Here is a 55,000-nt window from a genome sequence, read left to right as displayed (position 1 = left end):
GATGTGGCCGGGGCTCTCGATCACGTCCTTGATCTCGAACGCCCCTGAGGCCAGCACGGCCGGGATGGCCAGCAGGAAGGAGTAGCGGGCCGCCGCCTCGCGCGTGAAGCCCAGCAGCAGACCGCCGGAGATCGTCGCACCCGAGCGCGAGACGCCCGGGATCAGCGCCATCGCCTGGCACACGCCGAAGATCAGACCGTCTTTGACACCCAGCTCCTTGAGCGTCTTGCGCTGCTTCACCACCCGGTGCCGGCCGCCCTCCTCGTCGCGCGAGGCCAGCCAGTCGGCGAAGCCGAGGATCAGGCCCATCACGATCAGGGTGGTGGCGGTCAGCCGCAGGTCACGGGCGGGGCCGGTGATCTGGTCCTTGAAGGCGACGCCCAGGACCCCGATCGGGATGGAACCGACGATGACGAGCCAGCCCATCCGCGCGTCCTGCTCCGAGCGCAGCGACTTGGTGTACAGGGAGCGGAACCAGGTCGAGATGATCCGCGCGATGTCCTTGCGGAAGTAGATGAGCACGGCGGCCTCGGTGCCGATCTGGGTGATGGCGGTGAAGGCCGAACCCGGGTCGTGCCAGCCGGCGAAGGCCGCGGTCAGCCGCAGGTGCGCGCTGGAGGAGATCGGCAGGAACTCCGTGAGGCCTTGGACGAGACCGAGGATTAGGGATTCGAACCAGCTCATGTCGGGGTGCGCTCGTCCTTGTGATCGTCGGACAGTTCGGGTCCGATGCTAGGGCCCGTGCGAAGCGGCTCCGACCACAGGGGGGTGCACGCCCGACGGCTCGCTCACGGCCGGTGCCGAGAGCCGGTGGCGCTTGCGCCAGGCGACCGCGGCGGCGACCGCTCCCGAGACGGTGACGAACCCGGACGAGACGAGGAACGCGGGGGATCCCGGGGAGGAGGCGCTGGCCCCGGCGATCACGTAGGCGGCCGTGTTGGGCACCGTACCGAGGGCCGTGGCCAGCAGGAACGGGACCCAACCGCAGCGGGAGACCGCAGCCAGGTAGTTGGCTGCCGCGAACGGCACCCCGGGGAAGATCCGGACCGCCAGCACGGAGCGGAAGCCGTGCCGGGTCAGCTGGGCGTCGGCCGTCTTCAGCCAGCGCCCGCGCAGGAAGGGGCGGAGCGCCTCCTGGCCCATGGCCCGGCCCAGGCCGAAGGAGATCCCGGCGCCGAGCACCGTGCCGCCGACGGCCGCCACCAGCCCGAACCGGGCCCCGAAGACCGCCCCCGCGGCGAGGTTCAGCAGCGGCCGCGGCACGAACGCCGCCGTGCACAGTCCGTACGCGCCCGCGAACAGCAGCACCGCCGCGCCGACGGGGAGCCCCGGGGGCCGGCCCTCGGTGAGCAGCCGCTGGGGCTGGTAGACCAGCACGCAGACCCCGGCCGCCGCGAGCAGTACGACGAGCAGCGACAGCCGCGTCCACGGCGCGAGGAGGAGGGACATCCGAGGAGGTTATCCGACCGGTGCGGCGGCCCGCCGTAATCCACACCTCATCCGGACGGACGGAGACGGACGGACTCAGGGCCGGGAAGGGCCTGCGGCGGACGGCCCGTGGCGCACCGACAATTCATTCGACGTTAATTCGATGGACGCCGCCCGCCCCCTCCGGCAGGATCGGCGGCATGTCCCGGTACGCCTTCCCCGCAGCGCCGTCCGCAGTCGCGGACGCGCCGAAGGCTGCCCTCTCCGCCTCCTCGGCCGTCGCCCTGGCAGAGGCCCTCGCCGCAGCGGCACACGCCGCCTTCGACGGCGCACGAAGCTGACCCTTCCCGGATCGTCCGGCGGACCCCGCAGGGGGAGGGTCGGTTCGCTCCAGGGGTCCCGTTCCAGCTTCGAGACACGGGAAAGAGACCATGGCCAAGACGGCCTTCACCCGCACCAAGCCGCACCTCAACATCGGCACCATGGGCCACGTCGACCACGGCAAGACCACCCTCACCGCGGCCATCACCAAGGTGCTCGCCGTGCGCGGCGGCGCCTCCTTCGTGCCGTTCGACCGGATCGACCGCGCCCCCGAGGAGGCCCGGCGCGGCATCACCATCAACCTCACGCACGTCGAGTACGAGACCGACACCCGCCACTACGCCCATGTCGACATGCCCGGCCACGCCGACTACATCAAGAACATGGTCACCGGCGCCGCCCAGCTCGACGGGGCCATCCTCGTAGTCTCCGCCCTCGACGGCGTCATGCCGCAGACCGCCGAGCACGTGCTCCTCGCCCGGCAGGTCGGGGTGGACCACATCGTGGTGGCCCTCAACAAGGCCGACGCCGGGGACCCGGAGCTGACCGACCTGGTCGAGCTGGAGGTCCGCGAGCTGCTCAGCGCCCACGGCTACGGGGGCGAGGAGGCGCCGGTCGTCCGGGTCTCCGGGCTCGGGGCGCTGGAGGGCGAACCGCGCTGGACCGGGGCGATCGAGGCGCTGCTCGACGCGGTCGACACCTACGTCCCGATGCCCGTGCGGTACACGGACGCGCCGTTCCTGCTGCCGGTCGAGAACGTCCTGACCATCACCGGCCGCGGCACCGTCGTGACCGGAGCCGTCGAGCGCGGCACCGTCCGGCTCGGCGACCGGGTGGCGCTGCTCGGCGGCGAGGGCGAGCCCGTGGAGACCGTCGTGACGGGGCTGGAGACCTTCGGCAAGCCGATGGAGTCCGCCGAGGCGGGGGACAACGTCGCACTGCTGCTGCGCGGGGTGCACCGCGACGGGGTGCGCCGCGGGCACGTGGTCGCCGCACCCGGCAGCGTGGCGCCGCGCCGGCGCTTCACCGCGCGGGTGTACGTGCTCTCCGGGCGCGAGGGCGGCCGGACGACCGCCCTGTCCTCCGGCTACCGGCCGCAGTTCTACATCCGCACCGCCGACGTGGTCGGCGACGTGGACCTGGGCGGGGCCGGGGTGGCCCGCCCCGGGGAGACGGTGACCATGACCGTCGAGCTGGGCCGGGACGTGCCCCTGGAGGCGGGGCTCGGCTTCGCGATCCGCGAGGGCGGGCGCACCGTCGGCGCGGGGACGGTGACCGAGGTCCTCGGGTAGCCCCGGCCGTGGTGGCGGCGGTCCGGCTTTGCCAGACTGCCGTCACCACACGGGTGCCTGCGGGCGGAGCGAGGGGCGGGCGGCGATGAGCGGCGACACGGCGGGCCGGACGGCAGGCGACACGGCACTGGTGCTCGGCGGGGGCGGGCTCACCGGCGTGGGCTGGGAGTCAGGGATCCTCTACGGGCTCGCCTGTGCCGGAGTGGACCTCGCCGGCGCCGACCTCGTCGTCGGCACCTCGGCCGGCTCGGTGGTCGGCGCCCAGCTGGCCTCCGGGCTGCTCACCCCGCGGGAGCTGTACGAGCGCCAGCTCGCCGATCCCGCCGGAGAGATCGCGGCGAAGCTGGGCGCGGGGCTCCTCGCCCGGTACGCCGTCGCCATGATCCGCTCGCACGACGCCGCAGAGTACCGCCGACGGGTCGGGGCCATGGCCCTGGCCGCCGACACCCCCGCCGAGGAGGAGCGGCGCGAGGTCCTGGCGGCCCGGCTCGTCTCGCACGAGTGGCCCGAGCGGCGCCTGGTCGTCACCGCCGTCGACGCGCTGACCGGCGAGAGCGTCCCCTTCGACCGGGAGCGCGGGGCCGGGCTGGTGGACGCCGTCGCGGCGAGCTGCGCGGTGCCCGGGGTGTGGCCGCCCGTCACCATCGACGGCCGCCGGTACGTGGACGGCGGCGTCCGCTCCGCCGCCAACGCCGACCTGGCGGCCGGCTACCGGCGCGTGGTGATCCTCGCGCCGATGGCCGTCGGCGCGGGGAAGCTCCCCTCGCCGGCGCAGGAGGCCGCGCGGCTGCGGGCCGAGGGGGCCCGGGTGCTGCTGATCACCCCGTCCCTGGAGGCCCGCAAGGCCTTCGGCCGCAACGTCCTCGACCCGGCCCGGCGGGCCCCCGCGGCGCGGGCGGGGCTGGCCCAGGCCGCCGCGCACGCGGCCGAGGCGGCCGCCGTCTGGTCGGCCGCGTGAGCGGGCCGGGACCGCGGGCGGCGGGCCCGACAATGGTGGGGTGAGCGACGAACAGATCCCGGTGATCCGGGAAGTGGGCCAGGGCACCGCCAAGCTGATGCCGGACGTGGACCGGGAGCGGGCCTGGCTGCTCACCGTGGACGGGGCGCCCCAGTCCTACGTGGACCTCGACGAGCCCGAGCACCTGGAGTTCGAGTACGTACGCCGCCTCGCACACGTACTGGACTGCGCGGCCGAGGCGGGGGCGGCCCTGGACCTGCTGCACCTGGGCGGCGGCGCGCTGACCCTGCCCCGCTACGCCGCGGAGGTCCGCCCGGGCTCCCGTCAGACCGTGGTCGAGTTCGACGCGGGGCTGGTGGAGCTGGTGGCGGAGCACCTGCCGCTGGCCGCCGGGGCGCGGGTGGAGGTGCACGCCGCCGACGCCCGGGCCTGGCTGGAGCGGGCACCGGCGGCGAGCGCCGACGTCCTGGTCGCCGACGTGTTCGGCGGCTCGCGGGTGCCGGCCCAGCTGACCTCGGTGGAGTACGCGCGCGAGGCGGCCCGGGTGCTGCGGCCCGGCGGGCTCTACGCGGCGAACCTGGCCGACGGGGCGCCGTTCGGCTTCCTCAAGGCCCAGCTGGCCAACTTCGCCGCGGTGTTCGGGGAGCTCGCGCTGATCGCCGAGCCGGGGGTGCTGCGCGGGCGGCGCTTCGGCAACGCGGTGCTGCTGGCCTCCGACGCGCCGCTGCCGGTGGCCGCGCTGGCCCGGCGGTGCGCCGCCGACGCGTTTCCCGCGCGGGTGGAGTCGGGGGAGGGCCTCGTCCGGTTCATGCGCGGGGCGCGGGTGGTGGCGGACGCCGACGCCGTGGCCTCGCCGGAGCCGCCGGAGGGGGCGTTCAGCCTGGGGTGACGCTCGGGGCGGCGGGTGCGGGTGCGGGCGCACCGCCTGCCGCCGGGGACTTCGCGGGGACGGGTCTGCGGCTGATGCGGCGGACCTCCGGCACCAGGAGGACCAGGGCGGTGGGGACGACCACCAGGGCCGCGCAGCCCCACAGCGCCGGGGTCCGGCCGAGGACGGTCTCGGCCGGCCCGGCCAGGGCGGTGGCCAGCGGGAGCATGGAGACCGAGCCGAACCAGTCGTAGGCGGAGACCCGGGAGAACTTCTCCTCGGGGATCTCCTGGTGCATCGTCGTCATCCAGTTCACGCCGAACACCTCGACGGCCACACCGCTGACGAACATCACCGCGCACAGCCCCCATACGGGCAGCGGCACCGCCAGCCCGGCCGCGGGCAGGGCCAGCGGGAAGATGCACAGGGTGCCGACCAGCAGCAGGCGGCGCGGTTTCCACACCATCATCAGGACGGCGCCGGCGATGGTGCCCACGCCGAAGAAGGCCAGGGCCACGCCCCAGGGGGCCGGCCCGCCCAGCCGGTCGCGGGCGACGAGGGGCCCGTACACCGACTCGGCGGCTCCGACGACGGCGACGACGACGGAGAACTGGAGCACGATGGTCCACAGCCAGGTCCGGCTGCGGAACTCCACCCAGCCCTCGCGGAGGTCGGCCAGCAGGCCCCCGCCGGGCGCCCGTTCGGCCACGCGGCCGACGTCGAGGAAGGCGCGCAGGGCGCCGGCGACCGCGAAGGCGGCCGCGTCCACGGCCAGGACCCAGCCGGGGCCGATCGCGGCGATCAGGGCTCCGCCGAGGGCCGCCCCGCCGATGCCCGCGCCGTTCATGGCCATCCGGAAGAGCGCGAAGGCCCGGTTGGAGTGCTCGCCGGAGACGCTGGAGAGCAGCATGCCCTCGGCGGCCGGGTTGAAGAAGGCGGTGCCGGTGCCGCAGAGCGCGGTGAGCAGCATCATCTGCCACAGCTGCGGTTCGCCGGTGAGGACCAGCACCGCGAAGGCCGCCTGCGACACGCAGTTGAGGGCGTTGGCCGCGACCATCACGTGGTGGCGCGGGAGCCGGTCGGCGAGGGCGCCGCCCACGAGCAGGAAGAGGACGAGGGGCAGCGTACGGGCGGCCGCGACGAGGCCGACGTCGCCGCCGGAGCCGCCCGCGTCCATGACGGCGAAGGCGGAGGCGATGAGAGCTCCGTGGCTGCCGAGGTTCGTCACGACCGCGGCACCGGTCAGCAGGCTGTAGTTGCGGCCGGCCCAGGACGGCAGGCGGCGCGGGGCAGCGGGGGAGTCGGTGGAGGGAGGGCTCACCCGGGGACTATCCCTGCCCCGGGCCGAGAATCCAAACGAATAAGCGGAAAACGGATAATCGGCCCGGGGAGGGCGGGGGGGGGTGAGGTCAGTTGCCGACGAGGCGGACCGAGCTCATGATCTTCTCTTCGGTGGCCTGGTCCACCTCGCCGGGGACCCCGGCGGCGGCCCACATGACCCAGCTGGCGAAGTCACCCTTGGCGTTGCGGAAGCTGAAGGCGATGCTCTTGCCGTCCGAGGAGCACTTGTTCTCCTTGGGGACGTCGCTCACGGTCGCCGTCGCGTAGTGCCCCTTGAGGCCGGAGAGGGTGGTGTACTCCTTGGACTCGGAGATCTTGACCCGGTCCTCGGGCAGCTTCTGCGAGTAGGCCGCGAACACCCAGGTGCCCGCCTCGCTGTGCGCGGCCCCGGCGGTGTCCTTGGCGCCCTGGCCGCCCTTGGTGCCGGTCCCGGCCAGCCCGGTGCTCTCCTCCTTGCCGTCCTTGTTGGAGTCCACCTTGCACCAGTCCTCCTTGAGGAAGGCGGGTGCCGAGAAGGTGACGAGGGGGGAGCCGTCCTTCTTCTTCTCGTCCTCGAAGCCGGAGATCACCCCGGAGCCCGCCACGTTCCACTCCGGCGGGACGTCGAAGGCGGTGCCGTGCTTCGGGTTGAGGACCACCTTCCATCCCGGGATGACGGGCTTCATGTCGCCGCCGCCGCGCGGGTTGCCGCTCGGGGCGGGCGGCGCCGCCGGGCTGACGGGGGCGGAGGAGGCGGCGGCGGGCGGCTTGTCGTTGGCCTGGTTGCTGCCCTTGTCGTCCCGGGTGAGGACGAAGGCGGCGGTCGCGGCCGCCGTCACCACCACCGCCGAGGCCGCCACGATGGCCACGGTCTTCGTCGAGAACGGGCTCCCGCCGGAGGGCTGCCCGGCGGGCTGGGGAGTGGGCTGCCCCCACGGCTGGACCGGCGGCGGGGTCTGGTAGCCGCCCGCCTGCGGGTAGCCGTAGCCGGGCTGCTGCTGACCGAATCCCGGCTGGGGCTGCTGCTGGTACGGGTTCGGCTGTCCCGGCTGCTGCTGGTACGGGTTCTGTTGCGCGTCCTGGGGGCCCTGCTGTCCCCCGGGCGGCTGCTGCTGTCCTGGCCACATGGCCGGTAACCATAGTGGGAGAGCCCTGCGGGGGCCACGTCCGCCCCCTCTCCGACTCTGGCCAACTTCATCTACTCGTGGGTAACATCGCGTGCCATGAGCGCAGAACAGATGAACGTGGGCGAGCTGCTCGCCCAGACCGTGCCGATGGCCCGCACCCTCAACCTCGAGTTCCTGGAGACCACTCCGGAGCGCGCCGTCGTCCGCCTCCCGGACCAGCCGGACTTCCACAACCACGTCGGCGGCCCGCACGCCGGCGCGATGTTCACTCTGGCCGAGTCCGCCAGCGGCGCGATCGTCCTGGCCGCCTTCGGCGACCAGCTCTCGCGCGCGGTGCCGCTGGCCGTCAAGGCCGAGATCGGCTACAAGAAGCTCGCCAAGGGCGTCGTGACGGCCACCGCCACCCTCGGCCGCCCGGCCTCCGAGGTCGTCGCCGAGCTCGACGCGGGCGGCCGCCCCGAGTTCCCCGTCACCATCGCCATCCAGCGCGAGGACGAGGCCGTCACGGGCGAGATGAGCGTCGTCTGGACGCTGCGTCCCCACGCGACCGCCTGACCACCGCGTGACCTCCGCCTGATCATCGCCTGATCACCCTGACCACCACCCGCCGCCCGGCGGCCGCCGCGCGGTCCGGACCGGCGGGAGGTGTTCGCCGGTCGTTCGCCCCGCGAACCCGCACTGGGGGCGAAGCCCGTGACGGGGAGCGGATAGGCTGCTCGTTCGGCGTGTCCCCCGGGCGCGCCGGTCACGACGAGGGAGGGCGAACCGGTGCACGTCCAGGAATGGCTGGAGACGATTCCGGCGATCAGTGTCTATCTCCTGGTGGGTCTGGTCATCGGACTGGAGAGCCTCGGCATCCCGCTGCCTGGGGAGATCATCCTCGTGAGCGCGGCCCTGCTGGCCTCGCAGCACGGGCACATCGACCCCGTGGTCCTGGGCCTCTGCGCGATCGCGGGCGCGATCGTCGGCGACTCCATCGGGTACGCGATCGGGCGCCGCGGCGGCAAGCCGCTGCTGGAGAAGCTGGGCCGGCGCTTCCCGAAGCACTTCGGGCCCGACCAGGTGGCCGTGGCGGAGCGCTCCTTCGACCGCTGGGGCATGTGGGCCGTCTTCTTCGGCCGGTTCGTCGCCCTGCTGCGGATCTTCGCCGGGCCGCTGGCGGGCGTGCTGCGCATGCCGTACTGGCACTTCCTGATCGCCAACGTCCTCGGCGGCATCCTCTGGGCCGGCGGCACCACCGCGGTCATCTACACGGTCGGGATCGTCGCCGAGCCCTGGCTGAAGCGGTTCTCCTGGCTGGCCCTCCTGGCGGCCCTGCTGATCGGGCTCGTCGTCACGCTGGTGGTGCGCGGCCGGATGAAGAAGGCGGCGGCCGAGGCCCGCGAGCAGGCGGCCGCGCGGGTGTCCGCCCCGGCGGGCGCCGCGGACTGAGTTCCCGGCCCCCGGGGCGGCCGCCCCGGAGGCTCCGGGGCTCAGGACTCCGGGGTGACCGAGGCGCGGTGCTGCTGCGCCAGCTCCGTGTACATCGCGGCGTTCACCTTGATGTGCTCGCGCTCCTCCACGGTGAGCTCCCGCCGCACCTTGGCGGGCACGCCCGCGACCAGGGAGCCGGGCGGGACCACCATCCCCTGCGGGACCAGGGCCTGGGCGGCCACCAGCGAACCGGCGCCGATCACGGCCCCGTTCAGCACGGTCGCGCCCATCCCGATCAGGCAGTCGTCCTCCACGGTGCAGCCGTGCACGACGGCGTTGTGGCCGATCGACACCCGTTCGCCGACCGACACCGGGAAGCCGGGGTCCACGTGCAGCGTGCAGTTGTCCTGGACGTTGCTGTCGGCCCCGAGCGTGATCGGGCCGCAGTCGCCGCGCAGCACCGCCGAGTACCAGACGCTGGCGCCCGCGCCCAGGGTGACGTCGCCGACCACGACCGAGGTCGGGGCGGTGAAGGCCGTCGGGTCCACGGACGGCCGCCGGTCGCCCACGGCCGCGATGAGAGCACCCTGGCCGGCCTGGCCCGGTCGGCCCGTGTCGTTCGTCATGATCGTTTCCCTCTGTCTCCGGATGCCGCGCTACGGGCACCGTAGGGCACGCGCCACGCCGGACCCGCGATGGGGTGAAGATCACAGGAACGCGGTCCCGACGTCCGGCGCGGGGCCCACTACCGTGGCCGGGTGCCGAAGAACCAGAACACGTTCTCATCCCTGGCGGCCCTGCGCCGCCGCGTCGCCAGTCGCGCGGTCCACGCGGGCTGGCGCTGGATGCAGCGGGCCGGCGCGGTCACCGCGCAGAACCCGGGCCGGCTGCGCTTCGGCGCCATCGGGGACGGCACCCGGCTGGCCTTCCCCCAGGGCACCGTCTTCGGCGAGCCCTGGATCCGCATGGGCGGGCACTGCATCATCGCCGAGCAGGTCACCCTGACCGCCGGGATGATGCCCGACCTCGACCTCGGCCCCGACCCGGTGCTGGTCCTGGGCAACGGCGTGGTCCTCGGCCGCGGCAGCCACGTGATCGCCGACGCCCGCATCAGCATCGGCGACGACACCTTCTGCGGCCCCGGCGTCTACATCACCTCCACCAACCACAGCTACGACGACCCGCACCAGCCCGTCGGCAGGCAGTGGCCCCGCAGCGCCCCGGTGGAGATCGGGCCGGGCTGCTGGCTGGGCACCGGGGCGGTCATCCTCCCCGGGGCGAAGCTGGGCCGCAACGTCGTGGTGGCCGCGGGGGCCGTCGTCCGGGGCGAGGTGCCGGACCACGCCGTGGTGGCGGGCGCCCCGGCCAAGGTCGTGCGCCGCTGGGAGCCGGAGACGGGCTGGCAGCCGCCGCTGCGGACCCCGGCGCCGGTGCCGATCCCCGACGGGGTGACCTCCGAGCAACTGCGCGGGCTGGCCCGCCTGGCGGAGGCCGAACAGTAGTCCCCGCGGCCGTCGCTCAGCCGGCCGCGAGCAGCACCGTGCCCGCCAGGGCCAGCCCGGCGCCCGCCGCCTGCACGCTGCGCAGCCGCTCCTTGAGCACGGCGAGGGCGGCCAGGGCGGTGATCACGGGGTAGAGCGAGGAGAGTACGGCGGCGACCGTCACCGGGCCGTTCTGGGCGGCGATCGAGTAGGTGCCGTTGGCCGCGACGTCCGCGAGGCCGACGAAGGCCAGCGCGGGCAGCAGGCTCCGCAGGACGCGCGGGCCGGTGCCCTGCGGCAGCGCGGGGGCGCCGCGCCGTGTCTGCGCCCACAGGGCGGCTCCGCCGACGGCGACGTTGGTGACCCGCTGGACGAGGAGGGCGAGGAACAGGCCGGTGACCGTGGTCGAGGCCTGCGAGATCAGGGCCATCACCGCGCCGAAGCCGAAGGCCGCGGCCAGGGTCAGGAGTACCGCCTGTCGCTGCACGGGCGCCCCGCGCAGCTCGGGGCCGCCCGCGAGGACGATGCCGACGACGGCCACCGCGATGCCCGCGAACTGGCCGGGCCCGGGCCGCTCGCCCAGCGCCAGCCCGATGCCGACCGGCACGACCACCCCGACCGAGCCCAGCGGGGAGACCACGCCCATCGGGCCCAGGGCCAGCGCCTTGTAGAAGCTGAGCATCGCCGCCGGTCCCACCAGGCCCGCCGCCACCGCGAACCACAGCTGCGGTCCGGCCTCGTGCCAGGCGCCCGTGGCGAGGACGACGGACCCCAGGACGAGCACGGCCGCGATCTGCGAGACCACGACCACCGTGAGCGCCGGCAGGCGGCGCGTCAGCAGCCCGCCGCCGAAGTCGGCGAGGCCCCACAACAGGGCTGTGGCCAGGGCGAAGAGGGCGGTCATGACGGGACCTCGCAGTACAGTGCGGTGAACGGTGGAGTGCAGCATCGAACACGCCGCAGGTTAGTTCAGTCTGTTGAACTGTGTCATCCAAAATATTGGACGGAATGGTGTCGGATCTCGAACAGCTCACCCAGGCGCTCGCCCGGAACCTCAAGCGGTGGCGCGGGGAGCGCGGGTTCACCCTGGACGCGCTGGCGGCCCGCGCGGGGGTCAGCCGCGGCATGATCATCCAGATCGAGCAGGCCCGTACGAACCCGAGCGTGGGCACCACGGTCAAACTGGCCGACGCACTCGGGGTCAGCATCACCACGCTCCTCGACCACGAGCGCGGCCCGCAGGTGCACGTGGTGCCCCCGGGGCAGGGGGTGCGGATGTGGTCCAGCGGCATGGGCAGCGAGGCGCGCATGCTGCTTGGGGACGACCGGCGCGGCCCGGTGGAGATGTGGATTTACCGGCTGGAGGCCGGCGACGGGACGGCCTCCGACCCGCACCCGGCCGGGACCTTCGAGATGCTGCACGTCACGGCCGGGGAGCTGACCCTGGAGATCGCCGACGACCGGCACGTGGTGCCGGCGGGAGGGGCCGTCTCCTTCGAGGCGAACGTCCCGCACGCCTACCGCAACGAGGGGGCGGTGCCGATGGAGATGACCATGGCCGTGTCGATCCCGCCCGTGCAGGGGGCCGAGGGCCACCGCTGACGCCTGCCGGGAGGGGCGTGCGGGCCGGGGCGGACTGACAGGGCCGGGATCCCGATGGCGGGCTACAGGGCCGGGATCTCGATGGCGGGGCACCGGTCCATGACCATCTCCAGCCCTGCCCCGCGGGTCCGGGCGAAGGCGGCCTCGTCGATCACGCCCAGCTGGAACCAGACGGCCTTGGCGCCGACGGCGACCGCCTCGTCCGCGACCCGGCCGACCAGCGAGCTGTTCACGAAGACGTCCACCACGTCCACCTCGAACGGGATCGCCTCCAGCGAGGCGTAGCCCTGCTCGCCGTGCACGGTCTCCGCCTTCGGGTGGACGGGCACCACGCGCTTGCCGAACCGCTGGAGCACCCGGGCCACCCCGTAGGCCGCCCGGTCCTCGTTGTTCGACAGCCCGACCACGGCCCAGGTGTCGCCGAGTTCGGTGAGGATCCTGCGGATGGTCTCCTGGTCGCCGTACACGTGCGCCGCCTCCTGCTGCCTGCCGTGGTGAGTGGTTCCGCCGGAACAACGGAAAGGACACCTGTCCGATTCCCCGTAGGGTGGAGCGGTGAAGGCAGACCAGTACGTGACGGTGGCCCGCGAGGGATCGCACGAGTCCGAGATCAACCGCTCGCGCTTCCTGTGCTCGCTCGCGCCCGCCGCGACCGAGCAGGAGGCGCAGGACTTCATCGCGCGGATCCGCCGGGAGCACCCCACCGCCACGCACAACTGCTTCGCCTACGTGATCGGCGCCGATGCCTCCGTCCAGAAGGCCAGTGACGACGGCGAGCCCGGCGGCACCGCCGGCGTGCCCATGCTCCAGATGCTGACCAGGCGCGACATCCGCTACGCGGTCGCCGTCGTCACCCGCTACTACGGCGGCGTGAAGCTCGGCGCGGGCGGACTGATCCGCGCCTACGGAGGAGTCGTCGGCGAGGCCCTCGACGCGCTCGGCACCGTCACCCGCCACCGCTACCGGCTGGCCACCGTCACCGTCGACCACCAGCGGGCCGGCAAGACGCAGAACGACCTGCGCTCCACCGGCCGCGCGGTACTGGACGTGCGCTACGGGGAGGCCGTCTCGATCGAGATCGGCCTTCCCGAGGCCGACGTCGACTCCTTCCGGGCCTGGCTCGCCGACGCCACCGCCGGGACCGCGGGCTTCGAGCTCGGCGGCGAGGCCTACGGCGACGGGTAGCGCCGCCCGCGCCGCCGGTAAAGGACCGGGCCCGGCGGGCAGGGCCGGACCGGGGCTGGGGGACCGCCCCGGCAGCCGGGGCGGTCCCCCAGCCGGTGTCCGGGACGGGGCCCGGGCCGGGCGGTGGACCGGTTAGCCTGGACGGCCGGAGCGGGTCACGGAGGAGAGCAAGCGTGCGGGTCGGAGCGGTCGAGTGAAGTTCCTGCACACCTCCGACTGGCACCTGGGCCGGTCCTTCCACCGCGTGAACATGCTCGGAGCCCAGGCCGCCTTCGTCGACCACCTCGTCGAGGCCGTGCGCGAGCACGGGGTCGACGCCGTCCTCGTCGCCGGCGACGTCTACGACCGGGCCGTGCCCCCGCTGCCCGCCGTCGAGCTCTACGACCGGGCGCTGCACCGGCTCGCCGACCTCGGCGTGCCCACCGTGATGATCTCCGGAAACCACGACTCCGCCCGCCGGCTCGGCGTCGGCGCCGGGCTGATCGGCCGGGCCGGGATCCACCTCAGGACCGACCCGGCCGGCTGCGCCGACCCCGTGGTGCTGGCCGACGCGCACGGCGACGTGGCCCTGTACGGGCTGCCCTACCTGGAACCGGCCCTGGTCAAGGACGAGTTCGCGACGGAGAGGGTCAGCCACGAGGCCGTCCTCGGTGCGGCCATGGACCGCGTCCGCGCCGACCTGGCCGGCCGGCCCCGGGGCACCCGCTCGGTCGTGCTCGCGCACGCCTTCGTCACCGGCGGGCAGGCCAGCGACAGCGAACGCGACATCGCCGTCGGCGGGGTCGAGGCCGTCCCCGCCTCGGTCTTCGAGGGCGTGGACTACGCGGCCCTCGGCCACCTCCACGGCTGCCAGACGATCAACGAACGGGTCCGCTACTCCGGTTCCCCGCTCGCCTACTCCTTCTCCGAGGCCGACCACCGCAAGAGCATGTGGCTCGTCGAGCTCGGCCCGGCCGGGGAGGTCGCCGCCGAGCGGCTCGACACCCCCGTCCCGCGGCCCCTCGCCCGGCTGCGCGGCCGCCTGGAGGACCTCCTGGGCGACCCCGCGCTCACCGGCCGCGAGGACAGCTGGGTCGAGGCCGTCCTCACCGACCCCGTCCGCCCCCAGGACCCGATGGCCCGGCTCACCGCCCGCTTCCCGCACGCCCTCAGCCTGGCCTTCGAGCCCGAGGGCCGCGAGGACGACGGAGCGGCCTCCTACGCCCAGCGCCTGCGCGGCCGCAGCGACCAGGAGATCGCCGAGGACTTCGTCGCCCACGTACGCGGCGGCGGCTGCGCCGACGAGGCGGAACGGGCCGTGCTGCGCGGCGCGTTCGACGAGGTGCGCGCCCAGGCCGCGGCGTCCGAGGACGACCGCCGGGAGGCCGCGCGATGAGGCTGCACCGGCTCCAGGTCACCGCCTTCGGACCCTTCGCCGAACCCCAGACGATCGACTTCGACGCCCTGTCCGGCGCCGGGATCTTCCTGCTGCACGGCCCCACCGGCGCCGGCAAGACCTCCGTCCTCGACGCGGTCTGCTACGCCCTCTACGGCTCCGTGCCCGGCTCGCGCCAGGCCCCTGGCACCACCCTGCGCAGCGACCACGCCGCCCCCGGAACCCCCACCGAGGTCACCCTCGAACTCACCGTCGGCGGCCGCCGCCTGGAGATCACCCGGCGCCCCGAACAGGACCGGCCCAAGAAGCGCGGCACCGGCACCACCAAGGACAAGGCCCAGTCCTGGCTCCGCGAGCACACGCCCGACGGCTGGACCGCGCTCAGCCGCTCCCACCAGGAGATCGGCGAAGAGGTCGAACAGCTCCTCGGCATGAGCCGCGAGCAGTTCTGCCAGGTGGTCCTCCTCCCGCAGGGCGAGTTCGCCCAGTTCCTGCGGGCCGGCGCCGAAGCCCGCGGCCGGCTCCTCGGCCGGCTCTTCGACACCCGCCGCTTCGCCGCCGTCGAGACGCTGCTCGCCGAACGCCGCCGGGCCGCCGAGGCCAGGGTGCGCGCCGGCGACGAGAAGGTGCTCGCCGCCGCCCAGCGCCTCGCCCAGGCCGCCGGCGACAGCGCCGACCTGCGGGCCTGGCCGCTCCCCGCCCACCAGCCCGGCGACCCCGGCCTCGCCGGCGCCGTCCGGTCCTGGGCGGCCGTGGCCCGCTGCTCCGCCCGCGAGCGGCTCACCGTCGCCGAGTACGCCCTGGCCGCCGCCGAAGGACGGCACGCCGCGGCCCGGCGCGCCGCCGAGGAGGCCCGGGAACTCGACCGGCTCCAGCGTCGCCACGCCGAGACAGCCCGCCGGGCCGACCTGCTGGCGCAGGCCGCGCCGGAGCGCGAGCGCGTGCGGGAGCTGCTGGACCGGGCCCGCCGGGGCGCCCTCGTGGCCCCCGCCCTGGAACTGCGCGGGGCCGCGGCCGCCGCCCACCTCACCGCCGCGCACGCGGAGACCCTCGCCCGCGCGGAGCTGCCCCCGGCCCTCGCCGAAGCGGGCACCGAGCAGCTCGGCGCCGTGGAGCAGCGCCTGCGCGAGGACCTCGGCGCGGCCGGCGCCGCCCAGCGGGCCGAACAGCGCAGCGCCGAGATCGGCCGCGAGCGCGCCACGCTGGAGCGGGAGTCCCGGGACGCCGACGAGCAGCACCAGGAGTCCGCCGAGTGGCTGGCCCGCTGGGAGGTCACCCGCGCCGCCCTCCAGGAGCGGGTCGACGCCGCCCAGCAGGCCCTGACCCTGGCCGAGCAGCTCGCCGGCCGGCTGGAGCCCGCCCGGATGCAGCTCACCGCCGCCCGGCGCCGTGACACCCTCGCCGCCGACGCGGACACCGTCGCCGGCGAGCTGGACTCCGTGCGCGAGGAGTCGTACGCCGCCAAGGAGCGCTGGCTGGAGCTGAAGGAGGCCCGGCTGCGCGGTATCGCCGCCGAGCTGGCCTCCGCCCTGGTTCCGGGCGAGCCCTGCACGGTGTGCGGATCGGCGGAGCACCCCGCCCCGGCCCGTCCAGCCCCCGGCCACGTGGACCGGGCCGCCGAGGACGCCGCCCACGCCCGCTTCGAGCGCGCCGAGGAGCGCCGGGCCGCCGTCGAACGCCGGCTCGCCGCCGTCCGGGAGGCCGAGGCCGAGGCGGCGGCCGCCGCCGGCGACTCCACCACGGCGGAACTCCTGGCCCTCACCGGTGACCTGAGTGCCCGTCACGCCGCCGCCCAGGCCGAGGCCGCCGGGCTCCACACCGCCCGCGAACGCCTCGCCCGCGCCGAGCGGGAGCACCAGGCGCGCAGCTCCGACCGGCTCGAAGCCGAGCGCCGGGCCGCCGCCCGCGCCTCCCGGCGCGAGGCCCTCGACCGGGAGCAGGCCGCCCTCGAGGCCGAACTGGTCCTGGTCCGGGGCGACTCGCCCAGCGTCGCGGCCCGCGCCCGGATCCTGGAGGACCGCATCCGGATGGTCACCACGGCCGCCGCCGCGCTGCGCCGCGCCGAGACCACCGCCGCACGGCTGAAGGAGGCCGACGGCCAGCTCGCCGACGCCGCCTTCAAGGCCGGGTTCGACACCACCGCCGAGGCCGCCGGCGCCGTGCTCCCCGAGTACGAGCGCACCGCCCTCCAGCACCGCCTGGACGCCTGGCAGGCCGAGGAGGCGATGCTCTCCGACCGCCGCGCCGAGGCCGACACCGCCGCGGCCGCCGCCCTGCCCCCGGCCGACCCCTCGGCCGCCGAGGCCGCCGCAGAGCGGGCCGCCGCCCGGCTGCGCACCGCCGGGTCGGCCGTGGACGCCGCCCGGGTCCGCTGCGCCGAGCTGGACCGGCTCTCCCGGCAGGCGGAGCAGGAACTGCGCGCCCTGGGACCGCTGCGCGAGGCCTACGAGCGCGTGGCCCGCCTCGCCGGGCTCACCGCGGGGACCTCCGCCGACAACGAGCGCAGGATGCGGCTGGAGTCGTACGTCCTGGCGGCCCGCCTGGAGCAGGTGGCCGCCGCCGCGACCGTACGCCTGCTGCGCATGTCCGGAGGCCGCTACACCCTCGTCCACTCGGACGCCCGGGCGGGCGGACGCGGACGCTCCGGCCTGGGGCTGCACGTGGTGGACGCCTGGACCGGCAGTGAGCGGGACACCGCCACCCTCTCGGGCGGCGAGACCTTCTTCGCCTCCCTCGCCCTGGCCCTGGGGCTGGCCGACGTGGTCACCGACGAGGCGGGCGGCATGCGGCTGGACACCCTTTTCATCGACGAGGGCTTCGGCAGCCTCGACGACCAGGCCCTGGACGAGGTGCTCGACGTACTGGACTCGCTGCGCGAACGCGACCGCAGCGTCGGCATCGTCAGCCACGTCGGCGACCTGCGCACCCGGGTCCAGGCCCAGCTGGAGATCGTCAAACAGCGCGGCGGCTCGGTGGTGCGCCACCGCACGGCGGGGGTCACGGACTGAGCGGCCGCCGCGACAGCGGGGACGAGTACACGACGCTGGTGGTCACCGGGCCGAGGCCGGCGATCCGGCCGGTGACCTCCTCCAGGTGCGCCATCGAGCGGGCGGCGACCTTGAGGACGAAGCAGTCGTCGCCCGTCACGTGGTGGGCCTCCAGGATCTCCGGGGTGGCGTCCAGGAAGTCGTGGAACGGCTTGTAGTTGCCGTGCGGATAGCGCAGCCGCACCAGCGCCAGGATGGCCTTGCCGAGCTTCTCGTGGTCCACGACGGCCGTGTAGCCGGTGATGATCCCGGCCTCCTCCATCCTGCGGACCCGCTCCGTGACGGCGCTCGCGGACATGGAGACGGCGCGCGCGAGTTCGGTGAAGCTGGCCCGGCCGTCCTGCTGGAGGGCCGCCAGGATGCGCCAGTCGGTGGCATCGGGGGAATAGCCGGTCATGGCGCAGGTCTAGCAGGGGAATCCCCGGCCGAACAAGCCGAAGGCCGGGGAATCCCACTTCCCGGAATGATCAACGGTTCATAGATTCTGAGCCATGACGACGACGAACCACCCGACCGCACCCGCCCCCGCCAACCCCGTGCTGCGGGTCCCCCCGGCCAGCCCGGCCGCGGCCGCCGCCTACTTCTCGGCCGGCCTCGCCTTCCACGCGGACGTGTCCGACGTCGCCGCCGCCTTCACGGCGCACCGCGAGCAGGGAGCCGAACTCGGTTTCCAGCTGGTCGACTCCCGCTCCACCCCGGGCTGGGACCAGGCCCACGTGCCCGGCGCGGTCCACCTGCCCACCGCGCTGATCCCCGAACAGGCCGAGAAGCTCCTCGACAAGAACCTCCCCGTGGTCACCTACTGCTGGGGCCCGGGCTGCAACGGGGGCGCCCGCTCCGCCCTCGCCCTGGCCGAACTGGGCTTCCAGGTCAAGGAGATGCTCGGCGGCATCGAGTACTGGATCCGCGAGGGCTTCGAGGTCGAGACCTGGGAGGGCCCGCAGCGGCGTGCCGGGGCCGACCCGCTGACCGCCCCCACCGACTCGGACGACTGCGGCTGCTGAGCCGCCCGTACGCACGGCGGCCGCCCGCCCCCTCGGCGGGGAGCGGGCGGCCGGCGGCGTGTTCCGGGAGGGTCAGAGCCGCGAGAGCTCGTCCACCAGGTCGTCCAGGCCCAGCGAGCCCTGCGAGAGCGCCGCCATGTGCCAGGCCTTCAGGTCGAAGGACTCCCCGCGCGCGGCCCGGGCGTTGTCCCGGCCCAGCAGCCAGGCGCGCTCGCCCAGCTTGTAGCCGATCGCCTGCCCCGGCATCGACAGGTAGCGGGTCACCTCGCTCTCGATGAAGTCCGCCGGACGGCCGCTGTGCCGCCCGAAGAACTCCTGCGCCAGCTCCACCGTCCAGCGCTCGCCCGGGTGGAACGGTGAGTCCTGCGGGATCTCCAGCCCCAGGTGCATGCCGATGTCCACGATGACCCGCGCGGCGCGCATCATCTGGCAGTCCAGGTAGCCCAGGCGCTGCTCGGCGTCCTTGAGGTAGCCCAGCTCGTCCATCAGGCGCTCCGCGTACAGGGCCCAGCCCTCGGCGTTCGCGCTGACGAGGCCGACGCTCGCCTGGTAGCGCGACAGCTGGTCGGCGACGTGCGTCCACTGCGCCAGCTGGAGGTGGTGGCCCGGAACGCCCTCGTGGTACCAGGTGGAGACCAGGTCGTACACCGGGAAGCGGGTCTGGCCCATGGTGGGCAGCCAGGTGCGGCCCGGGCGGGAGAAGTCCTCCGAGGGATTGGTGTAGTACGGGGCCGCCGCGCCGCCCGGGGGGGCGATCTTGGACTCGACCCGCTTGACCCGCTCGGCCAGGTCGAAGTGGGTGCCGTCGAGGTTCTCGATCGCCTCGTCCATCAGGCCCTGCAGCCAGGCCTGGACCTCGTCCACGCCCTCGATGTGGGTGCCGTGCTCGTCCAGGTGGCGCAGCACGTTCCACGGATTGGCCTCGTCCGGAAGGATCTTGGCCGACTCGGCCTTCATCTCGCCGAGCAGGCGGTGGTACTCGGACCAGCCGTAGGCGTAGGCCTCGTCCAGGTCCAGGTCCGTCCCGTTGAAGTAGCGCGACCAGCGGGCGTAGCGCTCGCGGCCCACCGGGTCCGGGGCGTCCGCGACGGCCGGGGCGTACACGTCCCGCATCCAGTCCCGCAGTTCGACCACGGCCGCGGTCGCGGCGGCGGCCGCCGCGTCCAGCTCGGCGCGCAGGGAGTCGGGTCCGGCGGAGGCGAACTCCCCGAAGAAGTCCCGTTCGCCGTCGCCGTCCTGGCCGGCCCAGGTGGTGAGCTGGCCGACGAAGGTGGCGGTGGGGCGGGGGCCGCCGAGCAGCCCGCGCTCCAGGCCGAGGGCGAGGCTCTCGCGGTAGCCGGCGAAGGCGGCCGGCACGGCGCGCAGCCGCTGGGCGATCGCGGCCCAGTCCTCCTCGGTGTCGGCCGGGGTGAGGGTGAAGACCTCGCGGACCTCGTGCGCCGGGGAGTGGATGTTGCTGACGGTGCGCAGGTCCTCGTCGGCCTCGTGGACCGCGAGTTCGGCGGTCAGGCGTTCGCGCAGCAGACGGCCGCAGCGGCGCTCGCCGTCGGTGTCGGCGCCGGGCAGCCGCTCGGCCTCGTCGAGCCGCGCGAGGGTGTCGCGCGACAGCCGGGCGCGGGCGGCGCGGCCGGCGGGGGAGAAGTCGGGGAGCGAGCCGGAGCTGGTGGCGACACCGAGGTAGGTGCCCATGATCGGGTCGATGGCGATGAGCCCGTCGACGTAGGCGTCGGCGACCTGCCGGGGCAGAAGGGCTGCGCTGTCACTGTGGAGGGTGTCTGACATGCGGACATCTTCGTACGGCCGACACCCCTACGTCATCACCATACGGGCTTGTTCTCCTGACGGAGCCCGGATTCCGGACGCCTGAGGGCCTTGGCCGGGTCCAGCCGGGCCGTGATCACCAGGGTGCCTTCCTCGATCTGGTAGTCGAGGGGCAGGCCGAGCCCGCGCATGGCCGCGACCATGCCGGTGTTGGACGCCTGCGTCACGGCGTACACGCTGTCGGAACCGGCCTCGACGGCCATCGCAAGGAGTCGGCGCAGCAGTTCCGAACCGATGCCCCGGCGCTGCCAGTCGTCCTCGATGAGCAGCGCCACCTCGGTCTCGTCCCCGTCCCACAGCAGGTGGCCGAGGGCGACGAGCCGGCCGGAGGCGGTGGTGGCGGCCAGGGTGCGGCCGAAGCGCGGGCTGAGCAGGTGGCCGAGGTAGCGGTCGGCGTCGGCGACCGGGCCGTGGTAGCGCAGGGCGAGGGTGCGCTCGCTGCACCGGTCGTGCATGGCGCGGGCGGCCGCCAGGTCGGAGCCGTCGGCGCGGCGCACGGTGATCTCGTTGCCCTCGGGGAGGGTCAGCACGTCCTGGCTCCGGGGGACGCGGGGGCCGAGGCGGGCGTCGAGCTCCACGAGGGCGCGGGCGCGGGCGAACTCGGTGGGGGTGAAGGGGAGGTACGGGCGTTCCACGGTGATCGCACCGCCCGAGGGGTCGCGCAGCCGCATCACCGTGGCCTCCAGGACGCCCTCCACGGGGGCGTCGCCGCCCGTGTTGGGACGGCCCGAGAGGGTGGTGGCGGGGATCGACTGGATGGTGCAGCGGCCCAGCAGCTGGCGCAGCGCGAGGGGGAGTTCGGCCGCGTCCAGGGCGGTGCGGGTGGCCAGGCCCAGAACCCGGGTGGGGGTGTCCACCAGGTCGTGGGCGTCGGCGCGCTCGATCCAGGTGCTGCGGCCGCCGGCCCGGGCGACGGCCCGGGTGAGGTCGGCGGTGGCCAGGTGCTGGGGCGCGCGCAGCAGGAACTCGTCGACGGTGCCGCCCTCGGGGAGGGGGTGGGTCTGGAGGGTCAGGATGTCCACTCCGTTGCGGGCGAGCGCGGTGCACAGCGAGGCGAGGCTGCCGGGCTCGTCGCGCACGGTGGTCCGCATCCGCCACAGGGCGCCGGCGGAGGGCGCGGCGGGCGCGGACGCTTCCCGCCGGTCCGCCGGGGACGGACCGGCGGGATCCCCGGCGGCCGGTGGCGCATGGCTGTGCCGGCGGGCCCACCAGGTGTGGAAGCCCGCCGTCACCAGCAGCGCGACGGCCGAGGCGACCAGCAGGAGCGGGCCGCGGGGACCGTGCGCGACGAGATTGGCGATGCCGTCGGCGACCGCGACGGCGCAGAAGAGGGCGGCGAGTTCGACGAGGTCCCGGCGCCAGTGGTGGCGGTGGGGGTGCGGGGCGGCCGTGGCGCGCTTACGGTCAGTCATGCAGACCACTGTGACGCCCGGGTGTTGCGTGACCACGAACGATCTGTGACCGACTGGTTAAGTGTCGCTCTGGCCCGTTTCTCCCGGTTTTCCAATGGGTTTCAGCCGGTGGCGCCGCGGTCGGGACCGGCCGGGCCAGTGCCTCACGGCTGGCCGACGCGGCCCGGCTGGAGCACCTGGGTGAAGAGTACGTCCCCTCCCTGGCGGCGCAACCGCACGGTGAGTTCCCCGCTGTCGCCGTCGATCTGGACCTCGCCGTAGTACGGGGGGTTCTCCGCGGGGGACATGTTGGCGACCGGCGCCGACTGGACGTACGCGGTCCGCGGCCCGAAGGTCGCGTCCAGCCTGCCGGCCGGGAAGCCGCCCGCGCCGACGGGGCCGGAGACGAACTCCCAGAACGGCGCGAAGTCGGAGAAGGCCGCGCGCTCGGGGGCGTAGTGGTTGGCGGCGGTGTAGTGGACGTCGGCGGTGAGCCAGAGGGTGCCCGTGATGTGCTGGTGCTTGATGTGGCGCAGGAGGTCGGCGATCTGGAGCTCGCGCCCGAGCGGGGCCCCCGGATCGCCCTGGGCGACCGCCTCGAAGTCCACGGCCCCGTCGGGGACCACGATGCCCAGCGGCATGTCGGCGGCGATCACCTTCCAGGTCGCCCGGGAGCGGGAGAGCTCCCGCTTGAGCCAGGCCAGCTGCTCGGTGCCGAGGATGCCGACCGGGTCGTCGGTCTGGCGGCCGGGGGAGTTGGCGTCGCGGTAGGTGCGCATGTCGAGCACGAACACGTCCAGCAGCGGACCGTGCCGCAGCACCCGGTACATCCGGCCCTCGGCGCGCCCGCCCCGCAGGTCGGTCACGGGGAAGTACTCGCCGAAGGCCTGGCGGGCGTGGGCCGCGAGCGTGTCGACGTCCCTGACGGTGTAGCGCGGGTCGTCGAGGAACTGGCCCGGATACCAGTTGTTGCGCACCTCGTGGTCGTCCCACTGGGCCAGGACCGGTACCTGGGCGTAGAACGCGCGCAGGTTGTGATCGAGCAGGTTGTAGCGGAAGTTCCCGCGGAACTCGTCGAGGGTCTCGGCGACCTTGGCCTTCTCCTCGGTGGTGACGTTGTGCCAGACGCGGCCGTCGGGCAGCGGCACGGCCGCCTTGAGGGGCCCGTCGGCGTAGATCGTGTCGCCGCTGAAGAGGAAGAAGTCGGGGTCGCGCAGCCGCATCTCGTCGAAGACGCGGTAGCCGCCCAGCTCGGGGTTGATGCCCCAGCCCTGTCCCGCGAGGTCCCCGGACCACAGGAAGCGTATGTCCTGGCGGCGCGAGACGGGCGTGGTGCGGAAGCCGCCGCGGACCGGCTCGCTGCAACGGCGGGGGTCGTCGGGGTCGGTGAGGACGACCCGGTAGTGGATCTGCCGGCCTGGCGGCAGGTCGCGCAGGGTGGTGGTGCCCGTGAAGTCGGTGGCCGGGCCGAGGAAGGGGCCGCCGTGGCGGCGGACGCCGTAACGGAACGACTCGCTCGGGGAGGTTTCGACGTACATCCGCGCCGGCCGGTCGGAGCGCACCCAGACGGTGGCCGAGTGGGCGGTGATCTCACCGCACTGGACGCCCCAGAGGGCGGCCGGGCGGCCGGAGCGGGTGAAGGCGGGGACCCGGGGGGAGGCGGCCAGCGCGGGTGCGGCGAGCGCCGTGGACAGGACCAGGCCCACCGGGACGGCGAGCGACCCGCCGAGCAGGGACCGTCGGGTGTGGGGCATCGAGGCCATGGGTGCGGCTCCAGGGGCGGCTGGGGGGATGGCCGGTCCAGTGTGGCGTCGCACACCAGACCGGCCGGGTCGCCCACGCGAACCGCGGATGAACACCCGCCTGCGGATCACGTCAGCGGGCTCCCGCGGTCACGCCCCTCCGTGCCCGGCGGCGCGCGCCGTCTCGCGGACGACCCGGGCCACGAGCGCCGGATCGTCGTTCATCGGCACGTGCCCGCAGCCCCGCAGCCGCACCAGCCGGGCCCCGGGGACCGTCCGCTTGGCGCGCACGCCCTGGCGGGGCGGCAGCAGCCGGTCGCGGGAGCCCCAGGCGATCGTCACGGGCAGTCCGGGCAGGTCGTGGTCGAACCGTACGGATCCGCCGGCGGCCAGCGTCCCCCGGAAGCCCGTGGCCCCGCGCAGGGCGAGGGTCTCGGCGACCACGGCCTCCGGGGCGCGCCGGCCGGGGCGGGCGTAGATGGCGCCGGTGAGCGCGGCGCGGCCCGCGGTGGTGCGCGCGAGCCGCTCCAGGGCCTGGCGGGGCAGGGCCCGGGCGCCGGCGCGCAGCGCGAGCAGGGCGGTGAAGACGTAGACCCGCTCGGCCTCCGACCAGAACCCGGCGGGGGAGAGGGCGGTGACGGAGCGGGCGGTGCCGAGGCGCCCCATCTCCAGGGCGAGCAGCCCGCCGAGGGAGTTCCCCGCGAGGTGGGGGCGCTCGACGCCGAGCGCGGCACAGAGCGCCCCGAGGGCCGTGGCGACGGTCGCGAGGTCGTACGGGACCCCCGGCGGCAGGGGCTCGGAGGCGCCGAAGCCGGGCAGGTCGACGGCGATCACGTCGTACTCGGCCGCCAGGACGTCGGAGACCGGGTGCCAGGCCTGGAGGTGGTGGCCTATGCCGTGCAGCAGGAGGAGGGGCTCGCCCGCGCCCTTGCGCTCGTAGGCGACGGTGGCGGTGCGGGGGCCGAGCGGCGAATCGATCGGGAAGGAGACGGTGGCGGTCATGCTGCTCCTCATCGGGTGGACGCGAGTGGGACGGGCCGTCGGAGGGACCGCCCTCATCATTACCGTCCGGTAGCCGGCTGGGCGGAGCCTTCGGGAAACGTGCGTCGAGCACGAACATCCTGTGAACGTCTTGCTACATATGCCCGATCTGCCCGGCCGGGTGGCCAGGATTGGTCTTGACCAAGGGGGGGTGCCGTCCTATGGTCGCAGGGATAGTGCAGGAACCTTTAATAAACAAAGGCGCGGAACTGCGGCGCGGAACTGCCGCTGGAACTGCCGCCCGACACGGTGACGGCGGCGATTGCAGGAGGAGTCAGGGTGGGGACCACGCAGCTCGAATCGGTACCGGAGCCGAAGTACTGGCACCTCAAGACCGTGCTCAGCGAGGCGCTGGACCGGGACTTCGCGGTCGGTGAGGTCCTGCCGAACGAGCGTGAGCTCGCCGCCCGCTTCGGAGTCGCCCGCGCCACCCTGCGGCAGGCCCTGGAGCAGCTCGAACTCGAAGGCCGCCTGCAGCGCCGCCGCGGCGTCGGCACGACCGTCGCCCCGCCGCGCGTGGGCGTCGCCGTCGGCAGCGCCGGGCACAGCTGGCCCGGCGAGAGCGCCGACGGCTGGGAGGCCGTGGACGCCGTCGACGCCGTTCCCGCGGGCGCGGTCCTCGCGCTGCTGGGCACCGCCGCCGACCAGCCCGTCCACACCGTCCGCCGGACCCGCGTCACCCAGGGCCAGGCCGTCGCGGCCGAGCTGCTCTACGTACCCGCCGCCTCCGTGCCCGGGCTCTCCGCCATCGACGCCCCCGCCGGGCCCGCGCGGGCGCGCGCCGTCCTGCGGGAACTCCAGCGGCTGGAGCTGGACGGGCAGGACCGTTCGGTCGAGCTGGGCTCCGCCCGCGCCGACGACGCCAAGGAACTGGACCGCCTGCCGGGCGCCCCGGTGCTCCTGGTCACCACCCGCTACTTCACCGCCGAGGGCACGGCCGCGGTCTCGGTGGCCACCTACCGCGCCGACACCTGCCGCCTCACCTTCGGCGACACGGGCGTGGAGATCACGGAGACCCGCGCCGCCTCCTGACCGGCGGAGACGCTCACCGCCCCACCCGCGTCCGAAGCGGAAACGGAGCCGGGGCGGGTGGACCGCTCCGCGCAGCGCGGGCGCGGCCGCCCCGCCGGACGGGGCCACCGCCGAACCGGAGGGGGTCACCGGGCGGTGACGGTCTTCTCCACCGCGAACAGCTCCTCTTCCACGTGGTCCAGGGCGAGCCGCAACGCCCCCGTGGCCACGGCGGCCTCCCCCAGCAGGGACAGCGCCACCCTCGGCGGCCGCAGACAGTACCGCTCCAGCTCCCGCCGCAGCGGATCGAGCACCCCGTCCAGGCCGGCCGCCCACCCGCCGACCACGACCAGCTCCGGATCCATCGCCAGCACCAGCGCCGCCACGTCGTGCACCAGCCGCTGGAGGAACCGCTCCACGGCGGCCACCGCCCGCTCGTCGCCCCGCCTGGCCATCGCGAAGACCTCGGCGACCGCCGGCTCGTCCAGCGGATGCAGCGGTTCGCCCGTCGTCGACAGCAGCCGCTCCGGGGTGGCCTCCCGGCCCAGCAGGTGCAGCGCGCCGATCTCGCCCGCCGCGCCGCCGAAGCCGCGGTGCAGCCGACCGCCGATCAGGGAGCCCGCACCCGGGCTGAGACCGGCCATCACGAACACCATGTCGTCGGTGTCCCGCGCCGCCCCCTTCCAGTGCTCGGCGACGGCAGCCGCGTTGGCGTCGTTCTCCACCCGTACCGGGCAGCGGAACGAGCGCCGCAGCCGCTCCCCGAGGGGCAGGCCGGTCCAGCCGGGCAGGGCCGTCCCGAGGCGGACCGTTCCGTCGGCCTCCACGATGCCGGGACTGCCGACCCCGACCGCCCGCAGCGAGTCGCGCGGGATACCGGCCCGTCGCAGCAGATCGGCCACCGCCGCCCTGACGCGCTCCAGCCGCTCGTCGGCCGACGCGGTCTCGGCCACGTCCTTCGTCCCGGCCCCGATCACCCGGCCGTCCAGCCCGGACAGCAGCACCGCGATCCGGTGCGAGCCGATCTCGACACCCAGCAGGTGGCCGGCCTCGGCCCGGAAGCGGAACCGCCTCGCCGGCCTGCCCTGCCGCCGTGCCCCCTCCTCCGCGTCGGCCTCGACCACCAGGCCCGCGCCCATCAGGCCCTCCACCACCCCTTCGACCGTCGGCCGGGAGAGCCCGGTCACCCGGGTGAGGTCGGTGAGCGTCGGCGACTCGGCCGCGCGCAACGCGCGCAGCACCACGGCCGAATTGATCCGCCTGAGCAGAGAGGGATCCCCGCCGGTCAGCTGCCCCAACGTGTGTCCTCCCAGCTAGCGGCCCTGTCAGCCGGATCGTACTGCGCCACCGGCGTGGCGGCGAGAAGCAGTCCCCTCAGCCCGGCGAGACGAACCCGGACTCGTACGCGGTGATGACCGCCTGGGTCCGGTCACGCGCCCCCAGCTTGCCCAGGATCGCGCTGACGTGCGACTTGACCGTCTCCGTTCCGACGATCAGCTCGCGGGCGATCTCCACGTTGGTCAGCCCGCGCGCCATGAGCCGCAGCACCGCCTCCTCCCGCTCGGTCAGCGCGGCATGCGCCAGGACGGCGCGCGCCCGCCGGTTCCCGTACTCGGCGGCGAGGGACCTCACGGCGGAGGGGAACAACAGCGTCTCCCCCTCCGCCACCAGCCGTACCGCGTGCACGATCTCCGCTGGCCGGGCCCGCTTCAGCAGGAACCCGTCCGCCCCCGCGCGCAGCGCCTGGTAGACGTACTCGTCGTTCTCGAAGGTCGTGACCACGATGATCTTCGGCGGCGAGTCCACCGACCGCAGGACGGCCCGGGTCGCCTCGATCCCGTCGAGCAGGGGCATCCGCACGTCCATCGCCACCACATCCGGGCGGAGTTGGCGGACCAGGGGGATGACGGAGGCTCCGTCGGCGGCCTCGCCCACCACCTCGATGTCGGGCTGGGAGTCCAGGACCGCGCGCAGACCCGCGCGCACCAGGGGTTCGTCGTCGACGAGCAGTACGGTAACCGGCATCCGGTCAGCGTATTCGCTCCAGCGGAAGCCGCGCGCGCACCCGCCAACCGCCGTCGTGGGGACCGGTTTCGGCCTCGCCGCCGAGCAGCGAGGCCCGCTCCCGCATCCCGCGCAGGCCGCTTCCCGCGCCCGTGCTGACGGAGGGGCGCTCCGGCAGCGGGTTCGTCACCTCCAGCTCCAGCCGGCCGTCGGCCATCGCGATCCGGACACGGACCGGAACGGGACCGCAGTGCCGCAGCACGTTCGTGAGCGCCTCCTGCAGGATCCGGTACCCCTCACGGGTGACGGGGCCGGGCAACTTCTCCAACGGTCCCGTCAGTTCGGCGTCCACCGCGGCCCCGGAGACGCGGGCCGACTCCAGCAGCCGGTCCGCCTCCGCCAGGGTCGGCCGCTGCGACGCCGGCTGCGGCGACTCCCGCAGTACCAGCAGCACCCGCTCCAGGTCCTCCAGCGCGGCCCGGCCCGTCTCCTCGATCGCACTGAGCGCGCGGGCGGTGAACTCGGGGTCGCCGGCGGCCCGCGCGGCCCCGGCCTGGACCACCGCCACGGTCAGGGCGTGCCCGATGGAGTCGTGCAGCTCCCGCGCGATCCGGGTCCGCTCCAACAGCTGCTCCGTGCGCGCCTCCAGCGCGGTGAGCCGCTCGGCCGCCGACGGGCCCAGCAGCCGGCCGGCCACCAGGGTGATCAGCTCGCCGAGCAGCACCACGATCACCATGAGCAGGACCAGTGGCAGGGGCGCCAGCAGTACCGCGGCCCACGCGGGGAGCGGGGACGGCAGCAGCCAGTGCAGGTCCTCGTTCGGTCCGCGTCCGAGGGCGAACCCGATGAGGTCGACGGTGGTGACCGGCAGCCAGACCGTGACGAAGACGGCGGCCGAGGCGAAGAGCATCCTGGTCTCCAGCCACAGCAGCGTCCGCCAGCGGTCGCCCCAGCGCGCGGACGGCTCCGTGCCTATCGTGCCGTCGGGGCTGTCGCGCTCGTACGGGGCGAGCAGGAACTGCGCCTGGAGCCCCTCTGCCGTCCGGACCCAGGGCACGAAGCCGAACGGCACGACGATCAGCAGCGGCATCCACGGCATCCCGGGCGCTATGAACAGCCATATGGCCAGCAGCAGCACGGGTACGCACAGGTGCAACCAGCGCGAGTAGGTCACCGGTCGGAGCAGAGCGCGCAGGAGTCGTCGGTACATGCCCTCATGGTCGCAGCGCCCGATCAGCGGGCGTCTCCCCCGTACGGGGGAGACGGGACCCCCGCACGGGGGAGGGAGGGGGAGCGGCCGGCGAGGAGTCTTGAAGCCATGAACAGCATCGAGTTCCGAGAACTGACCAAGGCATACGGTCCTTCCCCGGCGGTGGACCACCTCACCTTCGACGTCGTACCCGGACGGGTCACCGGCTTCCTCGGACCCAACGGCGCCGGGAAGTCCACCACGATGCGCCTGCTGCTCGGCCTGGACCGCCCGACCTCGGGCACGGCCACCATCGGCGGAGAGCGTTACCACGACCTCCGGGACCCGCTCCGCCGGGTCGGGGCGCTCCTCGACGCCCAGGCGGCGCACGGAGGACGGACCGCGCGGGACCACCTGCGCATGCTGGCGGCGGCCGCCCGCATCCCGGCGAGCCGGGTGGGGGCGGTGATGGAGCAGGCCGGCATCGCCTCGGTGGCCGGCCGGCGGATCAAGTCCTTCTCCCTCGGCATGCGCCAGCGCCTGGGCATCGCCTCGGCGCTGCTGGGCGACCCGGAGGTCCTGCTCCTCGACGAGCCCACCAACGGCCTCGACCCCGAGGGGATCGTCTGGATCCGCCAGCTGCTGCGCGAGATGGCCGATGACGGCCGCACGGTCCTGGTCTCCAGCCACCTGATGTCGGAGACCGCCGCCTTCGCCGACCACCTCGTCGTCCTCGGGCGCGGCCGGCTGCTGGCCGACACGTCGATGGAGGAGTTCATCGACGCCCGCAGCACCCCGCGGGTGCGGTTGCGTACCTCCGAGCCGGCCCGGCTCCGGGAGGCGCTGGCCCGGGAGGGGTTCGAACTGGCCGGGGCCGAAGGCGGGCGCTGGACGGTCGAGGGCATACAGGCCGAGCGCCTCGGCCGGCTCGCGGCCGCGGAGGGCATACCCGTGCTGGAACTCGCCGACGAGCGGGCCTCGCTGGAGCAGGCCTACCTCGATCTGACCGCCGAACACGCCCAGTTCGCCGCCACCCACTGACCCCTCGTACCGAAGGAGGCACCGCCATGAGCACCGCTCTGCCCACCCGCCCCGTCCTGCACTCGGAATGGATCAAGATACGGTCCCTTCGCGGCAGCCTGGCGGCGCTGATCATGATCCTGGCCATATCCGTCGGCATCCAGACGCTGGCCGCCGCCGCGACGGCCGATGCCGACGGAGGTGCCTTGGGGGACGACCCCCTCTTCGCCTCCTACTACGGCATCGTCTGGGGCCAGGTCGCCGCCATGGCCTTCGGCACGACCGCCCTGTCGGCCGAGTTCCACAACGGCGCCCTGCGCACCTCGCTGGCGGCCGTGCCGAGCCGCACCCGCTTCTACCTCTCGAAGATGGCGGTGATCGGCGGACTCGCCCTCGCCGTGGGCCAGGTCACCGGCCTCCTCACCTTCGTCGCCGGCCAGGCCTTCACGGGCTCGCACGCCATCCGCCTCGGTGATCCCGGCACCTGTCGCGCGATCGTCGGCAGCGGCCTCTACCTCACTCTGATCGCCCTGTTCGCGGCCGGACTGACCGCCCTGCTCCGCAGCGGAGCGCTCGTGCTGAGCCTGCTCATACCCTTCGTGCTGATGGTGTCCTTCATCGTCGGCGCGGCCACCGGCGGAGTGGCCGAGTTCCTGCCGGACCGGGCCGGACAGCTGGTGATGCACAGCGCCACGGACGGGCGGCTCGGGCCGTGGAGCGGACTGGGAGTCCTGGCCGTGTGGGCCGGGGCGGCCCTGGCCGGAGGCTGGGTGGCGGTGCGGCGCAGGGCGGCCTGACACACGGCCAGTTGTCAGTGGCCGCCGCGATACTGACGCCATGACCACGGCAGAGCACCTCGACACGATCGACAGGCTCCGGGCCACGGCCTTCCCGACCGTGCCGGAGGGGGGCCCGGGGCAAGGCGGTGGCCCGGGGCATTTCCTGGTCACGCTCAGCCGGACCCGGGAGTTCTGGGACGACGACGGGTCCGGCCGTGAGGAGGCCGCCGACCAGATCGACGCCGAGTACGGGGCGCTGGTCCAGCTCCTGACCGACCGGTGGGGTGAGCCGCAGGTCTTCGCCGTGGGCTCCCTGCTGGACCGGCAGTTGGCCGGGGAGGAGATACCGGAGCCCTGGGACGAGGTCTGCAACACCACCGACCACGTGCACCTGTGGCGGGTCGGGGAGCGGTGGCTGGCTGTGTACGTCGCCCAGTGGGACAAGGAGTTCCCCTACCTGCTGACGGCGGGGATCACCGTGACCGACCCGCCCTAGCGGCCCTTCGCGGCCTCGCGGAGGCGGGCGAACTCCTCGGCCATGGAGGCGGCGGTCCAGTGGGCGTTGAGACCGCTCGGGTTGGGCAGGGCCCAGATCCGGGTGGTGCCGATGGTGCGCTCCTGGGGGCCGATGACGGCCTTCGGCTCGCCGAGCGCGGTGCGGTAGGCGGTGATCCCTACCACGGCCAGCCACTGGGGTCGCAGCCGTTCCACCTTCGCCGTCAGGATCCGCCCGCCCTCCCGGAACTCCTCGGCGCTCAGCTCGTCGGCGCGGGCGGTGGCCCGGGCGACGACGTTGGTGATGCCGAGGCGGTAGGAGAGCAGCTCCTGCTGTTCGGCGGGGGCCAGCAGGCGGGGGGTGAAGCCGGACAGGTGCAGGACCGGCCAGAAGCGGTTGCCGGGGCGGGCGAAGTGGTGGCCCGTCGCGGCTGAGAGGAGGCCGGGGTTGATACCGCAGAACAGCACACGCAGACCGCCCGCGACCACGTCCGGGAGGACGCGGTCGCGGGCGGCTTCGAGCTCTTCGGGGGTCAGAGGATCGACCCGGGGGCGTAGCCGGCGGCTTCCGGGTGCTTCTTGGCGATGGCCTCGATACGGGAGACCACGCTCGCTACCTGGTCGCCCGCGGCGCCCGTGAAGGACAGCTTGTCGGCCATCAGGGCGTCCAGCTGCGCGCGGTCCAGCGGCATCCGGTCGTCGGACGCGAGCTTGTCGAGGAGCTCGTTGCGCTCGGCGCCCTGCTCGCGCATGGCGAGGGCGGAGGCGACGGCGTGCTCCTTGATGACCTCGTGCGCGGCCTCGCGGCCCACGCCGGCGCGCACCGCGCCCATCAGCACCTTGGTGGTCGCGAGGAACGGCAGGTAGCGGTCCAGCTCGCGGGCCACGACGGCCGGGAAGGCGCCGAACTCGTCGAGGACCGTCAGGAAGGTCTCCAGCAGGCCGTCGAAGGCGAAGAAGGCGTCCGGCAGGGCCACCCGGCGGACCACGGAGCAGGAGACGTCACCCTCGTTCCACTGGTCGCCGGCCAGCTCCCCGGTCATCGAGGCGTAGCCGCGCAGGATGACCATCAGGCCGTTCACGCGCTCGCAGGAGCGGGTGTTCATCTTGTGCGGCATCGCGGAGGAGCCGACCTGGCCGGGCTTGAAGCCCTCGGTGACCAGCTCGTGGCCGGCCATGAGGCGGATCGTCTTCGCGATCGACGACGGGGCGGCGGCCAGCTGCACCAGCGCGGTGACCACGTCGTAGTCGAGGGAGCGGGGGTAGACCTGGCCGACCGAGGTGAAGGCCTGGGAGAAGCCGAGGTGGGCGGCGATGCGCTGCTCCAGGTCGGCCAGCTTGGCGGCGTCGCCGCCCAGCAGGTCGAGCATGTCCTGGGCGGTGCCGACCGGGCCCTTGATCCCGCGCAGCGGGTAGCGCTCCAGCAGGTTCTCCAGGCGGTCGTAGGCGACCAGCAGTTCGTCGGCGGCGGTCGCGAAGCGCTTGCCCAGGGTGGTCGCCTGCGCGGCGACGTTGTGGGAGCGGCCGGCCATGACCAGCTCGGCGTGCTCGCCCGCGAGCTTGCCGAGGCGGGCCATCACGGCGACCGTGCGGTCGCGGGCGAGCTCCAGCGAGAGCCGGATCTGCAGCTGCTCGACGTTCTCGGTGAGGTCGCGGGAGGTCATGCCCTTGTGGACGTGCTCGTGGCCGGCGAGGGCGTTGAACTCCTCGATCCGGGCCTTCACGTCGTGCCGGGTGACCTTCTCGCGCTCGGCGATGGAGGCGAGGTCGACGGTCTCCAGGACGCGCTCGTAGTCGGCGAGAGCGGCGTCGGGGACCTCGATGCCGAGGTCCTTCTGGGCGCGCAGGACGGCGAGCCACAGCCGCCGCTCCAGCGTCACCTTGTACTCGGGGGACCACAGGACGGCGAGCTCCGCGGAGGCGTAGCGGCCGGCCAGGACATTGGGGATGCGGGGCTTGGCTGTCACGTGTAGGGATTCTACTGGGGCCGGAGCTGTGCGTTTACGCAGGTGGGGGCACCACCCGCAATTGTGGCTTGCTACAAGAGGGGCGGGGTTCCGTATGGCAGAAGCTCCGGCCGCTTCGGGGGGCGGCCGTCGCCCGAGGAGCGGCCCGTCAGCCGGCGGCCGATCCAGGGCAGCAGGTGCCGCTTCGCGAAACGCAGGTCCTCGCCGCGCCGTACGCCCCATCCCGGGGTGGAGGCCGGCGGCAGGGACGCCGCCCAGTCGTCCTCGGCGGGCAGGCCCAGGGCCTGCCAGACGGCTTCGGCCACCCGCCGGTGCCCCTCGGCCGTCAGGTGCAGCCGGTCGGTGTCCCACAGGCGTGGGTCCCCGAGCACCGGAGCCCCGTACAGGTCCACCAGCAGTGCGCCGTGGCGCGCGGCGAGCTCCTCCAGGATGCCGAAGAGCTCCTCCATGCGCGGCCGGAAGCGCTCCATCACCGGACCGTGCCGGCCCGGCGAGCGCATCAGGACCAGGCGCCCGCAGGAGGGGGCCAGCAGTTCCACCGCGGCCTCCAGATGGCCCCGGACGCGCCCCATGTCCACCTTGGGGCGCAGGGCGTCGTTCAGTCCGCCCACCAGGGTCACCACGTCCGCGCGCATCGCCGCCGCGGCCGGTGCCTGGTCCTCGGCGATCTGCCCGATCAGCTTCCCGCGCACCGCGAGGTTCGCGTAGCGGAAGTCCGGCTCGCGCGCCGCCAGCCGGGCGGCGAGGAGGTCGGCCCAGCCCCGGTAGGAGCCGTCCGGGAGCAGGTCGGACATTCCCTCGGTGAAGGAGTCGCCGACCGCGACGAAACTGGTGTAAGACGCATTCATCCCCATGGCGCAGCGATGCTACCGCGCGGTATCCCGGCGCCGCGGAGCCGGGACACCGCGACCGGGAGAAGGGCTACGCCGAGGCCGGCCTGCCGAAGAGCTCGCGCAGGACGTCCTCCATCGTCACCAGCCCCGTCATGGCCCCGTCCGCGCCGAGGACCGCCGCCAGGTGCGTACGGCTGGCCCGCATGGCGGTCAGCACGTCGTCCAGCGGGGTCTCCGCCCGCACCTGGGCGATCGGGCGCAGCTCCGACACCGGGAAGGGCTCGTCGCGCTCCAGCGCGTCCAGGGCGTCCTTGACGTGCAGGTAGCCGAGGATCCGCCGCTGCCCGTCGACCACGGGGAAGCGGGAGTAGCCCGACTCGGCCGACAGCCGCTCCAGCGCGGCGGCGGTGATGCCCTGCCGGGCCGTGACCACCCGGTCCACGGGCAGCACCACGTCGGCGACGGGCCGCCGCCCCAGTTCCAGGGCGTCGTGCAGCCGCTCGCTCGCCCGGCCGTCGATCAGTCCGGCGTCGCTGGAGTCCTTGACCATCCTGGCCAGCTCGTCGTCCGAGAAGGTGGCCGCGACCTCGTCCTTCGCGTCCACCCGCAGCAGTTTCAGCAGGGCGTTGGCGAAGGCGTTGATCGCGAAGATCACCGGCTTGAGCGCATGGGTCATCGCCACCAGCGGCGGCCCCAGCAGCAGCGCGGTCCGCACCGGCTCGGCCAGCGCCACGTTCTTGGGCACCATCTCGCCGAACAGCATGTGCAGGTAGGTGGCCAGCGCCAGCGCGATCACGAAGGAGATCGCGTGCGTCACTCCGGCGGGCACCCCGGCGGCGTCGAGGAGCGGGCTCAGCAGGTGCGCGATGGCCGGCTCGGCCACCACGCCCAGCACCAGGGTGCACAGGGTGATGCCCAGCTGGGCCGCCGCCATCAGGGCGGACACGTGCTCCAGGCCCCACACGACCGCGCGGGCCCGTCGGTCGCCCTGCTCGGCGTACGGTTCGATCTGGCTGCGCCGGACCGAGATCAGCGCGAACTCGGCGCCGACGAAGAAGGCGTTGACGACCAGGGTCGCCAGGCCGATCAGCAGCTGGATCGCGGTCATCGGTCCCCCTCCGGGCCCTCGTCGCCGGGCACCTCGGTCGGCATGTGCAGCAGCACGCGGGCGGCGCGCCGGCCGCTCGCGTCGACCACGTCCAGACGCCAGCCGTCCAGCTCCAGCCGGTCTCCGACGGCCGGGATCCGGCCCAGTTCGGCGGCTATCAGCCCGGCCAGGGTCTCGTACGGGCCTTCCGGGACGCGCAGCCCGATCCGCCGGAGCTGGTCGGTGCGCGCGGCGCCGTCGGCGGAGTACAGGGTCCGGCCGTACTCGTCCGTGCCGGCCGGTGCCAGGTCGGCGGTCTCGTGCGGGTCGTGCTCGTCGCGGACCTCGCCGACGACCTCCTCGACGATGTCCTCGAGGGTGGCCACGCCGGCCGTACCGCCGTACTCGTCGATCACCACGGCCATCGTCTGTTTCCCGGACAGCCGGTCCAGCAGCCGGTCGACGGTCAGCGACTCCGGTACGAGGAGGGGCTCGCGCAGCAGCTGCGACACCGGGTGGCCGCGGCGCTCCTCGGCGGGAAGGGCCAGGACGTCCTTGATGTGGACGGTCCCGACGACCGTGTCGAGGCTGCCCCGGTAGACGGGGAAGCGCGACAGGCCGGTGGCCATCGTCGCGTTGGCCACGTCCTCGGCGGTGGTCTGCACGTCGAGGGCCGTGACCTGCACGCGCGGGGTCATCACGTTCTCGGCGGTGAGGTCGGCCAGGTTCAGGGTCCGCACGAACAGCTCCGCCGTGTCCTTCTCCAGCGCGCCCGCCTTGGCGGAGTGCCGGGCGAGCGCCACCAGCTCCTCGGGGCTGCGCGCGGAGGCCAGCTCCTCGGCGGGTTCCAGCCCGAACCGGCGGACGAGGTGGTTGGCGGTGGTGTTGAGGTGACTGATCAGCGGCCTGAAGGTACGGCTGAAGACCCGTTGCATCGTCGCCACGCGCTTGGCGACGGCCAGGGGGGAGGAGATCGCCCAGTTCTTGGGGACCAGCTCGCCGACCACCATCAGCACCACGGTCGACACGGCCGTGCCGAGCACCAGGGCGGTGGAGGAGGCGGCCGACGCGGACAGACCCACGGCCTCGAGGGGACCCGAGATCAGGGCGGCGATCGACGGCTTGGAGATCATGCCGATGACCAGGCCGGTCACGGTGATGCCGAGCTGCGCGCCGGAGAGCTGGAAGGTCAGGCTGCGGACGGCGGCCAGAGCGCTGTCCGCGCCGCGCTCGCCGCGCTCCACGGCCCGCTCGAGCTCACTGCGCTCGACGGTGGTCAGCGAGAACTCGGCGGCGACGAAGACCCCGCAGGCAAGGCAGAGCAGCAGCGCCACGACGAGCAGGAGCACTTCGGTCATCGGTCGATCACCTCCGTCCCATGATCGGCCAGGACGGGGGGTGCCGCGCGGTGTCGCGCGCGGGGATGCCGGGGACCGGGAGGCTCGCCCATGGGCGGACGCTCACACCTTTCGGGTCGGGAGGGCTCGGAGGGTTTCCGAGGGGTCCGGGAGGACCTCTGAGCACATGGTAAAGGAAAGGCAAAGCCGATGGCTCGCCCTTGTGGCCGAGTGGGCGCGTGGGGCGCGGCCGGATGCCACCCCGAGGGGATCCGGACCCGCCGGGTCGGCCGCTCGCCGCCGGATATGGCCCTTCCGGCCGTTCACCACATGCCGAGCGTCTGCCCCGAGAGTATTGGCCCGGGCCGGCGGGGCGGGGGCGGCGAGCGCCGTGCGGCAGGCCACCGCCCCCGGCCGGTACTGCCTTGCCAACGCCTGGGGCACACCCCGAACGTCTCCCCGAAGCCGTGCGACTCCGCGGACCGGGGCCAGAAGCGGGTCGTCCCCAACGACCGGATCAGCCTCGCGGCCGCCCGATCCCACCCCGTCCCGGGGAGGCGCGTCGCACGCCTCCCGGGGCACCACCGGCCAGGCCCTCTAGTCGTAGGAGCGGCGGGCCGAGCCGATGACGCAGTACGAGGTGGGGAGCGACGGGCCGCGCTCGGGCAGGCGGAAGGAGCGGTGGGAGACGATCCGGAAGCCGGCCGCCTCGATCGACGCGAGCGGGTCGCGGGCGGTGTGGCAGCCGCCGAACAGGCGCGGCCAGACCGTCCGGTCGAGCGCCCGCTGAACGGAGGCCATCCCCGGACCGGGGGCGATCCCGTGCTCCAGGAACCGCAGTTCGGCACCGGGACGCAGCACCCGGTGCAGCTCGCCGAGGGCGCGCGGCAGGTTCCGCACGGTGCACAGCACGAGCGAGGCGACGGCGGCGTCGAAGGCCTCGCTCTTGACCGGGAGGGCCTCGGCGACACCCGGTACGAGGTCCACCGGCACCTCGGCACGCAGGGCGGCGGCCGCCGCGAGCCGGCGCAGGGTGCGCTCCGGTTCGACGGCGACGACCTCGGAGACGGAGCGCGGGTAGTGCGCGAAGTTCAGGCCGTTGCCGGCTCCGATCTCGATGACGCGGCCCGACACCCCCCGCAGGAGCTCCTCGCGCAGCGCCCCGATCCCGGCACGGGTCTCGGCGGCGGTACTGGCGCGGGCGTAGAACCGGGCGAAGCAGGGGTGGTGGACGGGATCGGGGGCGTGGGCGGGCATAGACGGCCTCCGGGCGCGGATCGGGGGCTGGCACGCGGGCACACGGGAGCGCGTGTGCCCACCGGGGCCTGTTCCCCGCCCCGCTCCGCCGCGAAACCGGTCCGGTGCCGAACCGGCCCCGCGGACCCCGGGTCGGTTTGTTCAAGCGGTCGGCCTCCGGGTCAGGCCGGCCAGGCGGCCAGGAAGGACTCCGCCGACCACGTGCCGTCCAGCCGCGGGGCCAGCCAGTCCGGGGCGGCCTCGCGGAAGGCGGGCGGCGCCAGGGCGGCGGAGCCCTCGGGGACGGCGCCCAGCAGCGGGAGGCCGGAGGCCTTCGGCAGGTCCGCCAGGTTGCAGCGGGAGGCCAGGTCGGGGGAGGCCGGCCAGCTGCCCACCACCACGCCTAGCCCGCGCAGCCCCCGCGCGGTCAGGGCCTCGGCCGTCAGGGCCGTGGAGTTGAGGGTGCCCAGGCCCGCCGGGGCCACCACCAGTACCGGCGCCGCCAGCAGCCGTGCCGCGTCGGCCAGGGTGTGGCCCTCCTCGTCGAAGCGGACCAGCAGCCCGCCCGCGCCCTCCACCAGCACCAGGTCGTGCGTCGCCGCCAGACCGGCGGCCGCCTCGGCGATCCGCGCCGGGGCGAGCGCCGGCAGCCCGGAGCGCCGCGCGGCGGTGTCCGGGGCCAGCGGCTCGGGATAGCGGGCCAGTTCCAGCGCGGTCACGGCCGGACCGGCCAGGCGGACGACCTCGGCAGCGTCCCCCGGCTCGTCCGGTCCCACGCCGGTCTGCGCGGGCTTGAGCACCGCCACCGACCGGCCGGCGGCCACGGCCGCCGCCGCGATGGCCGAGGTGACCACCGTCTTGCCGATTTCCGTGCCCGTACCGGACACGACGATCACGGACATCTCAGCCTTCCCGGGCCGCGGCGACGGCCGCGCGGCAGATACGGGCGACGTCGGCGTCGCCGGTGACGAACGGCGGCATGGTGTAGATCAGGTCGCGGAACGGGCGCAGCCACACGCCCTCGCGGACCGCGGCCCGGGTGGCGGCCCAGACGTCGACCGGGCGGTCGAGCTGGATCACGCCGATCGCGCCCAGCACCCGTACGTCCTTGACCCCCGGCTGCCCGGAGGCCTCCGCCAGGCCCTTTCGCAGGCCCGTCCCGATCCGCTCGACCTCGCCCGCCCAGTCCTGGCCGAGCAGCAGGTCGACGGAGGCCAGGGCCACGGCCGTGGCGAGGGGGTTGCCCATGAAGGTCGGCCCGTGCGCGAGCACCGGGACCTCGCCCTGCGAGATCCCCTCGGCGACCCGCTCCGTGCACAGGGTGGCGGCGAGCGTGAGGTAGCCGCCGGTCAGGGACTTGCCGAGGCACATCACGTCCGGGGTCACGCCCGCGTGGTCGGCCGCGAACAGCGCGCCCGTACGGCCGAAGCCCGTCGCGATCTCGTCCAGGACCAGCAGCACCCCGTACTCGTCGCACAGCTCGCGCAGCACCCGCAGGTAGCCCGGGTTGTGGAAGCGCATCCCGCCGGCGCCCTGCACCACCGGCTCGACGATCACCGCGGCCAGCTCGTCCGCGTGCGCGGCGACCAGCGCGCGCAGGTGGGCGGCGTACGCCGGGTCCACGGGGGTGTCGAAGTCGCCGGGCGGAGCGTCCGCGAAGACCTGCCGGGGCAGGTGGCCCTGCCACAGCTCGTGCATGCCGCCCTCGGGGTCGCAGACGGCCATCGGCTGCCAGGTGTCCCCGTGGTAGCCGCCGCGCCAGGTCAGCAGCCGGGTCTTGCCCGTCCGGCCCAGCGAACGCCAGTACTGCAGGCACATCTTGACGGCGACCTCGACGGAGACCGACCCGGAGTCGGCGAGGAAGACGTGCTCCAGCCCGGGCGGGGTGATCTCGACGAGCCGGGAGGCCAGCCGGACGGCGGGCTCGTGGGTGAGACCGCCGAACATCACGTGCGACATCCGGCCCAGCTGGGCGGAGGCCGCCTCGTTCAGCACCGGGTGGTTGTAGCCGTGGATGGCCGACCACCAGGAGGACATGCCGTCGACCAGCTCCTCCCGCCCCTGTGCCGGGGCGGCGAGGCGCAGCCGGACCCCCGAGGCGGAGGAGACCACGAGGGTCTCCTGCCGCCCGGGCATCGGGCCGTACGGGTGCCAGACGTGCTGCCGGTCCAGGGCCAGCAGACCGGCCGTGGCGGAAGCGGGGTCGAGCGGGTCGTGCAGGGGGTACGGGTCACGCATTGGGGGCGAGATCCGTCCCCGCTCCGCGGCGGCGCACCGCCACCAGGTCCGGACGCACCTCGCCCGGTTCGGCCTGCGCGGGGGCCTCGGCCGGAGCCCCGGCGGTGTGCCCGGCGCAGCCGCCGCAGGCCGAACCGCAGCCGGGGGCCTCCGCGTCGGCCGCCGGCCCGCAGCCGCCGGAGCCCGCCGCGGAGCCGCACACGCCGCCTGCGTGGGCCGCGGCCGCGGCCGCGGCGGCGTCCGCGCGGTGCGCGGGCAGGGTGGTGGTGCCGGCGCCCTCCACCTCGAAGCCGGCGTCCGCGATCATGTCGAGGTCGGCCTGGCCGGCCTGGCCCTCACTGGTGAGGTAGTCGCCGAGGAAGATGGAGTTGGCCACGTGCAGCGCGAGCGGCTGCATCGAGCGCAGGTGCACCTCGCGGCCGCCGGCGATCCGTACCTCGACGTCGGGGCAGACGAACCGGACCATCGCCAGGATCCGCAGGCAGCGCTGCGGGGTGAGGTTCCACTCCTTGGCCAGCGGGGTGCCCTCGAAGGGGATCAGGAAGTTGACCGGCACGGAGTCCGAGTCCAGCTCGCGCAGCGAGAAGACGACGTCGACCAGGTCCTCGTCGCTCTCGCCCATGCCGGCGATCAGGCCGGAGCAGGCCGACAGGCCCGCCGCGTGCGCCTTCTGCACGGTGTCGACGCGGTCCGCGTAGGTGTGCGTCTTGGTGATCTGCCCGTAGGTGGCCTCGGAGGTGTTGAGGTTGTGGTTGTAGGCATCCGCACCCGCGTCGCGCAGCTTCTCGGCCTGGCCGTCGGAGAGCAGGCCCAGACAGGCGCAGACCTCCACGCCCTCGTTCTGCTCCTTGATGGCGGCGATCGTCTCGCCGACGCGGGCCACGTCGCGGTCGGTCGGGCCGCGGCCGCTCGCCACGAGGCAGACCCGCTTGGCGCCGCCGGCGACGCCGGCCGCGGCGGCCTGGGAGGCCTCGTCCGGCTTCAGCCAGGTGTACTTGAGGATCTCGGCCTTCGACCCCAGGCGCTGGGAGCAGTACGAGCAGTCCTCGGGGCAGAGCCCCGACTTCAGGTTGACCAGGTAGTTCAGCTTGACGCGACGCCCGAACCACTGGCGGCGCACCTTGCCGGCAGCGGCCACCACGTCGAGCAGTTCGTCGTCGGAGGTCGCCAGAACGGCGAGCGCCTCCTCGCGGGTCGGCAGCTCGCGCCGCAGTCCCTTTTCCACCAGGGTGTTCAGCAGGTCCATGCGCCCGATCCTGTCCCACGCGACCACTCCCGGCCAAGGAGAGAACGGACAACATGGCCGGAAGGGAGTGTGTGGATCGCCACACCGGCCCCTTGGGTCACGGGCGGATAGGGTCGAGCAGATCTGTCGACTGCCGACAAAACGCGAGACACATCGCGAGACGCGACGCGAGGACCGCCGATGACCCAGCCCACCCCGGAACCCGAGGACGTCTTCGCCTGGATCGACGGCGCGGAGCGCCGGCGCGAGGAGGCGGGGCTGGTGCGGACCCTGCGCCCGCGCCCCGCCGACTCGCCCCTCCTGGACCTCGCGAGCAACGACTACCTCGGCCTTTCGCGGCACCCCGAGACCGTGCGCGGCGCCTGTGCGGCGGCTGAGCGCTGGGGTGCGGGGGCCACCGGATCGCGCCTGGTCACCGGGACGACCGAGCTGCACACCGAACTGGAGCGGGAGTTGGCCGCTTTCGCCGGTTTCGAGGCGGCCCTGGTTCTTTCGTCCGGATATGCCGCGAACCTCGCTGCGGTGACCGCGCTGAGCGGCCGGGGGACCCTGGTGGTCTCCGACGCGGGGAACCACGCCTCGATCGTCGACGGCTGCCGGCTCTCGCGGGCGGAGGTGGAGGTGACCCCGCACGGGGACGCGGAACAGGTCCGCAAGGTCCTCGCCGGGCGCGGGGGCCGCGCCCTGCTGGTGACCGACTCGGTGTTCTCGGTCGACGGGGACGCCTCCCCGCTCGCCGCGTACGCCGCTGCCTGCCGGGAGGCGGGCGCCGCCCTGCTCGTGGACGACGCGCACGGGCTCGGGGTCCTGGGCGAGGGGGGCCGGGGCGCCCTGCACGCGGCCGGGCTCGCGGGCGTGCCCGGCGTGGTCGCGACGATGACCCTCTCCAAGTCGCTGGGCAGCCAGGGCGGAGCGGTCCTGGGGCCGGCCAAGGTGATCCGGCACCTGGTCAACACCGCCCGCGCGTTCATCTTCGACACCGGGCTGGCCCCGGCCGCCGCGGGCGCGGCGCTGGCAGGCCTGCGCCTGCTGGGGCGGGAGCCGCAGCGCGCGGACCGGGTCCGGGAGGTGGCCGCCGAGCTGTACGGCAGGCTCACCGCGTCCGGCCTGACCGCGGCCAGGCCGGACGCGGCCGTGGTGTCGGTGCGGGCCCCGTCGGCCGCGGCGGCACTGCGCTGGGCCGCCGACTGCCGCGAGGAGGGACTGTCCGTGGGGTGCTTCCGTCCGCCGTCGGTGCCGGACGGCATCTCCCGGCTGCGGCTGACGGCCCGGGCGGATCTCACGGGGGAGGAGATCGGCCGTGCCGTCGCCACGGTCCTGCGGACCGCTCCGGCCGGGGCCACGGAACCGGTTCAGCGGTAGGACGTCACGCGCGCACGTCCGTCCGTACGGAGGCGAGGAAGCCGTCCCAGGCCGGCCCGGTGAAGAACACGGCCGGGCCGTCCTTCCGCTTGGAGTCGCGGACGGCCAGCAGGCCGCCGCTCAGGGCGGCCGCTTCCACGCAGTTGTTCATTCCGGTGCTGCGGCTGCTCCGCCGCCACCGCGCGCTGTTCAGAAGTCCGCTGGTGGATAAGGGGGTTGCGGACACGGGGGTGCCTCCTTACGCGTCGTCAGCGAGTGAGCTGATGAGATCCGACGAGTCACGGGGCGGGAGGGCGTGCGCCTGGATGGTGCGGAACGCGGCGCTGTACGCCTCTAGGTCTTCCTTCCGCTCCAGATAGAGGCTACTCGTCAAATGGTCGAGCACCACCACATCCAGATCGGCGATGTTCGGAAATGAGAAAATGACGAACGGTCCGGTCAGGCCGAGATGGCCCCCCACGGTGAACGGCAGCACCTGGAGGTGCACTTGGGGCAGGCGTGCCACCTCCGCGAGGTGCCGCAGCTGCTCCCGCATCACCCCCGGCCCGCCGATCTGCCGGCGCAGCACCGCCTCGTCGAGCACGGCGCTCAGCTCCAGTGGGGGATCCGCCCGCAGCACCGCCTGCCGGGCCAGCCGTACGTCGACCAGCGCGTCCACCTTCGGCTCCGGAAGCCCGCCCAGCGCGGCCCGGGTCACGGCCCGCGCGTACTCCGGGGTCTGCAACAGGCCCGGCACCACCGAGAGTTCCACCGTCCGCGCCGAGCGGGCCCCCGCCTCCAGGCTGATGAAGTCCCGGTACTCCTGCGGGAGCAGGCCGCGGTAGTCGTGCCACCACTGGCGGCCGCGCGCCTCCTCGCCGCCCGCCGCGGGCCCCGCCGCCGAAGCGCCCAGCGCCTCCAGCAGGGCGCGCTGCTGGGGGCTCACCACGTCCCCGTAGGCGTCCAGGAGCAGCCGGATGTCCTGCGTCTTCACGCCACTGCGGCCCGTCTCGATCCGACTGACCTTCGACTGGTGCCATCCGACGATGCGGGCCACCTCGCCGCTCGTGAGCCCGGTGCGGTCGCGCAGTGCGCGCAGTTCCTCGCCGAGCTTGCGCCGACGCACCGCGGGACCGTGCTGCATACCCGCTCTCCTTCCACCGGCACAGATCGCACCAGTCTGCCGTCCAAATACGCTCTTCCGTAGCAGAGTTCACCGCATTGGGCGACAGATATATGCATATCTTGGGGGAACACAGGAAACAGCGGGACGATGGATGGCACTCTGGCGCTCAGCGCAGAACCGGGGCGGCTCCGTCCCGGTGGGAAAGGGACGTCGCCATGGCAGATCAGCTGGAAGCATCCGTCACCCTGCCGAGCGACCCGGTCTCGGTGGCCGCCGCCCGCCGCTACGCCGCGCAGGTCCTGAGCGACTGGGGACTCCCCGAGGACGCCGACACCGCCGACACCGTGCGCGTGGTGGTCTCCGAGCTCGCGACCAACTCGGTCCAGCACACCTTCGGGCAGTCGCCCACCTTCACCGTCGACCTGCGCCTGGAGCGCGAGGAGTGGCTGCGCGTCGGCGTGACCGACAGCCACCCGCGCTGGCCCCGTCGGCTCCCCGCCGCGGTCCAGCAGGACAACGGCCGGGGCATGGTCATCATCCGCTGGCTGGCGGCGGAGGCGGGCGGCCGGCTGTCGGTCAGCCCCACCGAGGACGGCGGCAAGACCGTCTGGATCTCCCTGCCCTGGCCGGCCGGCGCGCCCGCCGGGGCGGCGCGCGGCCGCTGAACCGGCGGGGCCGGCGGCCGTATACGAAGACGGGGGCGCGGCCCCCGGCGGGATGAACCGGGCACCTGCCGGAAACGTGGGTTAACCCGGCGGAAAAGTACCGGCTCTAGGGTGTGGCCCGCGGGCTTGCCCCAATGGCCTCCCATGGGCCGGTAAAGCACCGGTGATCGGGACGGAAAGCCTCGCTCTGCGTTGGGCAAGACATGCTTGGCATGGATATGCGCAGGTCAACAAAGTGTTGACGGCCGATACGGTCGCCACGGCGCGATGACGATCATGTCCCGGAAGCTTGGTGATACAGGTGCAGTTGACACCACACGAACAAGAGAGACTGCTGATCCACGTGGCCGCCGACGTGGCCGAGAAGCGCAGGGCGCGCGGGGTCCTGCTCAACCACCCCGAGGCCATCGCCCTGATCACCTCCCACCTCCTCGAAGGGGCCCGGGACGGCCGGACCGTCGCCGAGCTGATGAAGTCGGGCCGCGAGGTGCTCACCCGGGCGGAGGTCATGGAGGGGATCCCCGAGATGATCCACGACGTCCAGGTCGAGGCGACCTTCCCCGACGGCACCAAGCTCGTCACCGTCCACGACCCGATCATCTGAAGGGCGCGATCCCCGTGATCCCCGGCGAAATCGTCTACGGGGACGGTCCCGTGCGCCTCAACGAAGGCCGTCCCGTCACCCGCCTCACCGTGCTCAACGCCGCCGACCGGCCCGTCCAGGTCGGCTCCCACTACCACTTCGCCGAAGCCAACCCCGGCCTCGACTTCGACCGGCGGGCCGCGCACGGCCTGCGCCTGAACATCGCCGCCGGCACCGCCGTCCGCTTCGAGCCGGGCATCCCGGTCGCGGTGGAACTCGTACCGCTCGGCGGACTGCGCACCGTACCCGGGCTGCGCGGGGAGACCGGAGGACCCCTCGATGGCTGAGATCTCGCGCCAGGCCTACGCCGACCTGTTCGGCCCCACCGCGGGCGACCGGATCCGGCTCGCCGACACCGACCTCTTCGTCGAGATCGAGCAGGACCTCAGCGGGGGACCCGGCAACTCCGGCGACGAGGCCGTCTTCGGCGGCGGCAAGGTCATCCGCGAGTCCATGGGGCAGGCCCGCACCACCCGTGCCGAAGGCGCCCCCGACACGGTGATCACCGGCGTGGTCGTCCTCGACCACTGGGGCATCGTCAAGGCCGACGTCGGCATCCGCGACGGCCGCATCTGCGGCATCGGCAAGGCCGGCAACCCCGACACCATGGACGGTGTGGACCCCGCCCTGGTCATCGGGCCCGAGACCGAGATCATCGCGGGCAACGGGAAGATCGTCACGGCCGGCGCCATCGACACCCACATCCACTTCATCGCACCGACCGTCGTCGACGAGGCCCTCGCCTCCGGCATCACCACCCTCGTCGGCGGCGGCACCGGACCCGCCGAGGGCTCCAAGGCCACCACCGTCACCCCCGGCCCCTGGCACCTGGCCCGGATGTTCGCCGCGCTGGAGGCCTACCCCGTCAACATCGGCCTGCTCGGCAAGGGCAACACCATGTCCCGCGAGGGCATGTACTCCCAGCTGCGCGGCGGCGCCCTCGGCTTCAAGATCCACGAGGACTGGGGGGCCACCCCCGCCGTCATCGACGCCTGCCTGAGCGTCGCCGACGAGACCGGCACCCAGGTCGCCATCCACACCGACACCCTCAACGAGGCTGGTTTCGTGGGCGACACCCTCGCGGCCATCGCCGGGCGGACCATCCACTCGTACCACACGGAGGGGGCGGGCGGCGGCCACGCCCCCGACATCATCACCGTGGTATCCGAGCCGAACATCCTGCCCAGCTCCACGAACCCCACGCGGCCGCACACCGTCAACACCGTCGAGGAGCACCTCGACATGCTGATGGTCTGCCACCACCTCAACCCGGCCGTCCCCGAGGACCTCGCCTTCGCCGAGTCCCGGATCCGGCCCTCCACCATCGCCGCGGAGGACGTCCTCCACGACCTCGGCGCCATCTCCATCATCTCCTCCGACTCCCAGGCCATGGGCCGGGTCGGCGAGGTCGTGCTGCGCACCTGGCAGACCGCCCACGTGATGAAGAAGCGGCGCGGCTTCCTCCCCGGTGACGGCCCCGCCGACAACCACCGGGCCCGCCGCTACGTCGCCAAGTACACGATCAACCCCGCCGTGGCCCAGGGCCTCGCCCGCGAGATCGGCTCGGTCGAGGTGGGCAAGCTCGCCGACCTGGTGCTGTGGAACCCGGCCTTCTTCGGCGTCAGGCCCGAGGTCGTCGTCAAGGGCGGCCAGATCGCGTACGCGCAGATGGGCGACGCCAACGCCTCCATCCCCACCCCCCAGCCCGTCCTGCCCCGGCCCATGTACGGAGCCGTCGGACGCGCGCCCGGCCTGAACTCGCTCAACTTCACCTCACAGGCCGCCCTCGACGACCACCTGCCCGAACGGCTGGGCCTCGCCAAGCAGTTCACGGCCATCGAGAGCACCCGCAGGACGAGCAAGACGGACATGCGCAACAACGACGCCATGCCGAGGGTCGAGGTCGACGCCGACACCTTCACGGTCAGCATCGACGGCGAGGTCGTGGAACCGGCCCCCGCCGCGGAGCTGCCCATGGCACAGCGCTACTTCCTCTTCTGACGAACGACGAAGGACCGCTCCTGATGAAGCACCGCATGCCGAGGGGCCCCGGCCGATGAGCCTCGCCGCGCTGCTCGTCCTGGCGGACGGCCGCTTCCCCGCCGGAGGGCACGCCCACTCCGGCGGGGCGGAGGCCGCCTGCAAGGCGGGCCGGATCCACGATGCCGCCACCCTGGCCCAGTTCTGCCGGGGCCGGCTGCACACCGCCGGGCTGACCGCCGCAGCCCTCGCCGCGGCGGCCGCCCTCGGCCTCGACCCGGCGGACCTCGACGCCGCCGCCGACGCCCGCACCCCCTCGCCCGCACTGCGCGCCGCCGCCCGCCGGCTCGGACGGCAGCTGATGCGGGCCGCCCGCGCCACCTGGCCCGCCGCCGAACTCGACGCACTGGCCGCCGCCTTCCCGCGCGGGGCGCACCAGCCCGTGGTGCTCGGTGTCACCGCCCGGGCCGCGGGGCTCGGCGCCCTGGACGCCGCGCACGTGGCGGCGTACGAGAGTGTCAGCGGGCCGGCCACGGCCACCGTCCGGCTGCTGGGCCTCGACCCCTTCGAGGCGAGCGCCGTCCTGGCCGGCCTGGCCCCCGAGCTCGACGCCGTGGCCGCCCGGGCCGCCGAGGCCGCGCTGCTCGCGCGCACCGAGGGCACGGACGCGCTGCCCGCGGCCTCCTCACCGCTGCTGGAGATCGCCGCGGAGGCCCATGCCGACTGGGCGGTACGCCTCTTCGCCTCCTGAGCGCGGGCACTCCCGCCACCAGACCATCCCCAAGGAGACCTGCCGTGCACCTCGACCACGACGTGACGTACCCCCACCGGTACACCCACAGTGCCGCACCCCTGCGCGCGGACGGCAGCCGCCGCGCCCTGCGCATCGGACTCGGCGGACCCGTCGGATCCGGGAAGACCGCGACCGTCGCCGCGCTCTGCCGGGCCCTGCGCGCCGAACTGTCCATGGCCGTCGTCACCAACGACATCTACACCCGGGAGGACGCCGAGTTCCTGCTCCGCGAGGCGGTCCTGCCCCCCGAGCGGATCAGCGCGGTCGAGACCGGAGCCTGCCCGCACACCGCCATCCGCGACGACATCTCCGCCAACCTGGAGGCCGTGGAGGAACTGGAGGAGGCCCACCTGGGGACCGCCCCCCTCGACCTGATCCTCGTCGAGTCCGGCGGCGACAACCTGACCGCCACCTTCTCCCGGGGCCTGGTCGACGCCCAGATCTTCGTCATCGACGTGGCCGGGGGCGACGACATCCCGCGCAAGGGCGGCCCCGGGGTCACCACCGCCGACCTGCTCGTCGTCAACAAGACCGACCTCGCCCCCTACGTCGGGTCCGACCTGGAGCGGATGGCCCGCGACGCCGCCCAACAGCGCGGGGACCTGCCCGTCGCCTTCCAGTCCCTGCGCGGGGACGAGGGAGTGGCCCCGGTGGCCGGCTGGGTACGCGAGCGGCTCGCGGCCTGGGCCGTGCGGTGACCGCCGCACCCGTCGCCGCCCCGCCGCCGGCACTCACACCCCCCGCCGCCCCGCCGCCGGCCGGACTGCGGGCCACGGCCCGCATCGCCGCGGCCGCCGACGGGCGCGGTGGCACCGTCCTGCCCGTGCTGGCCGGGGAAGGGCCGCTCGCCCTGCGCCGGGTCCGGGGCGAGGGCGCCGAGGCGGGTGTGATGCTGGTCGGCGCGATGAGCGCGCCCCTCGGCGGCGACCACCTCACGGTGGAGGCGGACGCGGGACCGGGCGCCCGGCTCGCCCTGCGCTCGGCGGCCGCCACCCTGGCCCTGCCCGGCCGCAGCGGAGAGCGCGCGCGGTACGACGTACGGCTGGCGCTGGCCGCGGAGTCGCTGGTGCGCTGGCTGCCGGAGCCGCTCGTCTCGGTGCGCGGCAGCGACCTGCGGGTCACCACCCGCGCCGAACTGGCCCCCTCCGCCCGGCTGGTGCTGCGCGAGGAACAGGTGCTGGGACGCGCCGGGGAGGCCCCCGGCCTGCTGCGCAGCCGTCTCACGGTGATCCGGGGCGGCCGCCCGCTGCTGGACCAGGACCTGTCCTGCGGGCCCGGCGCCCCGGGCGGCTGGGACGGCCCGGCCGGCATCGCCGGGCACCGGGCGCTCGGCCAGCTCCTCGTCGTGGACCCGCGGTTCGAGCAGGACCCGCCGCGGGCCGCGGTGCTGGGGGAGTTCGCGGCGGCCACCCCGCTGGCCGGCCCGGCCGTCCTGGTGACGGCGCTGGCCCCGGACGCGCTGCGGCTGCGCGAGCTGCTGGAGGAGGCGGCCCGGACCTACGGCAGGTGAGGGCCGTACCGGCGGCGGGTGTCCGGTGGGTGACGGGCGGGCGGATCCAGGGCGAATGGGACACCGCTCAGCGGTACACCCGTTTCCGGTTATCGGGTTGGCAAAGAACTCGACCTCGGTCTGTTGCCGGGTACCTGTCAGACGAAAGGATCCACCTGACCCAACCCGGCCGCCTCGCGCGGCACATGACCAGGGGGATCATCCACGTGATACGCAACGCGACGCTGGGGAGCGCCGCCACTCTCATCACCGGCGCACTGGCCGCGGGCCTGCTGCTCGCGCCGTCCGCCTCGGCCGCCTCGGCCGGCAAGGACAACGGCGCCGCGGAGGCGGTCGGCGCCCAGATCGCCGCCGCCCGCGCCGCGCGCACCGGCGTCGACTGGAAGGACTGCCCGGCCGACTGGGGCTTGGAGAAGCCGATCCAGTGCGGCTGGGTGAAGGTCCCGCTCGACTACACGAAGCCCTTCGGCAAGACCATCGACATCGCGGTCGACCGCACGGTCAGCACGGGCACCAAGGAGGAGCGCCAGGGCGCCCTCGTCTACAACCCGGGCGGCCCGGGCGGTTCCGGCATGCGCTTCCCGCGCCGGGTCACCACCAAGAGCCCGCTGTGGGTCAACACCTCCAAGGCGTACGACTTCGTGGGCTTCGACCCCCGCGGCGTCGGCCACTCCGCGCCGATCTCCTGCATCGACCCGCAGGAGTTCGTCAAGGCCCCCAAGGCCGACCCGGTCCCCTCCAGCGAGGCCGACAAGCGCGCCCAGCGCAAGCTCGCCGCCGAGTACGCGGACGGCTGCAAGGAGCGCAGCGGCGAGATGCTGCCGCACATGACCACCACCAACACCGCGCGCGACCTGGACGTCATCCGGGCCGCCCTCGGTGAGAAGAAGCTGAACTACCTCGGCGTCTCCTACGGCACCTACCTGGGCGGGGTCTACGCGACCCTGTTCCCGGGCCACGTGCGCCGCATGATCGTCGACTCCGTGGTCAACCCGGACACGGACAACATCTGGTACCAGGCCAACCTGGAGCAGGACGTCGCCTTCCAGACGCGCTGGAACGACTGGCAGGACTGGGTCGCCAAGTACGACTCCACCTTCCATCTCGGCGACACCCGCGCCAAGGTCGAGGCCAAGTACCAGGAGCTGCGCGCCCAGGCCAAGGCCCACCCGCTCGGCGGGGTCGTCGGTCCGGCCGAGCTCATCGGCTTCTTCCAGGGCGCCCCGTACTACGACTCCTCGTGGGTCCCGGTCGCGCAGGCCTTCAGCGCCTGGGCCGCCGGCGACGAGAAGCCGCTGATCGACGCCATCGCCCCGGACATGTCGGACACCAAGGGCAACGCCGCGTCCGAGAACAGCAACGCCGTCTACACCGCGGTGGAGTGCGCCGACGCCAAGTGGCCGACCAGCTGGGCCAAGTGGGACCGGGACAACAGCGAGCTGCACAAGAAGTACCCGTTCCTGACCTGGTCGAACGCCTGGATGAACCTTCCCTGCGCGACCTGGAAGTCCAAGCAGAGCACCCCGATCGAGGTCGGCGCGAAGCACATCGCCCCGGTCCTGATCGTCCAGTCCGAGCGTGACGCCGCCACCCCGTACCAGGGCGGTGTCGAGCTGCACCGCCGCCTGGCGGGCTCGCGCCTGATCACCGAGCAGAACGCCGGCTCGCACGGCGTCACCAGCCTGGTGAACCCCTGCATCAACACGCGGGTGGAGTCCTACCTGCTGGCCGGCAAGGTCGACGCCGAGGACGTGAAGTGCGGCTCGCACGCCACTCCGGTGCCGCCGGCCCCGGCCGCCGCGAAGTCGCTCGCCCAGGCCCCGGCCTCGGAGCTCGCGAAGCGCGAGGAGCTCCCGGCCGTCCGCTAGGACCCCGGGAACCCCGATGAGCGGGAGGAGGCTCAGCGCTTCGTGCGCCGGGCCTTCTTCCGCTCCTCCTCTTCCTCTGCCTTGACCTCGGCCGCGTACCGGTCGACGTACTCCTGGCCGGAGAGGTTCAGGATCGCGTACATGATCTCGTCGGTGACGGCGCGCAGCACGGCCCGCTCGCCCTCCATCCCCGCGTACCGGGAGAACTCCAGTGGGGTGCCGAAGCGGATCGTGACGCGCCGGATCTTCGGGAGGGTCTGGCCGGGAGGCTGGATCTCGAAGGTGCCGAGCATCGCGCACGGGACGACGGGCACCCCGGCCCCCAGCGCCATCGCCGCCACCCCGACCTTGCCCTTGTAGAGCCGCCCGTCGTGCGAGCGGGTCCCCTCCGGGTAGATGCCCAGCAGCTCGCCCTTCGCCAGCACCCCGAGCCCCTCGCGCAGCGCCGCCTGCCCGGCGTCCTTGCCGGAGCGGTCCACCGGGATCTGCCCGGCGCTGCGGAAGAAGGCCGCGGTCAGCCGGCCCTTGAGCCCGGGGCCGGTGAAGTACTCGGCCTTCGCCAGGAAGGTGATCCGGCGCCTCAGGATCGCCGGCATCAGGAAGTGGTCGGAGAAGGACAGGTGGTTGCCGGCGATGATCGCGGCACCCTCCGCGGGGATGTTCTCCAGGCCCTCGATCCGCGGCCGGAACAGCAGCCGCAGCAGCGGCCCGAGCAGGACGTGCTTGAGCAGGTGGTAGAACACCCGGCGCTTCCCTTCACCCGACGGTCGGACCACGGACGGATCAGCCATGCGGTGGCGAGGAGCGGGCCGTGCGGGCCCGGGCCCGGTCTCAGGTGCTGCGGGAGGCGGCCAGGGCGAGGGTCAGCAGCCCCAGCACCACCCAGCCGAACCACAGCCAGCCGTTGCTGCCGAGGGCCACGGAGTACGTGGAGACGGCCACCAGGGCGGCGAAGGTCGTGACGGCCATCGCCTTAACGGATCCGTTCATGCCCCATGGTGGCGCGCCGACGGGCTCCGGCGCTACTGGCCGCGCCCTCGCAGCGAGGCGAGATAGGCGTTGTACTCCGCCAGCTCCTTGTCGCCGTCGCGGTCCGCGGCCCGGTCCGAGCGCCTCGCCGCCCGCTGCTCCGAGTGGTACCACTGGTAGACCAGCGCGATCAGCACCAGCACGGAGGGGATCTCGCTGAAGGCCCAGGCGATGCCGCCGCCCCAGTGCTGGTCGTCCAGGGCGTCGATGCCCAGGGAGGCCGCGGGGTTCGCGTACGTCTTGATCATCGGCTCGCTGGCCATCATCAGGGCGATGCCGAAGAAGGCGTGGAAGGGCATGCCCGCGAAGAGCTCCAGCATCCGCATCACGTAGCCGGGGCGGTGCGGGCCCGGGTCCACGCCCATGATCGGCCAGAAGAAGATCAGGCCGACCGCGAGGAAGTGGACCATCATGCCGATGTGCCCGGCCCTGCTCTGCATCAGGAAGTCGAAGAGCGGGGTGAAGTACAGGGCGTAGAGGCTGGCGATGAACATCGGGATGGTGAAGGCCGGGTGCGTGATGATCCGCATGTAACGGCTGTGCAGCAGCATCAGGAGCAGCTCGCGCGGGCCCTTGCTGCCGCGGGCCGCCGGCGGCAGGGCGCGCAGGGCCAGCGTCACCGGGGCCCCGAGGAGCAGCAGGATCGGGGTGATCATGCTGATCACCATGTGCTGGACCATGTGCACGCTGAACATGACCATGCCGTAGTCGTTCAGCTTGGTGCACATCACCAGCACCACCGTCAGCACGCCGGCCACGAACGAGAGCGTCCGGCCCGGCGGCCAGGCGTCCCCGCGCCGGCGCAGCCGCAGCACGCCCCATCCGTACAGGGCGAGCCCGATCAGGGAGCCGAACAGGAAGAACCCGTCGAAGGAGAACTCCAGGCCGCGCCCGAGGGTGAACGGCGGCAGGTCCATGTTCATGTCCATATCCATGTTCATGTCCATGCCGTGACCGCTGTGGTCCATCTGTTCACTCCCTTGACTGTGGCGCCCCACCACAGTAGTGCCGCCCCCGGACGCGATCGCGTCCGGGGGCGGCACCAGGGGTCAGAACGGGTGGAACATCACAGAACCGTCTGCGCCTCGTCGTACCGTGCGTCCGGGACGGTCTTGAGGGTCGAGGTGGCCTCGGAGAGCGGGACCATCACGATGTCGGTGCCGCGCAGGGCCGTCAGCATGCCGAACTCGCCCCGGTGTGCCGCCTCGACCGCGTGCCAGCCGAAGCGGGTGGCCAGGACCCGGTCGTAGGCGGTGGGCGTGCCGCCGCGCTGGACGTGGCCCAGGATGACCGGACGGGCCTCCTTGCCCAGGCGCCGCTCCAGCTCCACGGCGAGGATGTTGCCGATGCCGGCGAAGCGCTCGTGGCCGTACTGGTCCGTGCCCCCCTGCTCGTAGTCCATCGAACCGGAACGCGGCTTGGCACCCTCGGCGACCACGACGATGGCGAACCGCTTGCCGGCCGAGAAGCGCTCGCCGACGATCGCCGTCAGCTCCTCGATGTCGAAGGGGCGCTCCGGCACCACGATGGCGTGGGCGCCGGCCGCCATGCCCGAGTGCAGGGCGATCCAGCCGGTGTGGCGGCCCATGACCTCGACGACCATCACGCGCTGGTGGGACTCGGCGGTGGTCTTCAGCCGGTCCAGGGCCTCCGTGGCCACTCCGACGGCGGTGTCGAAGCCGAAGGTCACGTCGGTGGAGGAGATGTCGTTGTCGATCGTCTTCGGTACGCCGACGATCGGCAGGCCGCCCTGCGCGAGCAGGTTGGCGGCCTTCAGCGTGCCCTCGCCGCCGATCGGGATGATCGCGTCCAGGCCGAGGTCCGCCACGTGGCCCCGGGCCCGCTCCACGCCGTCGCGCAGGTGGGCGGGCTGGACGCGGGAGGAGCCGAGGATGGTGCCGCCGCGGGCCAGGATGCCGGCCACCGAGTCCAGGTCGAGCTTGCGGTAGTCGCACTCCAGCAGGCCGCGCCAGCCGTCGTGGAAGCCGATGACCTCGTCCCCGTGGTCGACGACGGCGCGGTGCACGACGGAGCGGATGACGGCATTGAGGCCGGGGCAGTCGCCACCGGAAGTGAGCACACCAATGCGCATGGCACAGAGAACCTTTGCAACGTGGGCCGACGACCGGACCACGTCGTCCGGTTGGAACTAACCGTCACCCTACAAGCGGATTCCCACTGGGCTGAACCATCGTCCACATCGAGGACCTACGAAACGGAAGATCGTACGAAAGCACGTCGGCCCGGACCCCCGAGGGGGTCCGGGCCTGAGGCGTACGGCTCGGTGCCGCCGCGCGCTACGCGGGCTGCGTGGCCGCCGCGATGCGCTCCTCGCGCAGCGCCTCGTACCAGCGGTCGTCTATGGCCGGCAGCGCGTTCACGTCGAGGGCCAGCTTCAGCAGCAGGTCCGCGATCAGCGGGTTGCGGGCCATGACAGGACCGTGCATGTACGTACCGAAGACGGTGTCGTTGTACGCGCCCTCGGTGCCGTCGCCGGTGCCGTTGCCCCGGCCGAGCCGGGTCCGGGCGAAGGGCTTGGCCGTCGGGCCCAGGTGCGTGACGCCCTGGTGGTTCTCGAAGCCCGTCAGCGGCGGCAGGTTCAGCCGCGGGTCGATGTCGGCGAGCACGTCGCCGACGCACCGCTCGCCCTCGCCGCGCACGGTCACGACGTCCAGCAGGCCCAGCCCCTCCTGGCGCTGGCCCATGTCGTTGACGAACTCCTTGCCGAGGATCTGGTACCCGGCGCAGACGGAGAAGACGATCGCCCCGTTCGAGACGGCGCGCTCCAGGCCGCCGTCGCGCAGCAGCCGCTCCGCGGCCAGCCGCTGCGGCCGGTCCTCGCCGCCGCCGATCAGGTAGATGTCGCCCGAGGTGGGGATCGGCTGGTCGCTGCGCACGTCCACGCGCTGCACGTCCAGGCCGCGCTGGCGCGCCCGGCGCTCCACCACGAGGGCGTTGCCCTGGTCTCCGTACGTGCTGAGCAGGTCGGGGTAGACCCACACCAGACGCAGGCTGTTGTCGCTCATGCTCTTGTCCTCTATGGGTGACTAGTTGCCGACGCGGCGGCGCACGTCCTGGAAGGCGGTGTAGTTGGCGATCAGCTCGATCTGCCCGGGCGGCGCCAGCTGCACGGCCTCGTCGAGGGTCTCGCAGACCCGGAAGTCCAGGCCGGCGACCTCCAGGCGGA

At 73.7% G+C, this 55,000-nt stretch carries 57 protein-coding genes (2 of these 57 running past the window's edge); 25 read left to right on the top strand and 32 right to left on the bottom strand.

Annotation, left to right across the window (positions count from 1 at the left end; translation table 11 throughout):
- Both ACFY15_RS28710 and ACFY15_RS28705 read right to left on the bottom strand, forming a co-directional pair.
- Positions 1–684: the 5' portion of an undecaprenyl-diphosphate phosphatase gene (locus tag ACFY15_RS28710; protein WP_390689645.1), read on the bottom strand. Its footprint begins 195 nt before the window's first position; only the first 684 of its 879 coding nucleotides appear in the window; the start codon lies at positions 682–684; its stop codon lies beyond the left edge, outside the window.
- A 48-nt stretch (positions 685–732) separates the two neighbouring features.
- Entirely contained in the window at positions 733–1,449 is a 717-nt protein-coding gene (locus tag ACFY15_RS28705) for a TVP38/TMEM64 family protein (RefSeq protein WP_390689646.1), read from the bottom strand.
- 179 nt (positions 1,450–1,628) lie between these two features.
- On the opposite strand from ACFY15_RS28705, the gene ACFY15_RS28700 reads away from it, so the two are divergent.
- The 4 genes from ACFY15_RS28700 (at position 1,629) to ACFY15_RS28685 (ending at position 4,888) form a co-directional block, all read left to right on the top strand.
- Positions 1,629–1,769, top strand: a complete 141-nt coding sequence (locus ACFY15_RS28700) for a hypothetical protein (protein ID WP_390689647.1) — start codon at positions 1,629–1,631, stop codon at positions 1,767–1,769.
- A 90-nt stretch (positions 1,770–1,859) separates the two neighbouring features.
- Positions 1,860–3,041 (top strand): elongation factor Tu, encoded by a 1,182-nt coding sequence (gene tuf / locus ACFY15_RS28695; RefSeq protein ID WP_390826316.1) that lies wholly within the window; start codon positions 1,860–1,862, stop codon positions 3,039–3,041.
- An 85-nt stretch (positions 3,042–3,126) separates the two neighbouring features.
- On the top strand, positions 3,127–3,999 hold the full coding sequence (locus ACFY15_RS28690; RefSeq protein WP_390689649.1) for a patatin-like phospholipase family protein: 873 nt from the start codon (positions 3,127–3,129) through the stop codon (positions 3,997–3,999).
- A 97-nt stretch (positions 4,000–4,096) separates the two neighbouring features.
- The gene (locus tag ACFY15_RS28685) at positions 4,097–4,888 is read left to right on the top strand and encodes a spermidine synthase (RefSeq protein WP_390689738.1); all 792 of its coding nucleotides are present in this window, start codon (positions 4,097–4,099) and stop codon (positions 4,886–4,888) included.
- Here ACFY15_RS28685 and ACFY15_RS28680 read toward each other — a convergent pair.
- Together ACFY15_RS28680 and ACFY15_RS28675 are read right to left on the bottom strand one after the other, a co-directional pair.
- Complete coding sequence (locus ACFY15_RS28680) at positions 4,875–6,188, bottom strand: MFS transporter (RefSeq protein ID WP_390826315.1); 1,314 nt, start codon at positions 6,186–6,188, stop codon at positions 4,875–4,877. The genes ACFY15_RS28685 and ACFY15_RS28680 overlap by 14 nt on opposite strands.
- Before the next feature lie 88 nt (positions 6,189–6,276).
- Positions 6,277–7,314 (bottom strand): hypothetical protein, encoded by a 1,038-nt coding sequence (locus ACFY15_RS28675; RefSeq protein ID WP_390689651.1) that lies wholly within the window; start codon positions 7,312–7,314, stop codon positions 6,277–6,279.
- Positions 7,315–7,410: 96 nt separating this feature from the next.
- Between ACFY15_RS28675 and ACFY15_RS28670 the strand changes: the two genes are divergently transcribed.
- Both ACFY15_RS28670 and ACFY15_RS28665 read left to right on the top strand, forming a co-directional pair.
- Positions 7,411–7,869, top strand: coding sequence for a DUF4442 domain-containing protein (locus tag ACFY15_RS28670; protein WP_390689652.1), 459 nt, complete (start codon positions 7,411–7,413; stop codon positions 7,867–7,869).
- A 213-nt stretch (positions 7,870–8,082) separates the two neighbouring features.
- The gene (locus ACFY15_RS28665) at positions 8,083–8,745 is read left to right on the top strand and encodes a DedA family protein (RefSeq protein ID WP_390826314.1); all 663 of its coding nucleotides are present in this window, start codon (positions 8,083–8,085) and stop codon (positions 8,743–8,745) included.
- A gap of 41 nt (positions 8,746–8,786) precedes the next feature.
- Here the strand turns inward: ACFY15_RS28665 and ACFY15_RS28660 are convergent, their stop codons facing one another.
- Complete coding sequence (locus ACFY15_RS28660; protein ID WP_390689654.1) at positions 8,787–9,353, bottom strand: gamma carbonic anhydrase family protein; 567 nt, start codon at positions 9,351–9,353, stop codon at positions 8,787–8,789.
- A 132-nt stretch (positions 9,354–9,485) separates the two neighbouring features.
- On the opposite strand from ACFY15_RS28660, the gene ACFY15_RS28655 reads away from it, so the two are divergent.
- On the top strand, positions 9,486–10,229 hold the full coding sequence (locus ACFY15_RS28655; protein ID WP_390689655.1) for an acyltransferase: 744 nt from the start codon (positions 9,486–9,488) through the stop codon (positions 10,227–10,229).
- 16 nt (positions 10,230–10,245) lie between these two features.
- Here the strand turns inward: ACFY15_RS28655 and ACFY15_RS28650 are convergent, their stop codons facing one another.
- Positions 10,246–11,112 carry an EamA family transporter gene (locus tag ACFY15_RS28650; protein WP_390689656.1) on the bottom strand — a complete coding sequence of 289 codons (867 nt, stop codon included), beginning with the start codon at positions 11,110–11,112 and terminating at the stop codon, positions 10,246–10,248.
- Between the two features lie 107 nt (positions 11,113–11,219).
- Here ACFY15_RS28650 and ACFY15_RS28645 point away from each other — a divergent pair, with 107 nt between their 5' ends.
- The gene (locus tag ACFY15_RS28645) at positions 11,220–11,810 is read left to right on the top strand and encodes a helix-turn-helix domain-containing protein (protein ID WP_390689739.1); all 591 of its coding nucleotides are present in this window, start codon (positions 11,220–11,222) and stop codon (positions 11,808–11,810) included.
- 62 nt (positions 11,811–11,872) lie between these two features.
- On the opposite strand, the gene ACFY15_RS28640 is transcribed toward ACFY15_RS28645, so the two are convergent.
- Positions 11,873–12,277 (bottom strand): CoA-binding protein, encoded by a 405-nt coding sequence (locus tag ACFY15_RS28640; protein ID WP_390689657.1) that lies wholly within the window; start codon positions 12,275–12,277, stop codon positions 11,873–11,875.
- 88 nt (positions 12,278–12,365) lie between these two features.
- On the opposite strand from ACFY15_RS28640, the gene ACFY15_RS28635 reads away from it, so the two are divergent.
- From ACFY15_RS28635 to ACFY15_RS28625, 3 genes are all read left to right on the top strand, one after another.
- On the top strand, positions 12,366–12,995 hold the full coding sequence (locus tag ACFY15_RS28635) for a YigZ family protein (RefSeq protein WP_390689658.1): 630 nt from the start codon (positions 12,366–12,368) through the stop codon (positions 12,993–12,995).
- Positions 12,996–13,188: 193 nt separating this feature from the next.
- Positions 13,189–14,370, top strand: coding sequence for an exonuclease SbcCD subunit D (locus ACFY15_RS28630; protein ID WP_390689659.1), 1,182 nt, complete (start codon positions 13,189–13,191; stop codon positions 14,368–14,370).
- A complete protein-coding gene (locus ACFY15_RS28625) occupies positions 14,367–17,378 on the top strand; it encodes an AAA family ATPase (RefSeq protein WP_390689660.1) in 3,012 nt (1,003 codons plus the stop codon). Before ACFY15_RS28630 ends, ACFY15_RS28625 begins: the two co-directional genes overlap by 4 nt.
- Here ACFY15_RS28625 and ACFY15_RS28620 read toward each other — a convergent pair.
- Positions 17,368–17,814 (bottom strand): Lrp/AsnC family transcriptional regulator, encoded by a 447-nt coding sequence (locus tag ACFY15_RS28620; RefSeq protein WP_390689661.1) that lies wholly within the window; start codon positions 17,812–17,814, stop codon positions 17,368–17,370. The two genes, ACFY15_RS28625 and ACFY15_RS28620, sit on opposite strands and share 11 nt — an antisense overlap.
- Positions 17,815–17,908: 94 nt before the next feature.
- On the opposite strand from ACFY15_RS28620, the gene ACFY15_RS28615 reads away from it, so the two are divergent.
- Complete coding sequence (locus ACFY15_RS28615; RefSeq protein WP_390689662.1) at positions 17,909–18,421, top strand: rhodanese-like domain-containing protein; 513 nt, start codon at positions 17,909–17,911, stop codon at positions 18,419–18,421.
- Positions 18,422–18,493: 72 nt separating this feature from the next.
- On the opposite strand, the gene ACFY15_RS28610 is transcribed toward ACFY15_RS28615, so the two are convergent.
- The 4 genes from ACFY15_RS28610 to ACFY15_RS28595 form a co-directional block, all read right to left on the bottom strand.
- Complete coding sequence (locus tag ACFY15_RS28610) at positions 18,494–20,203, bottom strand: DUF885 domain-containing protein (RefSeq protein WP_390689663.1); 1,710 nt, start codon at positions 20,201–20,203, stop codon at positions 18,494–18,496.
- A gap of 35 nt (positions 20,204–20,238) precedes the next feature.
- Complete coding sequence (locus ACFY15_RS28605) at positions 20,239–21,654, bottom strand: GNAT family N-acetyltransferase (protein WP_390689664.1); 1,416 nt, start codon at positions 21,652–21,654, stop codon at positions 20,239–20,241.
- A gap of 143 nt (positions 21,655–21,797) precedes the next feature.
- Positions 21,798–23,396, bottom strand: a complete 1,599-nt coding sequence (locus tag ACFY15_RS28600) for an alkaline phosphatase D family protein (RefSeq protein WP_390689665.1) — start codon at positions 23,394–23,396, stop codon at positions 21,798–21,800.
- Positions 23,397–23,525: 129 nt separating this feature from the next.
- Positions 23,526–24,377 carry an alpha/beta fold hydrolase gene (locus ACFY15_RS28595; RefSeq protein WP_390826313.1) on the bottom strand — a complete coding sequence of 284 codons (852 nt, stop codon included), beginning with the start codon at positions 24,375–24,377 and terminating at the stop codon, positions 23,526–23,528.
- A gap of 318 nt (positions 24,378–24,695) precedes the next feature.
- Here ACFY15_RS28595 and ACFY15_RS28590 point away from each other — a divergent pair, with 318 nt between their 5' ends.
- Positions 24,696–25,448 carry a GntR family transcriptional regulator gene (locus ACFY15_RS28590; RefSeq protein WP_390689667.1) on the top strand — a complete coding sequence of 251 codons (753 nt, stop codon included), beginning with the start codon at positions 24,696–24,698 and terminating at the stop codon, positions 25,446–25,448.
- A gap of 125 nt (positions 25,449–25,573) precedes the next feature.
- On the opposite strand, the gene ACFY15_RS28585 is transcribed toward ACFY15_RS28590, so the two are convergent.
- The 3 genes from ACFY15_RS28585 to ACFY15_RS28575 all read right to left on the bottom strand — a co-directional run bounded on the left by ACFY15_RS28585 (position 25,574) and on the right by ACFY15_RS28575 (position 28,641).
- Positions 25,574–26,725: an ROK family transcriptional regulator gene (locus ACFY15_RS28585; protein WP_390689668.1), complete on the bottom strand. Its 1,152-nt coding sequence runs from the start codon at positions 26,723–26,725 to the stop codon at positions 25,574–25,576.
- Positions 26,726–26,801: 76 nt separating this feature from the next.
- Positions 26,802–27,452: a response regulator gene (locus ACFY15_RS28580; RefSeq protein ID WP_390689669.1), complete on the bottom strand. Its 651-nt coding sequence runs from the start codon at positions 27,450–27,452 to the stop codon at positions 26,802–26,804.
- Between the two features lie 4 nt (positions 27,453–27,456).
- Positions 27,457–28,641, bottom strand: coding sequence for a sensor histidine kinase (locus ACFY15_RS28575; protein ID WP_390689670.1), 1,185 nt, complete (start codon positions 28,639–28,641; stop codon positions 27,457–27,459).
- Positions 28,642–28,749: 108 nt separating this feature from the next.
- Between ACFY15_RS28575 and ACFY15_RS28570 the strand changes: the two genes are divergently transcribed.
- Genes ACFY15_RS28570 through ACFY15_RS28560 form a run of 3 tightly spaced genes read left to right on the top strand, consistent with a single transcriptional unit; the run spans position 28,750 to position 30,915 of the window.
- Positions 28,750–29,661 (top strand): ABC transporter ATP-binding protein, encoded by a 912-nt coding sequence (locus ACFY15_RS28570; RefSeq protein ID WP_390689671.1) that lies wholly within the window; start codon positions 28,750–28,752, stop codon positions 29,659–29,661.
- A gap of 26 nt (positions 29,662–29,687) precedes the next feature.
- On the top strand, positions 29,688–30,437 hold the full coding sequence (locus ACFY15_RS28565; RefSeq protein ID WP_390689672.1) for an ABC transporter permease: 750 nt from the start codon (positions 29,688–29,690) through the stop codon (positions 30,435–30,437).
- A gap of 40 nt (positions 30,438–30,477) precedes the next feature.
- Positions 30,478–30,915, top strand: coding sequence for a hypothetical protein (locus ACFY15_RS28560; protein WP_390689674.1), 438 nt, complete (start codon positions 30,478–30,480; stop codon positions 30,913–30,915).
- Here the strand turns inward: ACFY15_RS28560 and mug are convergent.
- From mug to bioB, 9 genes are all read right to left on the bottom strand, one after another.
- Complete coding sequence (gene mug / locus ACFY15_RS28555; RefSeq protein ID WP_390689740.1) at positions 30,912–31,451, bottom strand: G/U mismatch-specific DNA glycosylase; 540 nt, start codon at positions 31,449–31,451, stop codon at positions 30,912–30,914. The genes ACFY15_RS28560 and mug overlap by 4 nt on opposite strands.
- Complete coding sequence (purB, locus tag ACFY15_RS28550; protein ID WP_390689675.1) at positions 31,448–32,881, bottom strand: adenylosuccinate lyase; 1,434 nt, start codon at positions 32,879–32,881, stop codon at positions 31,448–31,450. The genes mug and purB overlap by 4 nt, the downstream gene beginning before the upstream one ends.
- Positions 32,882–32,952: 71 nt before the next feature.
- Positions 32,953–33,735 carry an SGNH/GDSL hydrolase family protein gene (locus ACFY15_RS28545; RefSeq protein ID WP_390689676.1) on the bottom strand — a complete coding sequence of 261 codons (783 nt, stop codon included), beginning with the start codon at positions 33,733–33,735 and terminating at the stop codon, positions 32,953–32,955.
- 67 nt (positions 33,736–33,802) lie between these two features.
- Positions 33,803–34,822, bottom strand: a complete 1,020-nt coding sequence (locus ACFY15_RS28540; RefSeq protein WP_390689677.1) for a hemolysin family protein — start codon at positions 34,820–34,822, stop codon at positions 33,803–33,805.
- A complete protein-coding gene (locus tag ACFY15_RS28535) occupies positions 34,819–36,159 on the bottom strand; it encodes a hemolysin family protein (RefSeq protein ID WP_390689678.1) in 1,341 nt (446 codons plus the stop codon). The genes ACFY15_RS28540 and ACFY15_RS28535 overlap by 4 nt, the downstream gene beginning before the upstream one ends.
- A gap of 576 nt (positions 36,160–36,735) precedes the next feature.
- Positions 36,736–37,395, bottom strand: coding sequence for a class I SAM-dependent methyltransferase (locus ACFY15_RS28530; protein ID WP_390689679.1), 660 nt, complete (start codon positions 37,393–37,395; stop codon positions 36,736–36,738).
- Between the two features lie 161 nt (positions 37,396–37,556).
- On the bottom strand, positions 37,557–38,276 hold the full coding sequence (gene bioD, locus ACFY15_RS28525; protein ID WP_390689680.1) for a dethiobiotin synthase: 720 nt from the start codon (positions 38,274–38,276) through the stop codon (positions 37,557–37,559).
- 1 nt (position 38,277) lies between these two features.
- On the bottom strand, positions 38,278–39,612 hold the full coding sequence (locus ACFY15_RS28520) for an adenosylmethionine--8-amino-7-oxononanoate transaminase (RefSeq protein WP_390689681.1): 1,335 nt from the start codon (positions 39,610–39,612) through the stop codon (positions 38,278–38,280).
- Positions 39,605–40,858: a biotin synthase BioB gene (gene bioB, locus ACFY15_RS28515; RefSeq protein WP_390689682.1), complete on the bottom strand. Its 1,254-nt coding sequence runs from the start codon at positions 40,856–40,858 to the stop codon at positions 39,605–39,607. Before bioB ends, ACFY15_RS28520 begins: the two co-directional genes overlap by 8 nt.
- A gap of 180 nt (positions 40,859–41,038) precedes the next feature.
- On the opposite strand from bioB, the gene ACFY15_RS28510 reads away from it, so the two are divergent.
- Positions 41,039–42,220, top strand: coding sequence for an 8-amino-7-oxononanoate synthase (locus tag ACFY15_RS28510; RefSeq protein ID WP_390689683.1), 1,182 nt, complete (start codon positions 41,039–41,041; stop codon positions 42,218–42,220).
- A 4-nt stretch (positions 42,221–42,224) separates the two neighbouring features.
- Here ACFY15_RS28510 and ACFY15_RS28505 read toward each other — a convergent pair whose 3' ends face one another.
- Complete coding sequence (locus tag ACFY15_RS28505) at positions 42,225–42,446, bottom strand: DUF397 domain-containing protein (protein ID WP_390826312.1); 222 nt, start codon at positions 42,444–42,446, stop codon at positions 42,225–42,227.
- Positions 42,447–42,458: 12 nt separating this feature from the next.
- The gene (locus ACFY15_RS28500) at positions 42,459–43,343 is read right to left on the bottom strand and encodes a helix-turn-helix transcriptional regulator (protein WP_366454242.1); all 885 of its coding nucleotides are present in this window, start codon (positions 43,341–43,343) and stop codon (positions 42,459–42,461) included.
- 197 nt (positions 43,344–43,540) lie between these two features.
- Here ACFY15_RS28500 and ACFY15_RS28495 point away from each other — a divergent pair, with 197 nt between their 5' ends.
- The 8 genes from ACFY15_RS28495 to ACFY15_RS28460 all read left to right on the top strand — a co-directional run bounded on the left by ACFY15_RS28495 (position 43,541) and on the right by ACFY15_RS28460 (position 50,784).
- Positions 43,541–43,990 carry an ATP-binding protein gene (locus ACFY15_RS28495; RefSeq protein WP_390689685.1) on the top strand — a complete coding sequence of 150 codons (450 nt, stop codon included), beginning with the start codon at positions 43,541–43,543 and terminating at the stop codon, positions 43,988–43,990.
- A 301-nt stretch (positions 43,991–44,291) separates the two neighbouring features.
- Positions 44,292–44,594 carry an urease subunit gamma gene (locus tag ACFY15_RS28490; protein ID WP_390689686.1) on the top strand — a complete coding sequence of 101 codons (303 nt, stop codon included), beginning with the start codon at positions 44,292–44,294 and terminating at the stop codon, positions 44,592–44,594.
- Positions 44,595–44,608: 14 nt separating this feature from the next.
- Positions 44,609–44,920, top strand: coding sequence for an urease subunit beta (locus tag ACFY15_RS28485; protein WP_390689687.1), 312 nt, complete (start codon positions 44,609–44,611; stop codon positions 44,918–44,920).
- Positions 44,913–46,634: an urease subunit alpha gene (locus tag ACFY15_RS28480; RefSeq protein ID WP_390689688.1), complete on the top strand. Its 1,722-nt coding sequence runs from the start codon at positions 44,913–44,915 to the stop codon at positions 46,632–46,634. Before ACFY15_RS28485 ends, ACFY15_RS28480 begins: the two co-directional genes overlap by 8 nt.
- A gap of 55 nt (positions 46,635–46,689) precedes the next feature.
- The gene (locus ACFY15_RS28475) at positions 46,690–47,364 is read left to right on the top strand and encodes an urease accessory protein UreF (RefSeq protein WP_390689689.1); all 675 of its coding nucleotides are present in this window, start codon (positions 46,690–46,692) and stop codon (positions 47,362–47,364) included.
- Positions 47,365–47,408: 44 nt separating this feature from the next.
- Positions 47,409–48,104 carry an urease accessory protein UreG gene (gene ureG / locus ACFY15_RS28470; RefSeq protein WP_390689690.1) on the top strand — a complete coding sequence of 232 codons (696 nt, stop codon included), beginning with the start codon at positions 47,409–47,411 and terminating at the stop codon, positions 48,102–48,104.
- Between the two features lie 65 nt (positions 48,105–48,169).
- Positions 48,170–48,916: an urease accessory protein UreD gene (locus ACFY15_RS28465; protein ID WP_390689741.1), complete on the top strand. Its 747-nt coding sequence runs from the start codon at positions 48,170–48,172 to the stop codon at positions 48,914–48,916.
- Between the two features lie 206 nt (positions 48,917–49,122).
- Complete coding sequence (locus ACFY15_RS28460) at positions 49,123–50,784, top strand: alpha/beta hydrolase (RefSeq protein WP_390689691.1); 1,662 nt, start codon at positions 49,123–49,125, stop codon at positions 50,782–50,784.
- 32 nt (positions 50,785–50,816) lie between these two features.
- On the opposite strand, the gene ACFY15_RS28455 is transcribed toward ACFY15_RS28460, so the two are convergent.
- From ACFY15_RS28455 to ACFY15_RS28430, 6 genes are all read right to left on the bottom strand, one after another.
- Positions 50,817–51,527: a lysophospholipid acyltransferase family protein gene (locus ACFY15_RS28455; RefSeq protein ID WP_390689692.1), complete on the bottom strand. Its 711-nt coding sequence runs from the start codon at positions 51,525–51,527 to the stop codon at positions 50,817–50,819.
- Positions 51,528–51,615: 88 nt separating this feature from the next.
- On the bottom strand, positions 51,616–51,774 hold the full coding sequence (locus ACFY15_RS28450; RefSeq protein WP_390689693.1) for a hypothetical protein: 159 nt from the start codon (positions 51,772–51,774) through the stop codon (positions 51,616–51,618).
- 32 nt (positions 51,775–51,806) lie between these two features.
- Complete coding sequence (locus ACFY15_RS28445) at positions 51,807–52,781, bottom strand: cytochrome c oxidase assembly protein (RefSeq protein WP_390689694.1); 975 nt, start codon at positions 52,779–52,781, stop codon at positions 51,807–51,809.
- Between the two features lie 98 nt (positions 52,782–52,879).
- Positions 52,880–53,905 carry a 6-phosphofructokinase gene (locus tag ACFY15_RS28440; RefSeq protein ID WP_390689695.1) on the bottom strand — a complete coding sequence of 342 codons (1,026 nt, stop codon included), beginning with the start codon at positions 53,903–53,905 and terminating at the stop codon, positions 52,880–52,882.
- Positions 53,906–54,110: 205 nt separating this feature from the next.
- Positions 54,111–54,839 (bottom strand): type 1 glutamine amidotransferase, encoded by a 729-nt coding sequence (locus tag ACFY15_RS28435; protein WP_042809884.1) that lies wholly within the window; start codon positions 54,837–54,839, stop codon positions 54,111–54,113.
- A 21-nt stretch (positions 54,840–54,860) separates the two neighbouring features.
- Positions 54,861–55,000: the final stretch of a MurT ligase domain-containing protein gene (locus ACFY15_RS28430; RefSeq protein ID WP_390689696.1), read on the bottom strand. Its footprint extends 1,099 nt past the window's final position; the window shows 140 of its 1,239 coding nt (coding positions 1,100–1,239); the start codon falls outside the window, past its right edge — the gene reads right to left on this strand; its stop codon occupies positions 54,861–54,863.

The sequence above is a fragment of the Streptomyces sp. NPDC001373 genome (assembly GCF_042895815.1).
Lineage (GTDB): Bacteria > Actinomycetota > Actinomycetes > Streptomycetales > Streptomycetaceae > Streptomyces.
The sequence above is the reverse complement of the archived record's forward strand: the minus strand, read 5'-3'. Positions and strand labels throughout refer to the sequence as shown.

Bases quoted from the DNA above. Each gene is read 5' to 3' on its own strand.
- ACFY15_RS28705 (WP_390689646.1), bottom strand. From the start codon at position 1,449: ATGTCCCTCCTCCTCGCGCCGTGGACGCGGCTGTCGCTGCTCGTCGTA.
- ACFY15_RS28700 (WP_390689647.1), top strand. From the start codon at position 1,629: ATGTCCCGGTACGCCTTCCCCGCAGCGCCGTCCGCAGTCGCGGACGCG.
- tuf (WP_390826316.1), top strand. From the start codon at position 1,860: ATGGCCAAGACGGCCTTCACCCGCACCAAGCCGCACCTCAACATCGGC.
- ACFY15_RS28690 (WP_390689649.1), top strand. From the start codon at position 3,127: ATGAGCGGCGACACGGCGGGCCGGACGGCAGGCGACACGGCACTGGTG.
- ACFY15_RS28685 (WP_390689738.1), top strand. From the start codon at position 4,097: ATGCCGGACGTGGACCGGGAGCGGGCCTGGCTGCTCACCGTGGACGGG.
- ACFY15_RS28675 (WP_390689651.1), bottom strand. From the start codon at position 7,314: ATGTGGCCAGGACAGCAGCAGCCGCCCGGGGGACAGCAGGGCCCCCAG.
- ACFY15_RS28670 (WP_390689652.1), top strand. From the start codon at position 7,411: ATGAGCGCAGAACAGATGAACGTGGGCGAGCTGCTCGCCCAGACCGTG.
- ACFY15_RS28660 (WP_390689654.1), bottom strand. From the start codon at position 9,353: ATGACGAACGACACGGGCCGACCGGGCCAGGCCGGCCAGGGTGCTCTC.
- ACFY15_RS28650 (WP_390689656.1), bottom strand. From the start codon at position 11,112: ATGACCGCCCTCTTCGCCCTGGCCACAGCCCTGTTGTGGGGCCTCGCC.
- ACFY15_RS28625 (WP_390689660.1), top strand. From the start codon at position 14,367: ATGAGGCTGCACCGGCTCCAGGTCACCGCCTTCGGACCCTTCGCCGAA.
- ACFY15_RS28620 (WP_390689661.1), bottom strand. From the start codon at position 17,814: ATGACCGGCTATTCCCCCGATGCCACCGACTGGCGCATCCTGGCGGCC.
- ACFY15_RS28615 (WP_390689662.1), top strand. From the start codon at position 17,909: ATGACGACGACGAACCACCCGACCGCACCCGCCCCCGCCAACCCCGTG.
- ACFY15_RS28610 (WP_390689663.1), bottom strand. From the start codon at position 20,203: ATGTCAGACACCCTCCACAGTGACAGCGCAGCCCTTCTGCCCCGGCAG.
- ACFY15_RS28605 (WP_390689664.1), bottom strand. From the start codon at position 21,654: ATGACTGACCGTAAGCGCGCCACGGCCGCCCCGCACCCCCACCGCCAC.
- ACFY15_RS28600 (WP_390689665.1), bottom strand. From the start codon at position 23,396: ATGGCCTCGATGCCCCACACCCGACGGTCCCTGCTCGGCGGGTCGCTC.
- ACFY15_RS28595 (WP_390826313.1), bottom strand. From the start codon at position 24,377: ATGACCGCCACCGTCTCCTTCCCGATCGATTCGCCGCTCGGCCCCCGC.
- ACFY15_RS28580 (WP_390689669.1), bottom strand. From the start codon at position 27,452: ATGCCGGTTACCGTACTGCTCGTCGACGACGAACCCCTGGTGCGCGCG.
- ACFY15_RS28575 (WP_390689670.1), bottom strand. From the start codon at position 28,641: ATGTACCGACGACTCCTGCGCGCTCTGCTCCGACCGGTGACCTACTCG.
- ACFY15_RS28570 (WP_390689671.1), top strand. From the start codon at position 28,750: ATGAACAGCATCGAGTTCCGAGAACTGACCAAGGCATACGGTCCTTCC.
- ACFY15_RS28565 (WP_390689672.1), top strand. From the start codon at position 29,688: ATGAGCACCGCTCTGCCCACCCGCCCCGTCCTGCACTCGGAATGGATC.
- ACFY15_RS28560 (WP_390689674.1), top strand. From the start codon at position 30,478: ATGACCACGGCAGAGCACCTCGACACGATCGACAGGCTCCGGGCCACG.
- ACFY15_RS28545 (WP_390689676.1), bottom strand. From the start codon at position 33,735: ATGGGGATGAATGCGTCTTACACCAGTTTCGTCGCGGTCGGCGACTCC.
- ACFY15_RS28540 (WP_390689677.1), bottom strand. From the start codon at position 34,822: ATGACCGCGATCCAGCTGCTGATCGGCCTGGCGACCCTGGTCGTCAAC.
- ACFY15_RS28535 (WP_390689678.1), bottom strand. From the start codon at position 36,159: ATGACCGAAGTGCTCCTGCTCGTCGTGGCGCTGCTGCTCTGCCTTGCC.
- ACFY15_RS28530 (WP_390689679.1), bottom strand. From the start codon at position 37,395: ATGCCCGCCCACGCCCCCGATCCCGTCCACCACCCCTGCTTCGCCCGG.
- bioD (WP_390689680.1), bottom strand. From the start codon at position 38,276: ATGTCCGTGATCGTCGTGTCCGGTACGGGCACGGAAATCGGCAAGACG.
- ACFY15_RS28520 (WP_390689681.1), bottom strand. From the start codon at position 39,612: ATGCGTGACCCGTACCCCCTGCACGACCCGCTCGACCCCGCTTCCGCC.
- bioB (WP_390689682.1), bottom strand. From the start codon at position 40,858: ATGGACCTGCTGAACACCCTGGTGGAAAAGGGACTGCGGCGCGAGCTG.
- ACFY15_RS28510 (WP_390689683.1), top strand. From the start codon at position 41,039: ATGACCCAGCCCACCCCGGAACCCGAGGACGTCTTCGCCTGGATCGAC.
- ACFY15_RS28500 (WP_366454242.1), bottom strand. From the start codon at position 43,343: ATGCAGCACGGTCCCGCGGTGCGTCGGCGCAAGCTCGGCGAGGAACTG.
- ACFY15_RS28495 (WP_390689685.1), top strand. From the start codon at position 43,541: ATGGCAGATCAGCTGGAAGCATCCGTCACCCTGCCGAGCGACCCGGTC.
- ACFY15_RS28480 (WP_390689688.1), top strand. From the start codon at position 44,913: ATGGCTGAGATCTCGCGCCAGGCCTACGCCGACCTGTTCGGCCCCACC.
- ACFY15_RS28475 (WP_390689689.1), top strand. From the start codon at position 46,690: ATGAGCCTCGCCGCGCTGCTCGTCCTGGCGGACGGCCGCTTCCCCGCC.
- ACFY15_RS28450 (WP_390689693.1), bottom strand. From the start codon at position 51,774: ATGAACGGATCCGTTAAGGCGATGGCCGTCACGACCTTCGCCGCCCTG.
- ACFY15_RS28445 (WP_390689694.1), bottom strand. From the start codon at position 52,781: ATGGACCACAGCGGTCACGGCATGGACATGAACATGGATATGGACATG.
- ACFY15_RS28440 (WP_390689695.1), bottom strand. From the start codon at position 53,905: ATGCGCATTGGTGTGCTCACTTCCGGTGGCGACTGCCCCGGCCTCAAT.
- ACFY15_RS28435 (WP_042809884.1), bottom strand. From the start codon at position 54,839: ATGAGCGACAACAGCCTGCGTCTGGTGTGGGTCTACCCCGACCTGCTC.